Origin of the sequence: Nocardia lijiangensis NBRC 108240 (genome assembly GCF_001613045.1) — a bacterium.
Lineage (GTDB): Bacteria > Actinomycetota > Actinomycetes > Mycobacteriales > Mycobacteriaceae > Nocardia > Nocardia lijiangensis.
The window spans coordinates 1-57,671 of sequence record NZ_BDBP01000036.1 but is presented as its reverse complement, the minus strand read 5'-3'; the positions used below and the strand labels follow the sequence as shown (position 1 = coordinate 57,671).

Below are 57,671 nucleotides of genomic sequence, written 5' to 3'. Positions count from 1 at the left end.
GACGAGCCGGGCCAATTCGAGCCTGCGGCGCATCCCGTAGGACAGTTCGCCGATGCGCAGCCGCAGTTCCGCGGGACGGAACAGGCCCATGGCCAGCAGCGTGTCGGCGTGTTCGTCCGGGTGCCCGAGGCGATCCAGCGCGAACGCTTCCAGCACCGTCAGCCGCGGCGGCCACGGCAGTTCCTCCTGACGCAGGAAACCGACCCGGCCCGCGACGCGCACCGACCCCCGGCCGGGAGCCAGCTCACCGGCGAGAACCCGAAGCAGCGTGCTCTTGCCCGCCCCGTTGGGGCCGGTGATGAGCAGCCGTTCGCCGTCGGCGATGCGCAGGCCGTCGAGCCGCAGCCTGCCGTCGACGACGATGTCGGCGAGTTCGGCCACCGCGCCTGTAGTTTCGGGCTCGCTGGCCCGGGCGAGGTCGGCGCCGAACCGCAGCGGGTCCGGCGGTGCGGAGACCGGGTTGTCGGTCAGCCGCGCCACCCGTTCTTTGGCGTTGCGGATCCTCGACATTGCTCCGTGGTCGCGCCCGCGCGCACGGAACGGTCCCGCGGCGAACACCGCGAGCGGCAGTTTGCGCGGAATCGACTCCAGCCGAACGACATTGGACTGCGCCAAGCGACGGTTCCTGGCCAGCTCGGCCTTCCACTCGGCGTACTCCTGTTCCCGGCGACGCCGCTGCGCGGCCTTGGCGGCGAGGTAACCGGCGTAGCCGTCGCCGTGCCGGGTCACCGCGCCTTCGGCCACCTCCAGGATGGTGGAGGTGATGCGCTGCAGGAACACCCGATCGTGAGTCACCGCGACGACGGTGCCGCGGTGCTCGCGCAGGTGTTGTTCGAGCCAGGCCACGGCCCGGTCGTCCAGGTCGTTGGTCGGCTCGTCGAGCAGCAGCAGCTCCGGCGCGGCAGCGAGGGTCGCGGCCAGCGCCAGCCGGGATCGCTCACCGCCGGACAGGGTGTCCAGCCGTCGCGAGCGATCCAGTCCGGGCAGGCCGAGGCCGGTGAGTGCGATGTCGACGCGTGTGTCGGCGTGGTAGCCGCCGCGCGCCTCGAAACGGGCGAGCAACTCGCCGTAGGCATCGAGCCGCTCCTCGACGGGGCCGGGCAGCGCGAGCGCCGCTTCGGCGGCACGCAACCGGTGCTCGAGCTCGCGCAGGTCGGCCAGCGCCAGGTCGATCGCGTCGGCCACCGTCGCCGCGCCCGGGAGCCCGAGAGTCTGTGCGAGATAACCGATTCCGCCGAGAGCGGTGACCGTCACCGTCCCGTTGTCCAGGCGTTCGCGGCCCGCAATGACCTTCAGCAGCGTCGACTTGCCCGATCCGTTGTCGCCGATGATGCCGACGGTTTCGCCGGGCCTGATGGTCAGCGACACCCGGTCGAGCACGACCCGTTCGTCGTAGCGTTTGGTGACCTCGGAGAGGGTGAGTTGGGCAGCGGTAAGCATGGGCGACCTCCTGTTCTCGGCCGATGGGCCGGATCGATGGGAACCCGCACACAACGGCGCAACCGCGAAAACGGTGTGGAGGTGCGGGGATTACCGACGCGGAGCGAGGCTCGACGCGTGCGGCGCGATCACAAGAACAGGAAGATCAAACCCATGAGGCCTGCAAAATTAGCGGCCCAATCCCGCTGGCGTCAATCCCTTTTCGCGCGGACGTGATCCGAATTACGCCACGCCGGGACACGCAGGTAGGTGGCCGCCCGCAGTAGCCATTCCACCGGCCCGTATCGGTGGTCGCGCAACCACCACGCGCTGAGCGCGAGTTGCGCCATGTAGGTGAGCAGCGCCAGCCCGATCACCCCGGCGGGTGGCACCTTGTCGGCGAGCGCGAATCCATAGCCGGTGTAGAGCACCATCATCACGATCGACTGCCCGATGTAGTTCGAGGCCGCCATCCGGCCCGCGGGCGCGAGCCGGGCAATCGCGGGAGCCGTGCGCGGCGCGCGGGCGAGCAGCACGATGCCCGCGATGTAGGCGAAGGTCATCACCGGGTTCACCAACTCCTGCACACCGACCCACCACCACGGCGCGTTCAACCAGCCGACCGAGTTCGCGAACGTCACCATCGAAATCGGCAGCCCGAGGCACAGCCCGATCGCCAGCACGCGCGGCGCCCATCGATCCAGCGTCTCGCCGTCCTCGAACAGGCCGTGTTTGCCTGCCGCCATGCCGATCAGGAACAGACCGAGACTGGTCACCCCTTGGGCGACCCAGGTGAGCAGCAGGAAGGCGGGCGCAAGCGACAGCTGCACGTCGACGGTGTCGGTGAAACTGCCGGTGTAGCCCTCGCGCAACGCGGGCAGGTCGATGAGTCTGCCCAGCTCCTGGTACACGTCGCCGCCGCCCGCGGGTCCGGGCACGAACGCCCACAGACACCACAGCACGTACAGCACCGCCCCGGTGATCAGCGCCGTGCGCGGCCGCAGCTTCCGCAACAAGATCAGGATCAGGCACAGCAGCGCGTACAGGGTCAGGATGTCGCCGATCCAGAGCAGGAAGACGTGCGCGAGCCCGATCGCCATCAACGCCGCGCAGCGCCGCAACAGCCGCGCGTTCGCCGACGCCCCCGCCCGCTGCGCCGCCGCGATCTGCAGGGTGAACGAGTAGCCGAACAGGAACGCGAACAGCAGGTAGAAGCGTCCGGAGAACAGCGCGTCCACAATGCCGGTGACGATCTGGTCGACGGTGCCCTGATAGTGCGGCCGCGGGGCGTCCCTGGTGCCGTCGAACGACCACAGCACCGTCGCGACTGTGACATTGGTGATCAGAATCCCGAACAGCGCGAAACCGCGCAGGATGTCGACTTCCGCGATCCGCCGTCCGATGGTCGCGGCGGGCAGCACGGATTCGGTGGCACCGGACATGATTCGACGTTAACCGCCCCCGCGACCGGGGCGCGTCAGCCGTCGGGGCGATTCGCGCACGAACCGAAATCAGAGCGTGCCGCGACCTCCGGTGTATTGACTCCAGGCGAATCGCGTGGGGGTCAGCCGAGATCCGCGACTTCCAAGTAGATCTGACGTTCGACCGCGATTTCGGCGAGGAACCCCTGCGCACCGCCGACGGATGGGGTCGCGCGGAACGCCGCCACCGCGATCTCCCCGGTCCGCAGGCGCTGACCGTAGAACTCGCGCTGGCCGAGGATGATCGGCTGCGCGGTGTCGAAACCCAGCTCGCGCACGTCGTCGGGCAGCGGATTGCCGAGCATGTCGGTGACGGTGCCGGGGATCAGGCGCGCGGCCACGATCTGATCGAAGCTGGGCCGCCGCGTGATGCGGTGCGCCAGATACAGCCGACCCGGCCGCCCGAAGCACAGGTGCGTGAGCAGTTCTTCGCCGCCGGGCTGGAGTTCGGCGAAGTACACGACGCTGCGGACGGTGGCCACGACATCGCGGGCGATGATCGGGCCGCCGCGCTCCAAGTGGCCGCGGAACAGGGTGCCGCGCAGCTCGGTGCGTGGATGTTCGCCGCGCGGATCGAGCTCGGCGAGCGGGAAGAAGTCGGGTTCGAAGGTGTGGAACCCCTCGTACCCGATCCTGCGGTCGGCGCCCAGCGCGCGCCGACCGTGCTCGTCCAGGTCGACCGCGAGCAGCGCCTGGTAGTTGTGGGGCGCCTCGAACGTCGGCATATGCGACAAGTAGCAGTCGACGCCGGTGCCGAACACCAGCATGGCGTGCGTCCCGGTCGTGCCCGCCATGGCGCCCGAACGCTCGAGCGCGTGGGTATGGATCCCGAACATGGGGGGCTCCTCTCTCTCCAACCTCTACTGGGAGAGTGGCACCAAACCCGGTCACGGCCACGAGTGCCGGGCTACTCGATTCCCCACGTTCCGGCTACTCACCAGGGCCGATCCGTGCGCACAAGGCGCTCGGGCCCTCGGTCACACTTCCGTTTACAACTTAATGATCGTCGCGACGCTCCCGAACGCAACATTCTCAGTTGAAAGAATGGGTGACCCCGTCGAGCAGACGCTCCGAGGTCTCGAAGGTCGGCGTGTCCACGACGTCGATCAATTCGGCGGGCACCGGCACCTTGTTCTCCGCGCTGACCCGGGCGAACTGCGCCGCGTCGCCGGTGCGGAAACCGTGCTCGGCCGCCAGTCGCTGCAGTTCGGCATCGGTGGACAGCAGGCGGCCCAACCGGTCGCCGGACTCGTCCAGCGGCACCAGCGTGTGGGTGGACAGGACGGTCGGCGACGGGTACGTCAGCACCATGTCCGGCTTCAGCTGCCCCTGCACCGCGGCCTCGACGAACTGGGCTTCGTAGATCATCACCAGCGGCGTCGGGCCCATCCCCGCGGCGAGGTACTCCTGGAACGGGCCCGCGCTCGAGTTCTCCGCGTACCCCTGGCCGGTGAACAGCCGCGAGACGATCGGCAGCACCCGCTGCTCGGCCTCCGCGCCCTGCACGACCGCGTTGTCGTTCGCGACGAACCCGGCGATGGCCAGGTACATCGCGGCGGAATTCGAAGTGCGCGGGTCGGTGGTGGAGACCAGGATGTTCTTGCGCACCGGGTAGGTGGTGTTGTCCGGCAGGTGCGCCCACTCGGTATTGCGGCTGACCAGTTCGAGGTAGCGGGCCACATCGAAGGTTGGGACAGGACCGGGCCGCACCACGCCCGCCGCGGTCAGCAGGTCGGCGATCGGGCGGAAGGTGGCGATCGCCATCGGCGAGGCGAACGGCGTGTACTTGGTGGCGACGTTGCGGGCGCGCTGGATCCGCTCGGCCGCGGGCGCGCTGGACGGGAACGCGAAGCTGTGGTTCGCCAGGTCGATCGAGGCGATCTGGCGGGAACCGGCGGGCTCGACCTCGGCCTTCAGACCGTGCCGGGCGAGCGCCGCGACGACACGCGGGTCCTCGAAGAACGCCATCTTCTCCGACCCGACGACGCCGCGCACGGTGGTGAGCCCGGCATCGGGAGCCGCCGCCGGCGCGGGATCGGGCTGCCGCGCCACCAGTGCGACGACCAGCAACGCCACCACGGCCGCGGCGCCGCCGAGCAGTGCGAGCGACCGCTTGTTGTTCAGCGGGGACTGCCGCAGCCTTGTGGTGAGGTCCACGCGCGGGCCGTCCGCGGTCGCCGAAACGGTGACGACGCGTTCGGCCGGGGTGTCGGCAGGTTCGGGCTGCAGTTCCTTGCGCACAATCCGCTCGATGAAGATCGGCACGAATTCCCGCACCGGGCGGCCGTTGAAGCGCTGGCGGGCGGAGCCGATCGCGGTCTCGATCTGCTCGGCGGAGTGGGTTTCGGTATAGCTCTCGACCAGGCTGTCGGTCAACCGGCGGATCGCCTGTTCTTCGCGGACAGTGTCGATAGCCACCAGTTCTCCTCGATGTCACAGCTCGGTCGGATCTCGCGACGGCATTCGGGCACCTGTCCGCGCGCGCCGAAACGATACCGGCATTTGCGTCGGTCCGACACTCCGCGCAAACCCGCCGACACGGGCGATTCGACTGCGGGTGAACGCATTTCGGCGGCACGCTGTCGGCTGGCTACAGACGACTTCGACGCAGGTCAGCACGTGTTCTGCGGCGTGGAGGGCGCTCCAGCGTCCGGCGCTGCGACACCACGGGAGAGGTCTCGCCGGGGCGGCGGCAAACGTGCAGAGTTCAATCGGGTATCGGTTGTATGCCATCGAATGTTGTGCCGCGGTTCACCTATCGGCGGCGCCTTACCCAGACCCGTTGTTCCAGTGCGGTATTCGCTGTTCGAGTGGTGCAACTGTCGACGGAAGGCTGCATCGACACACCCGCGACGTCCTCCGGGGCGCGCACACTCGCAACAAGAGCGGACGCGCGCCAGCGGAAAGGACAGCCTGTCTTCTGAACCGCGCCCGAGAGCGGCGCGCATGGTGCGAGCGAATCTCGCGGGGCAACACCACGGCCGACGACGAACTACTGCTCCCCCACCATGGCGCGTATGTCGGGCAGATTTCCGATCCGCTGGGTGGCGGGCCTGCCTACGGCATCGGTCTGCGGAGACCCCGTGGCCCGCAGCAGTTCGCGCACCTGCGCGGGCTCGCGCATCCCGAAACCGGTGGCCGTGATGCCGAGATAGCACGCCACCGCACCGACGACGATGGGCGAAGCGCTGGAGGTGCCGCTGAATTCGTCTGTGTACCAGTAGTCTTCGTCGCTGCCGCCTTGCAGGTCGCCGTATCCGGTGGTGGTCACCTCGCGACCCCATCCTTGGGTGTCGACGCGGGATCCATAGTTGGAGAACGCGAGCCGCGACCGCGCCGCACCGTGATCGTTGCCGTGTGTGCCGGGCGGCGGTGCGCCCGCGCCCACCAGCACCGCGCCGGAATCGTCGGCGCCGCCGCGGAACGGGTTGCGCCACGACTCCGGGAATCCGCTCGGACGGGTGTCGTACAGCGCGGCGTCCAGGTCCTCGCCGCCGTTGCCCGCCGCCTCCACCACGATGACACCGCGGGCCGTGGCGTAGCGGATCGCGGCGAGGTCGTCGGGCCACCATTCGATCGCGATGTAACCCAGCTGGTCCGCGCGGCCCTGGTAGTTGCGGCGCGGTCCGGGCCGGTGCAGTTCGATGAGGATGATGTCGCCCGCGCTCAACGCGTCGGCCGCGGTGCGGATCGCCGTCGCCGATCCCGGGCCGAATACCGAGACGGCGCGGATCGTGGCCTCCGGCGCGATGCCGGTGATGCCGAACGAGTTGGTGTCACCACTGATCTCGCCCGCGACCGCGGTGCCGTGATTGCGCCAGCCTTCGTCGGCGGAAGGCTCGCCGCCGATCACTCCGCCCTGGTTCTGGCTGAGGTCCTCGTGGGTGAAGCGCCACGCGCCCTCGATGTCGATCACCCGTACACCCGTTCCACGCCCGCCGGGCCGGGTCCACGCCCAGCGGGCGTCGATGCCGTTCGGTGCGGTGTCCAGATATCCCTGCCTGGCTTGGAAATTCGGCGTCACCGGTGGCACGGTGGCCGCCGATGGCACCGCCGTCGACAGCGGCGCGAGCGGCGGTTCCGCCGGTGGTTTGACGTACGCGCCGGCCACCACATCGTGCGCCCGCAACTCTTCAGCAACCGATTCTAGGTCGTCCGCGACGCCGAGCACCGCGAAGTAGTTCAGGTACTGCGCGGCGACCGCTTCCTGATCGGTGCCGCGCAATCGGCCCGGCAGCCGATCGGCCGGGCCGAAGATCGGGGACAGCCGCGCCCCACCGGGCAGCGACGCCGCCAGGTGTGATCGCCCGGCGGCGTTGTCGCGCAACGCGATCGGTCCGATGGGACGCGCCGCGCCGTGGGTGACGACGATGAGCTCCGCCGGTGACCGCATCGAACCCGGTGCCGGTGGCCGTGCCGAACTACGCCGCTGATCCGTGGGTGCCATAAAGACAGTGAACCGGTTACACGCACGACCCGCCAGTTCAACTGCGCGGCAAAGGTACTCCCGTGGCGCCAGGGATCCGGACCGTGCTGCCCCGGCCGACGCCCGCCAGCGCGACCTCGAGCCCGCCGAGCACCATGAGGCAGCCACCGACGATCACGCCGAGGGTGCCCAGTTCCTCCAGCGGAAGGACGAGCACGACGATGCCGACGAGCATCGTGAACAGCCCGAACACTTCGTGCCGCCCGCTGTCGGAGAGCTGCTCGTCCCATGCCGCCACGGTGGCCTGGGTGATGCCGCGAATGGTCCAGCTCAGCCCGATCCACATGGAGAGCAGCAGCACCGAATTCCCTCCGCGCAGACACATTACGGCCATCACCACCGTGAGCAGCCCGCTGACGAACACCAGCGTCCGCAGCGGTAGCGCGAACCGCGCGCCGATCGCGAGCCACAGCTGCGCCACTCCGTTGGTCAGCAGATACAGGCCGAACAATAGCTCCAGGATCGGTACGGTCTTGTCCGGCCAGACCGCGATCAGCATGCCGAGGGCGACGGAGCAGACACCCACGACCAGAATCGCCTCCCGTCCCCCACGGACCCGCGACTCCACACGCCCCTCACCATCGATTCCGGGCATAGCTCCATGATATGACCGGTGGACAAGGTTAGCCTGTCATTTGCCCGATTTGCGGAGCCGGTCCGTTGATCAGCCGTGCACCGACAGCAGCACGGACCGCGACTCCGCACCGTCGGCGGCACGCCACGGCGCGGTGACGGTGGGAATGCCCGGCGGCGCGGCGGCGGGATCGAGCCGCCGATGAACGCGAAGAAGCGGTCCGCCGACGAGGGTGATCTCTGTGTCGTCGACTTCGTCCATCACCGCGAATTCCGTTGCGACAGCATCAGATACGGGGTTCGAGACGACGACGGAGTGGTCCGGGGTGTCGCTCTGCGCCTGCGCCTGCGGTTGCGCGTTCCCGCTCAGCAACGCGGCGATCTGTGCGACGGCGATCGGGTCGCCGGATCCGTCGTAGATCCAGCGCAGGCCGAGCACACCGTGTACCGAGGTGCCGATCAGCGCGTGCGCACCATCGGGCAGCTCGGCGCCGCGGTAGGTCAGCGGCACGTGATAGGTCACCGGTCGTGCGCCCGAATCGTCGGTGACGACCATGAACTCGATGCCGACCTCCCCCGCGGGGTCGTCGAGCCGGAACCCGCCTGCTTTCGCCAGCCGCGGTCGCGCCCCGCCGCGATACCACGGGCGGCTCGGCAGCCAGTCGGCGAGCAGGTCCTGCTTTTTCGGGGACATGGTCGTGCGGTGGATGACAGCCATACCGCACCCTAGCCCGCGGGCTGGATCGTCGGCAGGGCTCCGGTTTTCGGTCAGGAGCCCTCGACCGGTTCCGGTGCGGCCGGGACGCGCGCGGCGGCGAGTAGCTCGTCCAGTTGACGTTCGGCGCGTTCGGCGCGGGCGAGCGTTTGGGTGCGAGCGTCGTCCAGGGCGGCGAGGCGTTCGGCGGCCTCGGCGCGCGCCTGCTCGAGCGATGCGGCCGCGTCGGCGCGCCGGGCGTCGGCCTCGGCGGATGCGGTGCGGCGCAGGTCGGCGAGTTCGGTTCGGGTGGCGTCCAGTTCGCCGCGCAGGCGGCTCAGTTCCTCGCGAGCTTCGGCGAGAGCTTGGGCGCGGTCGGCGGTGGCCTGTTCGGCGCGGTCGATGGCGCGGTCGGCGTCGGCGGCGCGCTGCACGGCGAGGTCGCGTTCGGCGCAGGCCGCGGTGACCTGTTGCGCGGCTTCCCTGCGCACCTGTTCGATCTCGGCGGCGGCTTTGCGTCGCGCCTTGTCGACGTCCTCGGTCGCCTGCTGGCGGGAGCGTTCGACGTCGTCGGCAGCTTCGCGCCGCACCGCGCGGATTTCGGCGTCGGCGTCGGAGCGGGCGGCGAAGACGTCGTCGGCGGCCTGCTTGCTCACCCGCTCGACCTCACCCAGCGCGTCGTCGCGCGCGGTGTTCGCCTCGGCGACCAGTGTTTCCGCACGTTCCGCGGCCGCGGCCGCGTCGTCGGCGGCGGATTCCGCGATCCGGCGAGCCTCCTCCGCCTCCCGCCGCGCCTGCTCGGCGGCAACCGTCGCGACCTCGGCCTCCGCAATGCGACGGGCGGCATCGGCCTGGACGGCCTGCACCTGCGCCTCGGCGATCGAGGGATCGGCCAGCGTGGAGAGTTCGACCACCGCCGCATTGAGGTTGTTGCTCAGTTGTTCGGCGAGGCCACGGAACTGGGTGAGCAGCTCGTCGGCCCGCACACGTGCGGCCGTGACCGGGCCCTGTGGCGTCACAGTGACGGAAGCGGCGGGCGCCTCGGACTCTTGTTGCAGCCGTTGCCTTTCCCGCCACGCCCGCCATCGCGTGTGGTCGGGGTGTTCGCAGTATTCCGATGGACGTCCGGGGCCGCCGCCCCGCGTGATGGGCCGGGTGCATCCCGGATAGCTGCAAGTGCTGGACACCTGGGAATCGTAGCGTTGTTTTCGTCATATTCGACGTATTCACACGAAACGAAATTGGTATCAAGGCAAGGGAATGCGCTCGCACAACATCTGGGTCTAACCTCCGATAAGTGAACATTATCGGCGGTCAGGATTGAAGACTCCCCTGCATAGCGCCCGATTGGTTTCGTTTACGTTTGGTTTCGCCCAACGAAACGTAACGTCAACGAAAGTCGTTGAAAACTAGGATCGCTGGGACGGCCGTACCACTGTTGATCGGTACTCGCGGAAAGTGGCGGGCCCTCAGCCAATCCGGCGAAACCGTGACGGATCTCAGCTGGAGGATGGCCTGTCGCGCCTGAACTGCTCTGGTCGCAGCTGAGTTGAGTCGATCCGACGGTCGGTCTCGCCTGAATTCCTCGGCGAGGTCGGCCAAGCCCGCGTTGTCGTCGGGGTCGTGGTAGCGGCGGTGGATCGTTTTCCGTGCTGCCAGAGGCAGTTTCGGCTGTTTGCCTCGAGGCGGCCTTTCGCGCAACACTTCGCCGCGCCTATCTCCCGGTCGAGGTCTGGTTGGTTCAGCCTCGAGTGCCGCTACACGCATGCAGCGGGCGGGCACCGGGCTGGAGATGCCCGGGCCCGCCCGTCAACCGAGGGATACCTGAAGGTTGTGGCGTGGTCAGCGCGATGCGATGGGCTCGGGCGCTTCGGTGTCCTGCGCCGGGTAGGCGACGGTGTTCTTCGGGCCGACCGCGAGGATGTAGAGGAACAGGGCACCCATGACGCCAACGCCCACCCACATGGCCTGCTGCCAACCGTCGACGAAGGACTGCTGCGCAGCCTGGACCAGCTGTTGTGCGTGAGAGCCTGCACCGTCGGCGGCCTCGACGGCATTGGCGATGCCTTCGCGTGCGGTGTCCGCGGTGTCCTGCGGGATGCCGTCGAGCTTGCCGTCGATGGAGTTGCGGTAGCCGGTGGCAACGAGTGCGCCGAGCAGAGCGACACCGAGTGCGGTACCGAACTCGCGGGTGACGTCGTTGAGAGCGGAGGCGACGCCCTGCTTCTCCTGTGGCAGGGAGCTGGTGATGGCCTGAGTGGAGGGGGTCATCGCCAGACCCATGCCGATACCCATGGCGATGATGCCGGGCAGGATGGACAGGTAGCCGCCGTCGGCGGAGGCGAACAGGGCCATTTGCGCCAGGCCGACGCCGCCCACTGCGATGCCGATCGCCATGGTCGAGCGGGAGCCGATGCGCTCGGCCAACTTGGGGGCCAAGCCGGAGGTCATCATCATCGCCACGGCCATGGGCATCTGCGCCAGCGTGGCCAGCAGACCCGACCAGCCGAGCACCGCCTGGAAAAACGGGAACAGCACTACGGCGATGCCGGCTTGGACACCGAAGACGACCAGCAGCGTGATCGAGCCGCCGGCGAGGCCACGCTCACCGAAGAGGCGGACATCCAGCAACGAGGCGTCGCGGCGTCGCAGCTCCCATGCCACGAATCCGGCGGAGGCGATGAGGCCCACGGCGAGGCTGATCAGCGTCGCGGGTGCGGTCCAGCCTCGTTCGGGGCCTTCTTGCAGGACGAAGATGAGACCAACCACTGCGACGACGGAAATCAGCGCCCCGACGGTATCGAAGGTGTGGGCGGAATGCTCGTGGGAGTTGGGCACCGCTTTGAGCGCCGTGGCCAGGGCTGCGATGACCAGCGCCACAGGAAGAACGAACAGCCAGCGCCAGTCGGCGACGTCGACGAGCAGTGCTGACAGGAACATGCCCAGGATGCCGCCGCCGCCGGCGACGCCGGTCCACACACCGATCGCTTTACCGCGCTGCTCTTCGGGGAAGGTGGAGGTGATCACCGCAAGGGTGATGGGCATGATCATGGCCGCGCCGATGCCGGCGATCACGCGCGCGCCGAGCATGACTTCGGCGTTCGGGGCCAAGCCCCCCACGACGTTGGCGACGCCGAAAGCGGCCAGGCCCGCGATGAGCATGGGTTTGCGGCCCAGCCGGTCCCCGATGGCGCCGAGCGGCAGCAGCAGGGCTGCCAGGGTGAGGGTGTAGATGTTGATGATCCACAGAATGGTGTTCTGCGAGGCGCCGAACTCGACAGCCATCTGGGTCTGGGCGACATTGAGCCCGGACACCGAGGCGATGACAGCCATCAGCGCGATCGAGACCGCGATCAGGATGGCGCGCAGCTGACCTGCATCCGGTGTGCCCCCGGCACTGTTGGTTATGGGGGCCGCGTGCGCGGGTTGGTTGGTACTCATGGGTTCCTCTCGAAAAAGGGCATGCCGAAGTCGGCGCCGGGACAGCGCCCGGTCGCCGGGGACTGGGGAAATCGAGTCGATGCGGACCCGCGGGACGAACGCGGGCCCGATCCGTCAGGTGGTGGCGTGCGTCGCGGCCAGGGCCGCGTCGGTGTCCGCCGTGGCGAGCACGGCGTTGATGTGGGCGCCTGCCAGTGCGCCGGCCGCCGCGGACGCGCCGACCTGGGCGGTCAAGTCGGTGGCGTTACCGGCCACCCACACGCCGGGCACGTCGGTGGTTCCGGCCATACCGGAGGAGAAACGACGGCCCATGTTGTCGGGCAGGTCCTCCATCGGCAGCTCGAGTCCTTCCAGGCCCGCGGTGCGGGCCTGCATGTGGGTGGCGACCGCGAGGACGCGGCGGGCGACGACCCGGCCGTCGGTCAACCGGACGCCGGCGAGCGTGCCGTCGGCGGCGGTCACGACCTCGGCCACCGCGGTGTCGACGACGGTGATGTTGCGGGCGGCGAAGCGCGCGCGGGTGTCGTCATCGAGGTCGGTGTCGCCGGTGAAATAGACCAGGTCCTCGGTCAACTGGCGGAACAGCAGCGCATGATGGATCGAACCCGGTCCGGTCGCGATGATGCCGATGGGCTCGTCGCGGACCTCCCACCCGTGGCAGTACGGGCAGTGCACCACGCTGTGGCCCCAGTGTTGCGCCAGGCCGGGCACCTCGGGCAGAACATCGCGCAGGCCGGTCGCGACCAGCACACGGCGCGCGGTCACCGTGCGGCCGTCTGTCAGCGTGACGGCGAACCGCAGGTCACCGTCAGCGGACGGGGCGGCAGGCGCGGTAGCGGCCACGGTCGCGTACACGACCCGGCCGCCGTAGTGACGCACCTGCTGGCGACCACGCTCGAGCAGCTGTGCGGGTGGGGTGCCGTCGAGCACGATGAAGCCGTGCATGGCCTCGGCGGGCGCGTTGCGGGGGTCGCCACTGTCGATCACGACGACCGAACGACGGGAGCGGGCCAGCATCAGCGCGCCGTTGAGTCCCGCGGCGCCCCCGCCGATCACCACGACGTCGACGGTCTGGTCGGGCAGTGTGTCGGACGCGTAGGTGAAAGCGGTCTCCGCCATAGCCATTCCCTTCATGCCTGGTCCAGCTGTTCTGGACGTTTACGAGCGACCATAACCACGTCTTGCATGAAAGGCATACGATGTTGCTCATGACGCAAGAAGATGGTGAGTTGGACAGCCTCGTACGCAAACGCATCCGCGCCTTACGCGTGGCGCAGGGCTGGTCCCTCGAAGAACTGGCCACCCGCGCGCACCTGAGCCAGTCCACTCTCTCCCGCATCGAGAACGGCCAGCGACGGCTCGCGCTCGATCAGCTGGTCACCCTCGCCCGCGCGCTGGACACCACGCTGGATCAGCTGGTGGAGACCGCCGCCGACGATGTCGTCATCAGTCCGATGATCGATGCCGCGCACGGGCTCATGCGCTGGTCGATCAAGGGAGAACCGGGCATGAGCGTCGTGCGCCAGCGGATGACCGAACCGCCGCCGGACAACCCCGCCCGCATGCGCGCGCACCCCGGCAGGGAGTGGCTGGTCGTCCTGTCCGGCACCGCAATCCTCATGCTGGGCCACCGGCGCTTCCGCGTCGAGACCAACCAGGCCGCCGAATTCCCCACCATGCTGCCGCACGCCATCGGCACCGAAGGCGGCCCGTGCGAAATCCTCGGCATCTTCGACCGCGACGCCCGCCGAGGCCACCAGCGCGACGGCGAGGGAGAGCGAAGCGAGGACTGCACAGCGAACGGCTCCTGCACCTGATCGCCGAAGCCGCGCATTTGCGTGTGCGACACTCTCGGCCACCCACTTCTTGCGCATACCGGGAGAAGGGTTGCCATTCCCGCATGAAGCCCTAGCGTGGTGGACATGGCCCACACACATTCGAGCAGAACCCACCACGCGACCACCCATGTCGCGGACTCCACCGGCCAAGCCGAGATCCTCGATCTGGATGCGGAAGTCCTCGCCGAGTCCACCGCCGCCATCGCCGCATGGCTGCCCGTCCAGGCAGCGCCACGCTCAATCGTGGACCTGGGCAGCGGCACGGGCGCCGGCACGTTCACCCTCCTCTCGCACTTCCCTGACGCGCATGTCACTGCGGTCGACTCCTCCGTCGAACACCTCCGCCGACTACACAACAAGGCCTGCGCCACCGGGGTGCTCGAGCGCGTGAACACCGTTGCGGCCGACCTCGATGCCGCCGACTGGCCCGACCTCGGTGCGCCCGACCTGGTCTGGGCCTCGGCCTCGATGCACCACATGGCCGACCCTGTCCGAGTGTTGGGCAAGGTCCACGACGCACTCGAGCCCGGCGGCCTGTTCGCCGTCGTCGAACTGGCAGGACTACCGCGGTTCCTACCGGAGACCGCCCCCGCCGAACGACCCGGCCTCGAAGAGCGGTGCCATGCCGCGACCGCCCACTTCCACGCCGAGCACGTGCCCCACCGTGGCGCCGACTGGGGTCCGATGCTGACCTCCGCCGGATTCACCGTTGAAGGCGTGCGCACCTTCACCGCCACCATCGAGGGCTCGCGGACTCCGGCCGTCGGCCGCTACGCGCTCGCCGTCCTGCAGCGCTTACGCCACGGCGTCGCCGGCACGATCTCGGCCGAGGATCTCACCGCGCTCGACCGGCTGCTCGAAACCGATGGCCCACACAGCATCCTGCGCCACGGCGATCTCGCCCTGCGCACCGAACGCACGGTCTGGGCCGCCCGCCGCACCAGCTGACCCGTCAAGTCAGCAAATCGATGGTGGACCTCGACCGACCGACACCGGGAATGTCGGTGTGAGCCTCGTTACGCTGGCGGGCGTGCTGATTGGGCGTGATGCAGAGCGGGCCGCGATAGATGGACTGGTCGCGGACGCCAAGGGCGGGCGTAGTCGGTCGCTGGTGGTTCGGGGGGAGGCGGGGATCGGGAAGTCGGCGCTGGTGGAGTATGCGGCCGGTGCGGCTGGGGGGATGCGGGTGGTGCGTGGGGTGGGGGTGGAATCCGAGGCCGAGTTGGCGTTCGGGGCTTTGCATCTTCTGTTGTATCCGTATTCGGATCGGATCGACGGACTGCCGGGGCCGCAGGCGGAGGCGTTGCGGGCGGCGTTCGGGCAGATCGAGGCCGCGGAGGCGAATCGGTTCTTGGTCGGTGCGGCTACTTTGACGCTGTTGGCCGAGTTGGCGGCCGAGACGGCGACGCTGGTGCTGATCGATGATGCGCAGTGGCTGGATCGAAGTTCGTCGGATGCGTTGCTGTTCGCGGCGCGGCGGTTTCACGCCGATGACATCGCGGTGGTTTTCGCGGTTCGGGAGACCACGTTGCCGTTTGCCACGCCCGGTATCGAGACATTGCGGTTGCGGGGGTTGTCGCGGGCGGACGCCGGGAAGTTGCTCGACGAGCGGGCCGCTGGCCTCACCGTCCCCGGGCGTGCGCGGGTGTTGCTCGAATCGACCGGAAATCCGTTGGCGCTCATCGAATTGGGGGTCGCTCGGCGAACGGCCGAACGGGCGGGGCAGGCGGACCCGGTGCACGAGGTCGGTCCGCTGCCGGTGGCCCGCCGAGTACAGGAAACCTTCCGGGCCCAGATCGCGGAGCTGCCCGCGGGGACGCGCACGCTGCTGCTGATCGCGTCGGCCGACACCGGGGCGCCGGTCGACACGATTCGGCGGGTGGGCGCGGCGTTCGGTCTCACTGCCGCCGATCTAGAGCCTGCCGAGCAGGCCGACCTGGTCACGCTGTCCACCGAGCGCCTGACATTCCGGCATCCGCTGATCCGCGCGGCCGCCTACCAGCAGGCCACCCATCATCAGCGAATCGCGGTGCACGCGGCCTTCGCTCGTGTCCTGACCGCCGCACCGGAGGACGCCGACCGGCGTGCCTGGCATCTCGCCGCCGCGACCACCGCCCCGGACGAGCAGGTGGCCGCCGAACTGGAGGACACGGCGCGGCGGGCGCAGCATCGCGGCGGCGCGATGGCGGTGTCGGCGGCGTTCGAACGGGCCGGCCGGTTGAGCGTCGACGCCGGACATCGTGCCCGGCGGCTGCTGATGGCGGCCCGCGCCGCCTACGATGCGGGCCGGCCGGACCGTGCGACTCGGCTCGCTTCCGAAGCGGCCGCCCTCACCGGTGACGGCGGAATCGCCGCCGACGCAACGCATATCAAGGCGCAGGTCGCCTACGAGCGCACCTCACCGGCCGCAGACTCCGAACTCGCCTTGGCCGCCGCGGAATTGGTCGTCGACAGCGAGCCGGAACGTGCTGTGTTCATCCTGACCGAGGCGGTGTGCTGCGCCCGCGACGCCGGACGGCCCGATCTGCTCGAGCAGGGGGTTCGGATGATGAAAGCCCTGGTGCTACCGGATGATTCACCGCTGAACGCCGATGTCGCGGCGCAGATCGCCTGGGCCGACTTTCTCGCCGGACGTCCCGAAGCGGCGGTCGATGTCATGGCTGAGCAGATGCGCGAGGCGCGCGCCGACACCGTCGACTATCTGCACAAGATCGTCGCGGCGTTCAGCGGTGTCATGCTGGCCGACGACGCGGGCACCGCCGCTGTGATGGCGGACATGCTCACCAGTGTCCGCACCACCGGCGCGGTTGCGTGGATTCCGTACACGGTGGAGTTCGTGGCGCTCGCCCAGCTTCTGCGCGGGCAGTTCACGCAGGCGGAAACCTCCGTGGCGGAAGGTGTTTCGCTCGGTGTCGAGCTCGAGATGATGACCGAGGTGGTGGTGCTGCGGGCGATCGAGGTGTGGCTGGCGGCGATTTCGGGCGACGAGGCACGAGCCCGGTCGGTCGCGGCGGAGATCGGCCCGACGCTGTCGGCGCGTCATCCGACGCATGCCGCGCTCGCGGCCTGGGGACTCGCGCTCGCGGACCTGTCCGCCGGGCGGTTCGATGCCGCGCTGGCCGCCTTGGACGGTGTGTGCACCGGACCCGCCGCGCACGACTTCCTGATCCGCGCCGTCCCCGACCATGTGGAGGCAGCGGTCCGCGGCGGGGTGCCCGAGCGCGCCCGCGATCATCTGCGGGCATTCGAGCACTGGGCACAGCATGTCCGAAGTCCCTTGGGCACAGCGCTTCTGCACCGCTGTCACGCGCTGCTGGCGGTCACCGACGACGCAGTCGAGGACAATTACACCGCCGCACTGCGCCTGCACGATCAACACGGCGGCCCCTTCGACCGTGCTCGCACGCAACTCGTGTTCGGCGAATGGCTGCGCCGTCGGCGTCGCCGTTCGGATGCGCGCACCCAGCTGAGCGAGGCAATGGCCATTTTCGATCGGGTCGGTGCGCGACCGTGGGCCGGCCGCGCCCGAATCGAACTGGCCGCGCTCGGCGAACACCCGGTGGCGCAGCGCGATGATCCGCTGAAACTGTTGACGCCGCAGGAGATTCAGGTGATACGGCTGGCCGCCGCGGGACACAGCAACAAGGAGATCGGCGCGCAACTGTTCCTCAGCCCGCGGACCGTCGGGCATCACCTCTACAAGGCCTACCCGAAACTCGGTATCACGCGACGCGTCGAGCTGGGTCAGCTCGAATTGTGACGCTCCTCCTGGATGACCTATTCGACGGATTCCGCAACCGTGGAACGCCGGTAATCCGACCGATGCGCTCGCCGATACCGTCGCAATAACTTCACTCCTACAGGGCTGACCAACAGGAGAGAAACATGTTGCTCGAAGACAAGACCGCAGTAATCTACGGCGCCGGAGGCTCCATCGGCTCCGCGATGGCCGAAGGCTTCGCCGCCGAAGGAGCGAACTGCTTCCTCGTCGGCCGCACCGCCGCCACGCTCGACGCCGTCGCCGACAAGATCCGGGCCGGCGGAGGTCGCGCCGAAACCGCCGTAGTCGATGTGTTCGACGCGACCGCGGTCGCCGATCACGCCGATGCCGTGGTGGAAAAGACCGGCAGCCTGGACATCTCGGTCAACGTGATCTCCCAGACGGCGATCTTCCAGCCGCTCATCGAGATCTCCGTCCCCGACTTCGCCGAATCGATGTCGCGGCTCGTCACCTCCCAGCTGCTGACCACGAAGGCCGCCGCCGGCCACATGATCGACCAGAAATCCGGCGTCATCCTGTTCTTCGGCGGATCCGACCGCGTCAACAAATCCCCCGGACTCGGCAATGTCCAGATCGGATTCGACACCGTCGAAGCACTCCGGCGACAGTGGGCCTGCGAGCTCGGCCCGCACGGTGTCCGGGTGGTGACGCTGTTGACCGGCGGCATCCCCGAATCCTTCCCCGACATCCCGGAAATGGCGGCTGTCCGCCAAAGCCTGCACGACGCAATGCTTCTCGGACGTGCGGCCGCACTCGCCGACGTCGGGAACGTCGCCGCCTTCGTCGCCTCCGACCGTGGACGCACGCTGACCTCGACCCAGGTCAACATCTCCTGCGGGGCCGTCGGGGACTGACGCACAGCTGCTGGGCCCGACCTATCCCGCATCGAACAAAGGAATGACACCATGGACAACAAGGTCACCGACTACATCGCCGGACAGCCCTCGTGGCAAGCCGGGTTGTGCGAGAAGCTGCGCCAGATGATCCACGACACGCTTCCCGGCGTCGAGGAACGCCTGCTTTACGGCAAGCCCCACTACCTGCTCGACGGCGACTACGCCGCGGTCATCTCCGTCTCGAAGGGCAAGGTGTCGTTCATGGTGTTCAACGCCACGGACATTCCCGAGGTCAAGGGGTTCCTACGGTCTCTCGGCAACGGTGAACGCAAAGCCGTCACCTTCGCCGAAGGCCAAGCCGTCGACTACACCGAGTTGTCGGAACTCTTGGCCAGAACCACGACGAAGCTCCGATCGACGTAGCAACGACAACGCAGCAGGCCATCGCCTCCGCCGAAATAGTCTGTGACGGAGGCGAACAAGGCCGCGACACCTCGCCCAGGCTGGCGGCACCGGGAACCGCTACGCACCCCGCAATCACAACCGCTGAGGACCACCGACCCGCTCACCTTGAATACCGTCGGGCTACACATCAGCGATGTGCTGGTCGAGGACGGCACGAATCGTTGTCCGATCGATCGCTCCATGCGGGGTAACGGCATCCAGCGACAAGCCGGAAATGAGGGCGGCCAAGTGAATGGCTTCCTGGGCGGGGTCGGCCACCCCCGCCGCGGCCAGCCCTTCGGTGAGTACCTGGTGCAGATCCGATGCCATCTGCCGGACGACGGGTTCGAATGCAGGCGTTATCCGGGACGCGGCGATGACCTCCATGAGAACGATCGCTTCTCGATGCCTCTCATCGTCCAAGGGAACCAGCTCTTCGACCACCGCGAGCAGGTGACGTTTCGCCGCCTCGCGGTCGCCCTCCCCAGGTGCGGGGTGGCGGGTGAGGCGCCGCCCCATGCGGTCTCCCACTTCGGTTACCACGGCGACGCCCAGCGACTCGTGGTCGGCGAAGTAATGGCGCACCGATCCGACATTCAGGCCGGCCTCCGCGGCGACCTTCCGGAAGGTCGCCGCGGCAAGACCTCCGATGACGACCAGCCGCAGGGCGGCATCGACGATCCGACGCCGCCTCTCGTCAGCATCAACCATGACAGGCACCGAGACAGTCTAGAAAACCCGTACGCCCTTGTATCACAGGCGTGATAGAAAAGCTCCCGTCCGCGGACCCGACCCTGACGAAAAGGACTGTCGATGTATGACGCCGGAGCCATTGCCGCCAACCGGGCGAATTGGGACGACCGAGCCGAGATCCACGCCCGCTCGCAGATGTACGACGTCGACGGCTTCCTGGCCGCTCCCACCAGCATCTCCTCGGTTGTACGGAACGACCTGGCGGTGTTGGCTGCTCACCTGCCGGAATCCGGCGTCCAGGAACGGTCGCTGCTGCACCTTCAGTGCCATATCGGCACGGACACCATCTCCTGGGCACGGCTCGGCGCAGTCGATGTCCACGGACTCGACCTATCACCCAACTCCTTGCGGCACGCCGCCCAGTTCGCACGGGCCGACGACCGCGACATCACGTGGGTCGAAGGCGATGCACGGTTCGCCTCGGCGCTGATCGACCGTCGCTTCGACATCATTGTCACCAGCGCCGGAACCATCGTGTGGTTGCCCGAACTCACCTCTTGGGCCCAATCGATCCATGACCTGCTCGAACCGGGCGGAGTGTTCCTGATCCGTGACGACCATCCGATTCTGGGCGCAATGGCCTTCGAGCCCTGGGAGATCACCGACGACTACCTCGGTGACGGTGGCAGCCGCGCCTACGACGATTCAGGTAGTTACACCGAGAATTCGGCCGGGCAGATCGAACACGTCGTAGTTTACGAGTGGCGCCACGCCTTGAGCGAAGTCGTTGGTGCGCTGTTGCAAGCCGGGCTCCGGATCGAAGCGTTCAGCGAGCTGCCCTACATGGATTGGCGTGCCTTCCCCGATCTCGTACCCTGTCCACAAGGATGGGCGCTTCCCTCCGCGGCTCCTCGGATCCCCCTGAACTTCGCCGTCGTGGCCAGGCGCCCAGGCTGACGTCGCCGCTTCTTTACGCGTCGCGGTCCGAGTGGATCCGTACGTGATCACCGCGATGGATCGACGGCCACCTGCCGACCAGCCAACCGTGCCGCCCGACGCAGAGCACGATCAGTGGGCGCGAATTCTCGTGCCAGGCTTGGTCGTTCAGGCCGTTGTCGGCAATAGGCACAGCCTGGGTCAGCACAGGCGCTTTCCCGCCACTGGTCGCACGCCGCGCACAGCGCCGCGTCGTATCGGTCGCTGTAGTCCGTTCGAGAACCACACCGCAGGCACGATGCGACGCCGAGCCGAAGAGCCGAGGGGCGCTTACGCGGCATCTCCTTCGCCAGGACTCAACATCCCCGCAACCACCACGGTTCGGACGGATCGGCATCGGGGTCCGCGATCGTTCGAGAGTAGTAGAGCTCGTCGAGCGGCTGCACCCGTCGTTCGAGTTCCCGCGACGCGCTCTGCGGCATCCCGCGCAGGGCCTCCTCGAGCAGCTTTCTCGGATGGGCGTCGAAGGGGCAGCACTGTTCTATTCCGCAACCCCGCACCTCCGGATCCCTCAGCCTGCGCGCTGGACCGTGAACAGTGTTGACCCAACGCGTCATTGCCTCGGCGATAGCTCCCGGCCAGAGGCGTAGGTTCTCGAGCACGGCGATCTCGCGCTGTGTGCGGGCCGAGATCCCGGGAGCTACCTTCCTGCCCTTGCCCGAGCGGGATCCGCGCGGAAGGCTCGCGCGCACCTGGCTCGGCCGTCTACGTGCCATAGGTCTGCTGGTCGAGCGGGAGCGGCATCCGTTCCGGTGGCAGGACCCGCGCGACGGCACAGACGTTCGCGGCCAAGTCTGCGGGAAATGCAGGAAGAAGGGCCAATTCGAGTGCACTGAGGGTGGTCTGGTCATCGGCGTCGCCGGAAACCAGCCACTCACCGGGGATCACCGGCAGGGGCGCGGGGCGCCCTTTCCACGAGAGAACATCACGCACCCACCGTATAGGACACCCACTCCATCGAGCCAGCGCCTCACGGCGCAAACCGAAACTGCTTCAAGCGGGGGTGGGCTCGGAGTCGATCGCCGAAGGGCATTCACGACGCTCCCGACACCGATACGATCCGTCGAAGACTCTTGTACCCGCAGAGCAGATCGGCAGCACCACAATGATTCTCGCCACCGCTTTCGACGTTCTGGCGCAAGTCGGCAACCCCACTCCCGAGCCGCCGCCCGAGTCGGAAAAGTACCTGATGCTCGTCCGGTACTTGACCTGGTTGGCCGTCATCGGGGTGATCGCGCTGGTGGTGATCGGTATCCCGCTGATCGTCGTGCTGGTGACCCGCCGGTCCAACCGTGGTGTACCGGGCGGGCCGGGCGGAGCGCCAGGTTACGGTGGCCCGCACCAGCCGAGGCCGGGTGGTCCTGGTGGCGGCGGTCCGGCGGGCGGCGGGCACTACGGCCCCGGTGGCGGTGGTCCAGGCGTGTGAGTGCCGGTCCGGCGATTCGCCGTGACGGAAAGTCGTCGATATCCAACTCGACCAGCGCATCAGCACTCATCGAATGCTTCTCATCGCACTCGACTATGCGAGTGATACTGGGCGCAAACACCTTTGACCGTACGGGCAGGCAGGTGTGTCGACGCTCAGCGCCGATTGACACCGACTCACCCGGTGACGAGCTCCGATTCCGTTCCGGCCGACCAACATCCATCACTGCATAGAGCGGATGACGTCGGGGAACTGGTAGGTGTTGTCCAGGATGGCGGAGGTGGGGACGTAGGCGCGGATGATGAGGCAGAACTGGCCGTCGGGGGCAGGTAGCCAGTTCGCGCGCGCGGCGGGATCGTCGGGTTCGTCGTGCGAGAGGTACAGGGTGAGTGTGCCGTCGTGGATTTCGAGATCGCCGGCGTCGAGGTCGACGGTGCCGATGTTGACCCGGCCACTGGGGGAATCGGCGAGCATGAAGGCGTCCTTGTCGTACATGGTCAGCGACCAGAATCCGCCACGGCTTCGGTCGACCGGAGGTAAGTCGTTGCGGGCGAAGGTCATCGTGTAGTGCTCACGCCCGTTCAGCAGGGAGCCGTCGCTGTCGGTGCCGCGGATGAGGTAGACCGCTTCGTGAAAGTCGTTGACGTAGATGTAGATCACGGCGGCCAAGGCGCGACCGAACCAGTCGCTGCGCCACCGGCCCGCACCGGGTTGGCGTTGCCAGCCGTTTCCGGCGTCCTGCCCGACCTGGGTGTAGGTGGCCGCTTGATGGAGGGCGACGTCGGCACGTAGCGCGGCGTGGTCGAGGAGGGCGCGGTAGGCGGCGTCGGAACGGTGCAGCGCGACGAGAGCGCGCGCTTGGTCGGCCATGGGGATGTCGGCATCGCTCATGCGCGGATTGAAGTCGAGCATCCTGCCGAGGTCGGACCAGAACGATTCCGGTTTCACCCACTGAGGTCGGCCTGCGTCGGGATCGGCGGCGAGCATCTCCGCCGTGATCCCCGGCGGGAAGATCGCGGTCTTGGCGGCGTCTTCGTATCCGAACGATCGCTGGCCAGGCCGGTTCTCGGCCAACGGGTACATGCCGATCTGATCCAGGACCACGCGGGCCTGTCGCTGGGATTCCTCCGAATGGGCGGCGTAGCTGCGCGGGAACACTCCGGCGACATTGGTCGGCACACGCAGCAGCCCGCGGAACTCCTTGGGCACGTTCCCCGACCAGCCGGGTCCGACGAGCAGGAACTTGCCGCCCGGGGTACCCGAGGCCGAGCCGAGTTGGTGCACGACGTTGGTGAGGACGTCGACGATCTGGATCGTCCAATAGTGCCCGGCCGCAACATCGGTGGGGGTTTGGATCACCGCCGCGTCTTCGGTGAGATCGGCGAACCCTGCGCCGTAGATGGTGTCGTTGTTCGGGGAGACCACCCAGCGCTGGGCCGGGCTCAGGTAGTCGGCGAGCCCACCGGTGAAGTTCTTCGGCGCGCCGGGCAGGATGCCCAGCTGTAGTCCGGCTTTGCCGTCCATGAGCTCCCACATGCTGGTGCGGCCGAAGGTGTCGACGCCGGGATAGGCCCAGTAGTAGACGACGCGCGCCAACGCCTCGACATAGTCCTCGTCGGCCAGCAGTGCGGGTATGCCCGCGGAGCGCGCCAGGTCGGCATGAGCGGGTGTGAATCCACGCACGATGTCCATCAAGTCGCTCGCCATGCCTCGACGATCACTCCTGAGCGTCGCCGACACCTCACCCGATCCGGGTGAACATCGTGCCCGTTATTCGGTCCGGCTCGCCAACTGCCGGGTCGCCGCCTCGGTCAGGGAACGCGTACCCATCACCACCTCGGTGGCGCCTGCCAGGTCGAGGTGGAGTTCGAGGTCAGAGGCTTCGGCGGGACCGTCGTGGTGGCTGATGCCGGTGGCGGTCACGAGGTAGTGGAAGGTGGTCTCGCCGATGTGGACGGTGACGACTCCCTCGGGGATCAGCTCGGCGACCGCGTGGCCCAGCGGCAGGGCGAACCAGTGCGCACGGACGGCGTCGGTGGCGCCGCGTTCCCCCAGTAGCGGTGCGCCCCAAGCCGACAGCGCGGCGAGCACCGGTCGCAGACCGAGGCCCGCCTCGGTGAGTTCGTAGACCGCGGTCGCCGCGCGGGGACCTACGCGGCGGCGGGTGAGGATGCCGTCGCGCTCCAGATCCTTGAGCCGGGCGGCCAGCACGTCGGTGCTGATGCCGGGCAGGTCCGCGAACAGATCGCTGTAGCGGCGGGGACCTGACGACAGTTCGCGGACCACCAGCAGAGTCCACCGGTCACCCACGACATCGAGTGCGCGGCTGACGGTGCAGAAGTGGTCATAGCTTCGGCGTGGCACGATCCCACTGTAACCAATCGCTTGGAAAATCCAAGTGCATACTTGGAAAAACCAAGTAGAGTGTGCGGCAACCGCACTGAGAAGGGATGTTCATGCAGGTCAAGCAGTCGAGCAAGCTCGCGGGCGTGTCGTACGAGATCCGCGGCCCGGTGGCCGAGCACGCCGCGCGGCTGGAAGCCGAAGGCCACCACGTCGTGAAACTGAACACCGGCAACCCGCTGCCGTTCGGTTTCGAAGCACCGGCGGAGCTCCTGCAGGACATCATCCGCACACTGCCCGCCTCGAGCGGCTACTCCTCGTCGAAAGGCCTGCTCTCGGCGCGGCGCGCGGTGGTGCAGTACTACCAAACCCTCGGTCTCGACGAGGTCGACGTCGAGGAGGTGTTCCTCGGCAACGGTGTCTCCGAGCTGATCATGATGGCGATGACGGCGTTGCTGGAGAACGGCGACGAGGTGCTCGTTCCGGCGCCCGACTTCCCGCTGTGGACCGCGGTGACCACGCTCAACGGCGGCAGGCCGGTGCACTACGTGTGCGACGAGTCTTCCGACTGGTACCCCGACGTGGACGATATCGCCGCCAAAATCACCGACCGCACCCGCGCGATCGTGATCATCAACCCGAACAACCCGACCGGCGCGGTATACCCGCCGGAGGTGCTACGCCAGATCCTCGAAGTCGCCCGCCGCCACAACCTGGTGGTGTTCTCCGACGAGATCTACGACAAGATCCACTACGACGACCTCACCCACACCGCGACCGCCGCGCTCGCCCCCGATCTGCTGTGCCTGACCTTCTCCGGACTGTCCAAGGCGTACCGGGCCGCCGGGTTCCGGTCCGGCTGGTTGGTGGTGTCGGGCCCCACCGACCACGCGGAGAACTACCTGGAGGGCCTCACGATGCTCGCCGGTCTGCGTCTGTGCGCGAATGTGCCTGCGCAGCAAGCGATTCAGGCCGCCCTCGGCGGGCATCAGAGCATTCACGACCTCACCTTGCCCGGCGGCAGGCTGCGCGAGCAACGCGACCGCGCCTGGGAAGCGCTCAACGCGATCCCCGGCGTCTCGTGCGTCAAACCCAAGGGCGCGATCTACGCCTTCCCGCGCATCGACCTCGACATGTACCCGATCCACGACGACGAACGTTTCGTGCTGGATCTGCTGCTGCAGGAGAAACTGCACATCGTGCAGGGCACCGGCTTCAACTGGTCGCGCCCCGACCATTTCCGCATCGTCACCCTCCCGCACGCCGACGAACTCGAAGCGATCATCGAACGCATCGGCCGCTTCCTGGCCACCTACCGCCAGTGAGTGTCGCGACGGGCGCGTGAATGTCGAGGTTCCGCAGTCGGATTCGCCAGCGGAAGGTCACACCCGAACGAATCGTTCAGCGAATTGCGACAGTTCGTCGAGTTGCTCGCTCGGGTCCGAGGCGGTGGCGATCACCACGACACGGGTGACGCCCTGCGCGGGGAAGGCGGCGAGCCGTTCGTCGGTCATATCGATGCCGCTCCAGCGGGTGTATTCGAGCGCATCCGGATCCCGCCCGGCTTCCTCGGCCGTCGCGCGCGCCAGTTCCCATTGGATCTTGCGTTCCTGCGGGACCAGTGCACCGCCTGCGAAATATCCGTCGCCACGCAGGCCCACTCGGCGGCCGCCCGGCTCGACCCGCCGACGTGGATGGGCAACGTCGTGGCCGAACCTTGCCGTGCACGACGAAATTCCCGGCCTTCGACAACGCGATGTCAGCCCCGCGCCCGCCGCTTCGCCTCATCGAGGCCTCTGACCTGCCGCCACTGCACACCCGGTACGACGACCGCAACAACGACCGTCCAGGTGCGCGCCCGGCTCGGAGTCGGCGCATAGTCTGGGCCGATGGAATTCGGTCCGCGCCACTCTGTTCGGCACGGGCAGTGAGGAGCCGGGTAGTGGGTGAGCGGGACAGCATCGTGGCCGTGCCGGAGGCGGTGCGCACCGAGTTGCGGCGTGGCGTGCGCAGCGTGCTCGTCGACGCCGCAGCCTTGCATCTGGTGCGCGAACGATTCGACGACGTCCAAGCGGGTTCGCTGCGCCGGTACCTGGAGGCGTCGCAGTCGGCGAACACGCTGCGCGCCTATCGCACCGACTGGATCGCGTGGGCGGGGTGGTGCGCGGCCGAAGGGCGGCAAGCACTTCCGGCCGACGCGCTCGATGTCGCGGTGTATCTGGCGGCCGCCGCCGACGCGCGACGCCCGGAGGGCGAGTGGGCGTTCGGCCCCGCCACCTTGGAGCGCAAGTCGGCCGCGATCGCCGCCGTGCACGCCGCCAACGGGCTGCCCTCCCCCACCCGCTCCGACGTGGTCCGCCTGACCTTGCGCGGAATCCGGCGCACCCGCCGCACCCCGCCCGCCCGGAAGCGTCCCATCCTGCTGCACACCCTCGATCAGCTGCTCGCCGGGCTGCCCGAGCCGGGCTGGCCGACCGAACCCGCCCGCCGCCGCGACGCCCTCGCCTTGCTGATCGGTTTCGCGGGCGCGTTGCGCCGCAGCGAACTCGCGGGTTTGCGGGTCGCCGACATCCGGGTGAGCACGGATCACGCCACCGGCGAACCGATCCTGCTCGTGCACCTGCCGACCAGCAAAACCGATCCCACCGGCGCCGCCGAACAACGGGTCGCGCTACCGCGCGGACAACGCCCCCACACCTGCCCCGTCTGCGCCTACGCCGCCTGGCTTCGGCTGCTCGAACTCCACACGGCCGCAGGTCCTCTCGCGCTCCGCGACCACTGCGCCACCCTCCGTTCGGACAACGAAATCCACCGCTGCCACGGCTTCACCGGCACTCCCCTCGCCGAACACCCCGACCTTCCGCTGTTTCCCACCATCACCCGCCACGGCGGCATCGGCGACCGCCCGATGTCGGGTCGCGCCGTCGCCGAACTCGTGAAACGCTACGCCGCCCGCGCGGGCCTCGACCCGAACCTCTTCTCCGGACACTCTTTACGCGCGGGCTTCGCCACCCAAGCCGCCCTCGGCGGCGCCAGCGACCGCGAAATCATGCGCCAGGGCCGCTGGTCCAACCCCCGCACCGTGCACGGCTACATCCGCACGGCAAACCCGTTGGAAGACAACGCCGTAACCAAACTCGGCCTCTGAAGCGCCGACGCCCATCACGGCACCGGCGCGGGTCCACTGATCCTCGCGGTCCAAGTGCGCCAGGCGGTTTGCCAGCCGTCAGGGCCATTGGCGCGGCTGCTGGGACCGGCCCAGGCGATGTAGCCGTCGGGGCGGACCAGCAGAGCGGGTCCGGGACCGATGCGGCGAGCCTGCGCCACAGTGGTGCCCAGATGCGCGACGTCGTGCTCGCGGATCAGCAGGAAGCCGGGCGTGCGCTGCAGTTCGGTGAGCCGCCCCTCGGCCAGGGGCACCTCCGTGGCGCGGGTGCCCACCAGCGGGTGCTGCCCGCGTCGGCGCGAATAGCGCAGGGTGACACCGGAAAAGCTGCCCGCGACGGCGTCGCGCACCCGGCCGATGCTCAGCACGAGCGGGGCGAGGTGGTTGCGCAGCCAGCGGGCGGGCGGTGGGCCGAGCGTGACCGCACGCATCAACGCACCGCTTTGCCGCAGGACGCGGCGGCCGATGGGGTGCCGCTCGCGGTGATAGGTATCGAGGATGGCCGGATCGGCCCCACCGAGGACGAGATCGAGCTTCCAGGCGAGGTTGGCCGCGTCCTGGATGCCGGTGTTCATGCCCTGCCCACCCATGGGTGAGTGCACGTGGGCGGCGTCCCCGGCGAGGAAGACCCGTCCGTGGCGATAGCGGCGGACTTGGCGTTCGTCGCAGTGGAACCGGGAATGCCAGCCGATCTCGCGGACGCCGACATCGCGTCCCATGGCCTCGGTGAGCACGCGGACGACCTCGCCTTCCTCGACGGGAGCGCTGTCGGGCAGTTGGTGATGACGATCCCAGGTCACCGATCGATACCACCCGGGCCGGGCCGGGCCGTAGGGCGCGAGGAACCCGAAGACGTTCCGGGTGCTGCCCAGGGTGAGCCCGGTGCCCGAGGGCCCGTCGCCGAGCAGGACGTCGGCCAAGACCACGGAGCTGAGCACGGACTTGCCGGGGAATTCGACCCCGAGCAGATCGCGAACTGTGCTGTGGGCGCCGTCGGCTCCCACCACGTACGCCGCCCGCCACGTGGACCGTTCCCCACCGCCCTTGGGCCGGGCCGTGACGGTGACCCCGTCGGTGTCCTGCTCGAGGCCGACGACCTCCGTGCCGCGCACCACGATCGCGCCCTGGTCGCGGGCGTAGTTTTCCAGGGCCTGGTCGACGACGGTCTGCGGAAGGATCATCCCGTACCGGTAGCGGGAGGGCAGATGGGACAGATCCACCGTGGCGCCGGAGAACAACTCGATGCGGTCGGTGGTACCGGCCCCGGCGAGCAGGTCCGCGGCCAAACCGCGACTGTCGAGGAGTTCCAGGGTGCGGGCCATCGTGACGAAGGCCCGGCTGGCGGGATTGATGCTGGGCCAGCGTTCCAGCACGGTGACCGAGCGTCCCGCCCGGGCCAGATCACCCGCGACGGTCATGCCGGTCGGCCCGCCGCCGACCACCAGTACATCGGTGACATGGTCAACGGACGTCATGGCCTGCCTCCGTCGCGATGGCATCGGCGCAGGCGCGCAAGGCATTTCCGGGGTTGACCACGGCGACGGCCGCGAGGTTGCCGGGCACGTCCTGAGCAACGCTGGAGGCGGGGTCCGGGAAGTAACGGCGGATGTCGTCCGGTGTGGCCTCGGCGGAGTAGTTGAAGATGAATCGCGCGCGGGGCAGCGTGGTGTGCACGAGATTCACGATCGACTCGAACAGCGGCGTGTTGCGCGCGGCCAGCCGGACACCGGCGCCGATGAGCACCGCGTCGTACTCCCGGCCGGCCAGCATGCCGCGGATCTTGTCCAGCGCGGTCTCGCCGAAGTCGATCTGACACCCGTCCGCCTCGTATCCGGCCTCCCGCAGCAGTGCGAGATTGTCGTCGTTGGCCTCGCGCAGCTTCTCCCTGGCCAGCCCGGCGAACGCGACGAAATCCGGTGATGCGTAGTCGATGACGTCGGGATGCAATCCGATCTGGATGACGGTGACGGTCATGACGGTGATCCTTTTCGTAGTCCATTTCGGGGTGGGGCAAAGGAGGGCCTCTTCTCACCCCTCCACAATGGCCGTCGCCGGCGTATCGTGTCCAATGATGCTTTCTGCTGTCTGTCATCGCAGATGGAGATAGGAATGGATCTTCGCCAACTGGCGTACTTCGTCGCGGTCGCCGAGGAACGCAGTTTCACGCGCGGTGCCCAGCGTGAGCACATCGTCCAGTCCGCGGCATCGGCCGCCGTGGCCAAGCTGGAACAGGAGTTCGGCACGGCGCTGTTCACCCGCGCGCACCGCACGCTGGAACTCACCACCGCGGGACGTACGCTGCTGGCCCGGGCCCGGAATCTGCTCGCCGAAGCGCAACGGGCTCGCGATGACATCGGCCGTCTCACCGGCGGGCTCAGCGGTACCGTCACGCTGGGCACCCAGCTGTCGACAGGTTCCTTCGACCTGATCGCTGCCCTGAGCACCTTTCAGGCCGAGCACCCCGATGTCGTTGTGCGCCTGCGTCTTTCCGTCGGCCCCCTCGCCGGGCACGCCACCGCGCTGCGCGAGGGCAGGTTCGACCTCATGCTGCTGCCTGTGCCCCTGCACGGTTCCGCGGTCCTCGGCCCGGATCTGGTCATCGACCCAATCGCCCGCCTGCGCCTGGGCCTGGCCTGCCGCGCGGACGATCCCCTTGCCCGCGCGCACCGCGTGACTTGTGCCGACCTTGCCGACCGCCGCTTCATCGACTTCCCCGAAGGATGGGGCAACCGCACCATCGTCGACAGCGTGTTCAGCGAGGCGGGCACCAAGCGCACGGTGGCCCTGGAAGTGGTGGATATCGCCACCGCGCTGACCATGGTCCAGCAGCGTGTCGGGCTCGCGTTCGTCCCCGAAGAGGCCATTCCCGCACGACCCGGCCTCGCCCAGGTCGATCTGGCCACCCCGCCCCAGACAACCGGGCTCGCCGTGGCCGCCTCCCGCAACCACCCGCCCTCTGAAGCGGCCCTCGCCCTGCACCGCACACTGCTCGCGGCCCGGGCGACACCGTGACTGTGACCAACCTTCCGCAGCTGGCGGCGTTCCATGTCGCATGCCGACGAATACCGCACGGACGCAATACCGCTACGTCACCAGCGCTCTAGGATGAAGTGTCCTGTGCTACAGGATATTTCGATAGATCATCGATAGTGTGATGTTGCGGCACCGTCGACGCAATCGCGGAAAACAATGCCGCACAACTGATCTCGATGTGGGTGGCCCCCGAGGCCCGCGGCACCGGCGTGGCCGACCCGTCACAGGAGCCATCTCCCCCGAAATCCGCGCCCGGAATTCGAAATGCGGCTTTCGCTGCCGGCGAACCCCTCGCGCCTGGTGAAGATCGCTGGTCAGCGCAGAAACCACCGAATATCGCAGGACTCGAATACATGCACTTCACCAGTATTTTGGGAATGAATTGCATTTTCCGGCCGTGCACGTGGTCCTCCTGCACCGTGGGCACGTCTCCTGAATTTCTGGGCCGGCACCGATCTCGCCGCACGTCGCCATGACCAGCGTCCGGCCGCACAGCCTGCGGCCGGAGGGGAACACGGTAGCCATTGTGACATCTATCCGGTTGTACGAAACGGCATTTCATGGCCTGCGCCAATCGAGTCGACTCTGCCGACACCGTGACCTGGGATATGACAGAAACGAGTGCCTTAATTTGGACTGAAGGTCACCCGTTCGACTTTCCCGTTTGCGCGAAGCGGCATTTTATGTCCGCTGCGGCAGACCGATACCGTCGAATTCATGGAGTGGAATTTTCGGTCGGCCGAAGAGCTCGCGGCCGCATTGCGTGCCGGTGAAGTAACCTCGGTGGAGCTGACCGACGAAGCGATCGCCCGTATCGAGCGGGACGACAAGGTGATCAACGCGATCTGTGTGCGGACCTTCGACCGTGCGCGGGCCGCCGCGCGCCGCGCCGACCAGGCGCGCGCCCGCGGCGAGGATCGGCCGCTGCTCGGCATTCCGGTGACGGTCAAGGAGTCCTACAACATCGCCGGGCTGCCCACGACCTGGGGCATGCCGCAGCACGCGAACTACGTACCGACCGAGGACGCGGTACAGGTGTCGCGGCTGAATGCCGCCGGCGCGGTGCTGCTCGGAAAGACCAATGTGCCGTTGATGCTGCGAGATATCCAGAGTTTCAACGAGATCTACGGCACCACCAACAATCCGTGGGATCACGGCCGCACGTCAGGTGGGTCGTCCGGCGGTTCGGCGGCGGCCCTGGCGTCCGGATTCGGCGCGCTGTCCATCGGCTCCGACCTCGCCGGATCGCTGCGCACCCCCGCGCATTTCTGCGGCATCTACGCGCACAAGCCGACACTCGGCCTGATGGCATCCCGCGGTATGGTCGCGCCGCCCGCGCCGGCATTGCCGGTCGATCTCGACCTTGCTGTTGTCGGTCCGATGGCGCGTACCGCCCGTGACCTCGCGCTTCTGCTCGACGTGATGGCCGGACCGGACCCGCTGACCCACGGCGTCGCCTACGACGTCGCACCGCCGCCCGCGCGCCACGAACGGCTGGCCGGCTTCCGTGTCCTGATCATCGAGGACCATCCGCTCATTCCGACCGGATCGGCGGTGCGGGCGGGCGTGAACCGGGTCGCCGAGGCGCTCGTCGACGAGGGCGCCCGCGTCGAACGGCACAGCCCGCTGCTGCCTGATCCGACCGAAGCGGCGACGCTTTATATGCAGCTGATGCTGTCGAACGCCGCCGCAGGTCTTTCCCTCGACGTGTACCGACAGCTGCAGACCCAAGCCGCCGCCCTGAGCGCGGACGACTGGAGTCTCGATGCGGCGCGGCTGCGCGGCATGGTGCTCAGCCACCGCGACTGGGTCGAGGCGAACAACCGTCGCGAACTCCACCGCCACGGCTGGCGACAGCTCTTCGCCGAGTTCGATGCCGTGGTGTGCCCCATCACGCCCACTCCCGCCTACCCGCACGACCACAACGGAGGTCTAGAGGACCGGCACATCGACATCGACGGCGTCGAGTACCCGTACTTCGACCAGCTCGTCTGGGCCGGTATGGCCACCATGCCCGGCCTGCCTGCCACCGCCATCCCAGCGGGCCGATCACCCGAGGGCCTGCCGGTGGGAGTGCAGCTCATCGGTCCGATGTTCGAGGACCGCACCCCGCTGCGGCTGGCCGAACTGCTCGAGCAGAAGATCGGCGGCTTCCAGGCACCGAAGTAGGGCGGGCACCGGGAGCGCTCGAACGCCGAATAGCGCACGGCCGCAATACCGCTACGTCACCAGCATTCGGTCCGGTCGGCAGGATCAGCCTCCGAGGATCTGCACCACCGGTCGTTGCGGGTCGTATGTGGCCCACCCCGGGTCCCCGGTTCTGGCGAACGCGATCCAGGCGTCGTGCATCCGGGCCGCGAGGCCAGCCGGGGCGGGCCCGGGACCGAGCAGGGCCGTGTCCCCGTGCAGCCACGGCTTGTCGGCGATGTCGAACACGAAAGGCAGTTCGACGGTGTGGGCGGCTCCGAGCCGCCCGTTCAGGGCTGTCGAACGGTACCCGAACGAGTAGACGTGGGTGCGGCCGCCCGAGATCCGCGTGTGAGCCTGCGCCATGCGCGTCGTACCGGCCCCGAACAGGGCTTCCCCGAGCACTGCGGAGCGCAGCTCGCCCGGTGTCGCATCCGGCTGTACCGCGCGGTGCCTGGCGACCACGGTCTCCGGGTCGGCGAACGCGCGGGCGGCAACAGCGAGGACATCGGCCTCTGTGGAGGGCTCCAGGTTGCCTTGCGGTACGAGGTAGAGGTGCCCCTCTTCGGTGTTGGTGCCGATGAGCAGGTCGACGTCGGCGGCCGGGCCGTCGGCGAGGCCGTCGGCGGGCTGGACCGGGAGGACCAGGCTGAACGGGCTGAGCCCGACCAGCGGGTCCGTGGCGGTGCCGGTGCGAAGGTCGAGGCCGCCGAGTGCGGGCAGGATCTCCAGGAAGCGCTCGTCCGGGATCGCGGCGAACGCCTCGGCGGTCGGTTCGACCCCCAGCGCGGCGGCCGCCGCGGCGGTGACTCGCTGTGCCTGTTCCGGGATGAAAGCACCTGTGCCGCTGCCACTTTGGATGATCGCCCGCCGGAACAGGCCTTTGGCCTCCGGTGTCGCAAGCAGCGCACCGGTGAGTGTGGCTCCCGCAGACTGGCCGAAGATCGTGACATTTTCCGGGTCACCGCCGAATACGGAGACCGTGTCGCGTACCCAGCCGAGTGCCGCGATCAGGTCGAGCAGCCCGCGGTTGGCCGCAGCGCCCTGTAGGTCGAGGAAACCGGGGATGCCGAGGCGGTAGTTCACGGTCACGAGGACGACGTCGTCGCGGGCGAAGGCGCTGCCGTCGTAGAGCGCGGCGCGAGTCGAGCCGGTGACGAACCCGCCGCCGTGCACGAACACCATGACGGGGCGTTTGCCGGTGTCGGCGGCAGGGGTATGGACGTCGACGGTCAGGTACTCCTCGCCTCGTATCCAGCCGGGCCCGAAGTAGGGGGTCATGTCGAGGCGGCCGAAGTCGCGGGCCGGCTGGGGGGCTGTAGGCGAGGGCAGCGTGCCGTCGCGGACACCGCGCCAGCCCGGGTGCGGCGCCGGTGGAGCGAAGCGGGCCGGGCCTGTCGGGGCCGCCGCGTAGGGGATGGCACGGTAGAGCTCACCGGATCCGTCGCGGCGCCCGCGTACGGTACCCGCCGGTGTTTCGACAACCGGGTATGTGTGCTGGGGCACGGGAACGCTTCCTTCTGGGGATCAGGCGATGTGGGAGAAGCCCGCCCAGCCCTTGATCGCGAACTTCGACCCGTTGCGCTCGACCTCCACAGCGCCCGAGCCACCGAAATGCGCGGGGAAGACGAGCGCGTTGGTTTCGGCGGCGCGGCCGAGCAGCTTGTGCCGGGTTGCCCGGGACTCGGCCGGGTCCTCACAGAAGCAGGAGTTGGTCTCCGGCTCCACGATCTGCAGCGCGGTGTGCACCAGGTCCCCGACGAACAAGGCCCGATCGCCGCCGGACTGCAAGGTGAGCACGGACGAGCCGGGAGTGTGACCGGGAGCCAGGTCGAGCCGCAAGTTCTTGTCGATCCGGTACGACCCGTCCCACAGGCAGGTCTGCCCCGCCTGGTGGACCGGCGTGACGCTGTCCTCGAAAACGTTCTGGTTGCCGCGGCCCAGTACGGTTTTGTGTCCTTTGGCCGGGTCCCAGAACTCGAAGTCCCGTCGTGTCATCAGATAGGTGGCGTTCGGGAAGGTCGGCACCCAGGTTCGGCCGTCGAGTCGGGTGTTCCAGCCGACATGGTCGATGTGCAGATGGGTGTTGACCACGATGTCGACATCTTCGGGCTGCACGCCAGCGGCCGCGAGATTGTCGAGGTAGTTCGTATCCAGCCGGCTCCACACCGGCGCGTAGGGCCGGTCCTTGTGGTTGCCCACGCCGGTGTCGATGAGGATCGTGCGCCCCTCGCTGCGGAGCAGCCAGGACTGGATCGCGGAGTGACACTCGTCCGTCTCCGGATTCCAGAAGTCGGGAGCCAGCTCGCCGCGGTGCTCGTCCCATGAGCCGTCAGGACTGTCCGGGAAGAACTGGTCCGGGGCCATCTCGACCGAGCCGTAATACTCCTTGATGCGGGTGACGGTGACGTCACCCAGCGTGATCTGTTGTGGATTCTGATCCATGAGACCGAGTCTGTCCGCGCCATCGGGCACGAACCACTCCCGCGTTGTCCTACCCCTCGCAGGGTGTGGCTCCGATCGGACCGTGCCCCGGATACTGGAAAAATGGACGGCCCCGGCCCACTCGGCACCTTTCTCCAAGCCCGGCGCGCGCGGCTGCGACCGGAGGACGTCGGCTTGCGCGAAACCGGACCCCGAAGGCGGGTGCGCGGTCTGCGGCGCGAAGAACTGGCCCAGCTGGCCGGGGTCAGCGTCTCGTACTACACACGTCTGGAGCAAGGAACGTCACGCGGGGCCTCGGCCGAGGTACTCGACGCGATCGCCCGCGCTCTACTGCTCGACGACCACGAGCGCGAACATCTCGACCGGCTCGTCGCCGCCGCCCGCCACACATCCCGGGTGCGCCGTCCACGTCCCGAGAAGCTCGCCGACGAGACGCGCGACCTCCTCCGCGCCGTCGACGGCGTCCCCGCGATGGTGCTCGGCCGGCGCACAGACGTGCTGGCGTGGAACGCACTCGGGCACGCCCTACTGGCCGGGCATCTGGACTTCCTCAGCCCCGATGACCCCGCGCTGCGGCCGAATATGAGCCGGATACTGTTTCTGGACCCGCATTGCCGCGAGCTGTACACGGACTGGAAGCGCAAGGCCCGCGCGGTAGTCGGCAACCTCCGCATCGCCGTCAGCAGGCACCCGGAGGACCCGCTGCTCGCGGAACTGATCGGCGAGCTGACGATGAAAAGCCCAGAGTTCGTTGCGCTCTGGGGTGACCATCGCGTGACACCCTGCGACGCCGCGACCTACGAACTGCACCATCCCGTCATCGGCATGGTGACAGTGACACAGCAGACCCTGTCGATCGCCCGCGCCCCGGAACAAGTACTGGTCGTGTGCACAACCCCCGCCGGCTCCCCCGCCGAGGAAGCCGTCGCACTACTCCGACAGGCAAGTGGCCCCCACGTGCCCTACACGGACAGCATCAAGGCAACCCGGCCAGGATTCACCGCCGCACGAGCGCCCGAGCGGGACCGACGACGCCGGAATTCGTCAGGAACCCACTGCAATTCATCGGCATCCCCCGCCGCAAACGAACCGGGACCCCACTGAGATCGACCAGCAGCGCCGACCCCCGAACGACGAATACTGCACGGGTGCAATACCGCTACGTCACCAGTCTTTACGGGTCGGCGCGGGCACCGAGCCGGTCGGCGAACCAATCGGCGACGAGGGTGTGCTTTTCCATCGAGTGGTTGTAGATGCAGTGGTCGCCGTCGGCCCATTCGCGCCAGGTCTTGTCCCGACTGGCTGCGCCGGTGTAGAGGGTGCGGGCGTTTTCGACGAGGAAGACCTGGTCGGGGGTGCCGTGCAGGACCAGAAGGGGGCAGGTCAGGCGGGCCAGGTCGGCGGCATCGAGGTGGAGTTTGCCGAGGGTGTTCATTGCCTGTTCGGCGTCGGCGGCGCCGAGCAGGAGCTGCGCCTTGTCCACCATGCGCGGGTAGCGCGTCGGGAATTCGATGGGAGTGGTTGTTCCTCCGTTGACGCAGCACGCCTGGATTCGGTCGTCGGCGATCGCGGCGGCAGCGGCTAGAAACCCGCCCATGCTGTTGCCCCAGATGCCGACGCGGTCAGCGAGTCTGTCGTCGTCGCGGATCCAGCTGACCAGTGCCGCGAACGCGGTGGTGAAGTCCGGTCCCAGCGTCAGTCCTTCGAACAGTCTGGTTTCGCCCTGCCCAGGAGCGTCGGCGAGCAGTACCGCCACGCCCCGCTCCAGCAGGTAGACAGCGCCGCTGTAGTACTCCTCGCGCCACCCGTCGAAGCCGCCGACGACGATCACGGTGGGTGGTGGCGCGGGCGTGGCAGGCCGCAGCAGCCAGGCGCGCAGGAGTCCGCCGCCCCACAGGATGGAGACGTGTTCCACCGGCGGGTCGTGGAGCGCACCGGCCCGTCCGAACGCATCGATCAGGCGTTGGTACAGAAGGGTTTTGGACCGGTCGCTGTCGAGCAGGGGGACCTGGCCGAAGCGGTAGCACGCTGCCGCGGCGAGGTACCAGTCGCGTGCGGTCCGGCGGTGGCCGGCCGCGAGAGCGGCCTCGGCGCGCTCGGCGTCGCGCAGGCCTAGAGTCAGCGCGACCTCGTGCCAGCGCTCGCCCTGATCGGCGCGTGCGTGCAGTTCCACAGCGTCTGCCCATTCCATCCCATTTCCCAGGAGGCGCTGCAGTGGCATGGCCCGTTTGTGTGCCTGGTTGGCCGCCAGCAGATCCGCGCCGGCTGGTGTGCCGCGACGAACGTCGGAATCCGGGGCGCTCATGCTGGAACGGCGGGCATGTGCGGGTGCATCTGACGGCGCAGGGAGTCGACGAGCTCGCCCGCATGGTCGACGCGGGCCGCGCCGAAGACGTAGAAGTCCGGGCGCACCAACACGACGTCGGCTCGGTGGCGGGCCAGCCAGCGGGTGAGGTCGGCGTCTATGTCGATGACAGCGCCAGGGACCTTGGCGCGGGTGAGATGGACGATGCGGGTGTCCATGTGCCGCAGGAGGGCGTGCTGGTCGTCGTCGAGCGGAAGCTGGTCGGGGGCAACGGAAGTCATGAGCGTCCATCCGCCGCCGATCAGGTCGTCGCACAGGCCGGTGCGGTCCTGCCAGTGGACGCGTGGTTGCACGCCCAGTGTTCCGGCCGGTCCGGCGGGAACACCGTGGGAGTTCCGGTGGAGCAGTCCCGCGGTCAGTATCGGGAACGGTGGTGGCGGGGCAACGTCGCCGGATCGGAAGGCTCGGTCGCGGGCGGCCGCCTGCTCGGGGTCCGAGAGGCACACAATGCGGCCCAGTTCCATCGACATGGTGATGAGACTGCGTGCGTGCGGGCGGCGTTCGTCGCCGTAGGTATCGAGGAGGGAATCGCGGGCGCGCCCGGACAGCACCAAGTCCAGTTTCCAGGCCAGGTTGGCGGCATCTCGGATGCCCGAGCACATGCCCTGTCCCAGGAAGGGCGGCATCAGATGCGCCGCATCGCCAATGAGCAGAGTGCGGCCACGGCGCCAGGATTCGGCGAGCAGGGACCGGAATGTGTAGACGGTACGCCGGATGATCGTGGCCTCGTCCGGGGTGATCTTCCACCGGGACAGCAACTCCCAGCAGCGGGCTTCCGTGGTCATTTCCCGGGCGCTCTCGCCGGGCAGGAGCATGAACTCCCAGCGAGTGTGTGCGCGTCCGAGCCAGCGGAACAGGGAGACGGGTCGCCGCGGGTCGCAGTACTGGCCGGCTTCGGGCATGTCGATGCGGATGTCCGGATCGTGGGGTTCGATGTCGACGACGAGCCACTCCTCCTCGAAGCCGAGGTCCTCGCAGCCCAGCTCGGCGGCCGCGCGGACGGTCGAATTCGCGCCGTCGGCCCCGAGGAGCCAGGACGCGGTGACAGTACGGACGGTTCCGTCGGGTGTCCAGGCGCCGTCGATGACGGTGCCGTGGGCGAGGGTGACCTCGACGTGGTCGTCGTGCTGGGTGATCCGCGTGGCGTTCCAGCCGAAGTTCAGCTCCACCGAGGGCAGGCGGCGGATGGCGGACAGGAGGGCGTCTTGCAGGTCCGGCTGGAACATCAGGTAGTCGGACTTCCATCCCGAGGGAGTGGGCTGGTTCCAGTCGAGGTGCAGCAGCAGGTCGCCGTCGCCGTTGAACCAGTCGTAGTCGGGGACGGGGATGGCATGCGGTTCGAATTCGTGTGCGGCCCCGACCGATTGCAGGATGCGCATGATCTCGTGGTCGATGTGGCCGGCGCGGGGCAGCGGGTACGGGGTGGGCCACCGCTCGAAGACGCCTACGCGGTGGCCGTGCTGTCCCAGCAGCGCGGCCATGGTCTGCCCGACCGGACCACAACCGATTTGGATGACGTCGAAGTCCCAGGGGGTGACGGGGTCAGAGGCCATGATCTCTCCTCAGCGAAATGGATGGTGCCGTAGCAGGACCGTGCCCCACCACCTTTCCGGTGGGGCACGGCGGGAATGCGCAGGCCTGTCCGGGCGCGTGGCCGGGTGTGTTACCTGCGGGCGGCGGTATCGGAGGGCAGTTCGTCGAAACGGTCGCGATATTCACCGGCGAAGCGGCCTAGATGCGACACACCCCAGCGATAGGCGATCGTGCCGACCTGGTCGGTGGAGGTGAGGATTTCGGCGCGGATTCGCTCGAGCCGCAGAGTGCGGACATACGCCATGGGCGACAAGCCGAGCCGATCCCGGAACGCGGAGCTGATGGTCCGCGGGCTGCAGCCGGCGGCCGCCGCGATGTCGTGCAGGCCGATGCGCTCGGTGAGGTTCGCCTCGATGAACCCGAGGGCCGTGCGCAAGGTGCGTGGGTGGCCGGGCTGCGGACCGTCCCGCAAATCGCCGGTGTGCGAATGCGGCTGGGCCAGCAGTAGCGCGGTGACGATACAGCGCAGCTGGCTGCGTTGCAGTTCGGCGCGCTGGAACAGCGGGTCTCCCGAATCCAGCTGCTCCAGCAGGGAACGAACCAGCAGCCGCACTGCCCGACCCTTGGGTTTGGCCAGGTCGAGAGCGAAATCGAAGCGCACGGTCGACACCGGCGGGTGTCCGGTCAGCGCGGTGAATTCCTGGTCGACCATGGCCGCGTCGATCCGCAGCCCCAGAAAACGGGTACCGGCGCCCAGGGGCCGCAGCTCCTGAGTGTCTCCGGGGTTGACGATGCCCGCAGTCGCCGAGTCGAGGGTGGCCCGCAGGCCGCCGCGGGCTGCGGAAATCGCTCCGGAGACACCGATATTCACAAAGTACGACCGGCGGCCCGTCGACGAGGCGACGCGCACGTCCAGCGGCGAGGCGAAGTAACCGGCGGCGAAATCGGGCGCGCTGACACCGCGCAACTCATGATCCCCGCCGCACAGGCCGTCCAGCGGCGAGGTGGTGATCGAGCCGCCGAACAGCCGGGTGGCCGCGTTGAGCAGATCGACAGGGTTGCGCGACTTGGTGATGAGGAAGTTGTGCAGTGGTGCCGACACGGTGTTCACCTCCCATGGTCCGATGTCAGTATCGCCGCCGCGCTAGGTCGCCGGGCCCGTATCCAGCAGGACGAACAGGATGGTGCAGGGGGTATCCGACCTGTTGTCCCAGGCATGGGTCGTGCCGCGTTGGATCAGCACGTCACCGGCTCGCATCACGGTCTCCTCCGAACCGACGACCGCGACGACCTCACCGGCGATGACGAAGGCGTAATCGAGCGAAGGGGTTCGATGCAGGTAGGGCGTCTCGCCCTGGTCACGCGGCCCGAACTCGACCACGCGCAGGACCCCGCCGCCCGCGGGCGGCGGCAGCGGCACATCGGGGCCGACCGGATCGGCGTAGGTGGTGTCGTTGCGTGGCGGCCCCTCGTGCAGCCACAGATTGACCACCTGCGCGCCCGCGGTGGTCTGGATGTGCCGGCAATCGGCGTCCTCGACGATGACGGGACGGCCGGACCCATCATGCCCGGTGACGATTCTGCGAACGCTGCGCATCACGCGCCCCTTCCCGAAAGACGCCGCCACAGAATGTAACTGGGACGCGTCTCGCCACCCATGGCCATCGGAGGTGTGTCCAATTTCAGCGTGTCGTCGTCATCGAAGACACATAGTCGCTCGAGATCCGCACCGACGAAATTGGGGAAAGTGGCCATCCGGACGTGGTGGATCACCCGGCCGGTCGCGTCGTCGGCGTCCCAGGTGCCCGCGTAGGAAATGATCGAGCTGTAGGCGCCGGCCTTCTCCTCGACGCTCCCGCCGTCGAGTGAGGCGTCGGCGAAGCGCATCCGGTCGGTCAGCGTCAGGTGGGCGCTCATCGTTCCCTCGGAGGTGTAGATGAGCAGTCCGGTGCACCGCTCAGCCGGGCCGAGCGGCGGATCGATGGCCCCGTTCGTTGTGAAGACTTTCCAATCGGCCAGCTGCCAGCTGCCGATGAGTCGAGTGCGCAGTCGCGTCACGAGAGATCCCTTTCCGTGCGAATCACAGCGGCGGGGCGACGAACAGCCCGGGGTCGATGTCGTTGTGGGACTTGGCCGCGATGAACTCGTCCATGTCGTCGGCCGTGCCCCACTGATCCGCGTTGACGGGGTCGCGCAGGTCGTAGATGTGCGGGTGCCAGGTGTCCTCGTCCAGGATCTCCAGCTCGGTCGTGTACTCCACGGTGTTGCCTGCCGGGTCGAGGTAGTAGCTGAAGGAGTTGTCACCGGCCCGGTGCCTGCCCGGTCCCCACAGGCGCTCGATCCCCAGCCGTCGCATTCGGCCGGTGCCGCGCATGTACTCGTCGATGCCACGCATCTCGAAGGAGGCATGGTGGAACGCCGCGTGCGGTCCGCGCACGATGCCGAAGCTGTGGTGAAAGTTGTTGCACCGCAGGAACCACATGATCTCGCGGTCACTGCCCAGGCACATGGTGTCCGAGAGGCGGAAGCCCAGATGCTCGATATACCAGGCCACCGTTGCCTCAGGGGTGGGTGAGTTCATCAGGACGTGGGACAGCCGGACCGGAACGGGCTCGCGGGCCTCGATCTTGCGGTGCCGCCGCGGGGTGACATCGGCGGAGACCTCCACGACGCGACCCTCGTTGTCGAAGAAGCGGACCGCGTAACCGCCGCCGGGGGTGTCCAGCATCTTCGGTTCGTGCACCAGCTGCACACCCTGCGAGATCAACTGCGCGGCAAGGATGTCGACATCGGGCGCGGCGGCGGCGCCGAAGGCCAGGAGATCGGTGCGTTTCTGGGCGTCCCGACGCAGTCGCACCACGTATTGCTCCGGTGAGCCCTCGGCCGCTAGGAAGGAAACGCCTGTGTCACTGGCGGTTTCGGTCAAACCCCACAGCTCGGTGTAGAACCGCCGCTGTTCGGCGAAGTTCGGCATAGCGATGTCGACGTGCCGCAGATGGGTGATCAAGCTGGTGTTTCTCACGGTGTACTCCTCGATGAGTCGGTCAGTTGAGTCGCTCGGTCAGCCAGTCGACGACGGTTTCCAGCACCGGGCCCCGGCCCATGTGGCCGCCGGGGAACATCCGGGCCGTTTTCGGGTCCCCGTGTTCGAGCGCCAAATACAGGTCCGCCGAGGCATTTTGGAGATCGTCCTTGCCGTTGACCAACAGCAGTGGGCAGGACGGCCGGTCCAGGACGCCCTGGTCGAGCAGGGACAGCTCCGGGCAGCGGGCGAGGTAGTCCTCGAATGTGTTGCCACCGAAGATACGTGCCCGCGCCGGCATCAGGTCCATCAGATAGGACGAGGCGTTACGGCTGCGCTCCTGCCATTCGGGCTGGAACGTCAGATGGATGCCGCCGCCCCAGTTGACGGCGGCGGCCAGCTGTTCGCGATGGGTGTGGGCAAGCTTCATGGCCCAGTAGCCGCCGAACGAAAGCCCCAGGGCCGCTACCCGTTCGGAGTCCAGGTCCGCCTGCTCGCGCAGCCAGGCGAAGACGGGATCCCACTGCCGTTCGGCGTCACGGCCCGCGCGCACCGGCGATTGCCCCACCCCGGGTTTGTCGATGTGCACGGTAACGAATCCGCGCTCGCGGAGCATCCGGCCGCGTGCGTAGGTTTCTTCCTTCCACACATCGATCCCGCCCCACATCAGGACCACTGGCGGGCGCACCGCTGCCCCGGGCGGGCGCGCCACGAAGAACCGGAGCACGTCACCTTCTCCGGCACGCCCGTCGAACGGCACCTCGATGTGCTGGACAGGTGTGTGCTCCAGCGCGGATACCCGGCCGAAGTACTCGACGGCCCGCTCGTAGGCGTGGAGCTTGGCCGGGTGCAGCGGGGCGGGGTAGCGGCCGAGGAACGCGAATTGGTATGCCTGCCACCAGTTCTCCAGCGCTTGCTCGCGGTCGCCGTTGTCCTCGGCGCGCTGCGCCCGGTTGGCGAAATCCTCCGCTCCGGCCAGCCAGTGCCCGGCCCAGGACTCAGGATCGATGCCGGGGAGCGTTTCGATGTGCCGCGCGGCGGCATCATGATCGATGGCGTTGAACGGGTTCCGCCGTTGCTCGAGGTGTTCGCGCAGCCACTGCTGCGCCTCGGACAGGGTTCGGGTCGTTGTCACGGACATTGTGTCTCCTCATCCATTGGTAGACGACGGGTCGCCGACGCGTCGGCCGGTGGGCTAGACGGGCTGGGCCATCTGCCGATGGCAGGCATCGACCAGCGGATACGCCTCGCTGTGGCGTTGCGCCTGTTCCAAGCCGGCGATCGTCACCGAGGTCGCCACGAGCGTGCGGCACCGCTGTGCGCGTCGTTCGACGAACGCCTCGATACCGGTGCCGACCGTCTCGTGGCGCTCCAGCTCCTCGGCCAGGACGAGCCCGTCCTCGATCGCCAAAGCTGCGCCGCTGGCCATCTGCGGGGCCGGTGCGTGTGCGGCATCGCCGATGACGACGCAGTTTCCGCGGTTCCAGGCGCCGGTCAGGAAGGCGGTGTGGACCGGACGGCGCACCACCGAGCCGGAGGCCGACACCAGCGGGCGGATCTCGGTCACACGGCCCGGGAAGGCCGTCAGCAGATCGGCCAGCCGCGAGGCGAGCTCGGAATCGGGCAAAACATTCGGCGGCACCCCGTTCTCGGTCAGGAACACATAGGCGCGGTTGCTCGAGATGGGTACGAGTCCGGCCGTGTTGACCTTGCCAGCGAACTGATGGATGCCCGTGGCCCACTCCGGGCGCGGCACCAGGGCCCGCCACACCATCTGTCCGAGGTAGTCGACCGGCGTCTCGAGGCCCATCAGGTCCCGCACCGACGAGCGGATCCCGTCCGCGCCCACCAGAAGGGTGACCTGCCGGTCGGTGCCGTCCGACAACCGCACGTCGACCAGATCTCCTTGCTGGTCGACCGCGGTGACGGTCAGGCCGTTACGAACCACCACCCCGCACCGCTCGGCCTCCGCGTGCAAGATGCGGTGCAGCTCGGGGCGGGCGATGCCGACCATCGCCGGACGCTGCGCGCCGATCAGCCGCGGCAGATCCACCTGGTCGCTCGGTGTGCCGTCGACGTCCACGTGGGTGATCACGCTCATCCCGTAACCCGCGGCCGAGCACGCGTCCGCCAGGCCGAGCACATCGAGAGCGCGCAGGGATGGACCGGTCAGGCACAGGCCCCAGCCGGCAGTCGCTCGGTACGGACTGGCTTCGGCTATCTCGACCTGCCACCCCTTGCGTGCAAGGGCGGTCGCCGCCGTCAGGCCGGCGACACCCGCGCCGACGATCATTGCCGACCGCGTACTGCCGAAGTTGTCCATATTCGCCTCCTGAACGCCGATTTCACCGGAACGATAGGAGCGGCAGGGAACTCGCGTTATCCGGATTCGGCGGCGACCATCCGCTCCGGGCAATCGGTTTCCGCACGAAACGCGTTGCCGGAAACGGATACCCGACGTCGGCAGCGGACAACGACGACAAATGTGTCCGACTACTTTCGAAAGTCACCGGTCCATTTCCAGGGCGGGTTATGCCCCTCCGAATCAGGGAGTACGCATCGTGCGTTTCGCCAATATCTCCGGTCGACTATCACTCGTCACCACCTCCGGCACGGTGGTGGACATCGAGCGAGCCGGCGGTGGCAGGTTCAGCGAACGAATCCAGGACGCCTACCAGCGGTGGGACGAGTTGCTGGAGATGGCAACGAGTCTCGACAGCGAGGGGACACCACTGGCCGACATCGAGCGCGCCGAATTCGGTAACCCATCCCCGTGGCCGCGGCAGGTGTTCGCCATCGGCCTGAACTACGCCGATCACGCTGCGGAGTCGAACTTTTCGATCCCGGCGCAGCCGCCGGTGTTCACCAAGTTCCAGTCATCGCTGGCCGGGCCGTACGGCACCGTCACGCTGCCACCCGGCCACGTCGACTGGGAGGTCGAACTCGTGGTGGTCGTCGGCCGCCGCGCATACCGTGTCACGGCCGAAGATGCGTGGAGCTATGTAGCCGGAATCTCTGTGGGACAGGATATTTCCGAACGCGATCGGCAGCGCGTCGGTCCCGCACCACAGTTCAGCATGGGCAAGTCCTTCCCGGGCTTCGGCCCCATCGGGCCGTTGCTGGTCACCCCGGACGAGTTCGACAACCCCGACGATCTCGAACTGGGCTGCCTGATCAACGGCGAGCAGATGCAGAAGGGGAAGACCTCCGACATGATCTTCCCCGTTCCCGAACTCATCGCGAGGCTGTCGGCGATCACGCCGCTGCTGCCCGGCGATGTCATCTTCACCGGTACCCCGGAGGGCGTCGGCATCGGACGCACTCCGCAGCGATTCCTCGCTCCCGGTGACGAATTGGTCAGTTATGTCCGCGGCATCGGCGAGATGCGACACCTGATGGTCACCGATTGCTGACCCGCACAACGTACTTCGAGGAGCCGGCAATGCCGTTACACCGACTGTCATCAGTCACGATCGGGGTACCCGACCCGACCGCGACACGCGACTACTACACCGAATTCGGACTGTCCCCCGAGGCCGACGGCTGGCTGGGCACCCGCGACGGAGGCAACCAGCTGCGCCTGGTGCATGCACCAGCACGCAGGCTCGTCGAAATTGTCATCGGCGCAGACGATCCCGACGATCTCGACGCCGCTGCCGCGCGTCTGAATGCGCTGGGCCTGCCTGCGGAACGGACAGCGGATTCCGTGGCGACGCAGGAACCCATCGCGGGCTTCCGTGCGGTCATACGCGTCGCCGACCGGCTGATCCAGACCGAGACACCCGCCACTCCGTACAACGGCCCCGGCCGCCTCGAACGCCACGGCACCCGCTCGCCCGGTGTGCTGCGCGAGGATCCGGTGCGCCCGCGCAAACTCGGCCACGCGGTGGTGGGGTCGGTCGACTACGAGGCCACCCGCCGGTTCTTCGTCGACGGGCTGGGATTCAAGCTCTCCGACGAGATCCAGGGTGCCGGAGCGTTCCTGCGCTGCTCCACCGATCACCACAACGTGCTGGTGTTGCGGGCGCCGGTGAACTTCCTGCATCACACCTCCTGGCAGGTCGATGACATCGACGACGTCGGCCGCGGCGCCACCGCCATGCTGGAGGACAATCCCGAACGGCACGTCTGGGGCCTGGGCCGTCATCACGCCGGATCGAATTTCTTCTGGTACCTGAAGGATCCGGCCGGGAACTTTTCCGAGTATTACGCCGACATGGACTGCATCGTCGACGACCAGCTCTGGACACCAGAAGTGTTCGAGGGCGCCAAGGGACTGTTCGACTGGGGCCCACCGCCTCCCCCGTCGTTCCTCCACCCCGAGGATCTCGCCGCGCTGATGACCGGCGCCCACCACATTGCTCAGAGCGTGTCGGGCGGTGCTGCCGGAAGCGGGTTCCCGGCCGTGCACTCCGGTTCAGCACTCGGCTGAACCGGGCGTCACGCGGCGGATCTGTGTCTCGCGAGCGGTCATGGTGATCACTGCGGCCACGATGATCGCGCCGGCGGTGACGATGGCGGTCGTGGGCCATCCGAACCAGCCGACGGCAGCCGCACCGAATGCGGTGCCGAGGCTGCCACCGACGAAATAGACGAGCATATAGGCACTGTTGAACCGCGCGGGAGCCGCTGGATCGATGGCGAGAACGGTACTTTGGTTTGCCACTTGGGCTGCGAACAGCCCGCCGTCGAACAGGCCGAGACAGACCAGGGTGACGGCTGTATTCGACAGGCAGGTGCCGAGTACCACCGCCGCCGCGGCCGCAAGCGCGAGCCCCGCCAGAATCACTCGCCGCGCACCGACGCGGTCGGTCCAGACACCGGCGACCCGGGTGGCGACGATGCCCAGCAGTCCGGCTCCCGCGTATGCCCCAATACGTTCGGGTGAATACGAGAACGGTGGCTGCGACAGCGCGACCGCAATGCCCGCCCACACGGCACAGAACGCGAAGAACCAGAGGGCGCCACGACCCGCTGCCAGCCGCAGCAGCGGGAAGCGGAGGTAGAGCTGCGGGAGTTTCCGCAGCGTCGCCAGGTAACCGGACCTGGCGCTCCCGGCCGTGGCGGGCAACACAAGGCGGGCTGCGAGAGCGACGACGGCGCACGCGACCGCGAAGACGAGAAGCGTTCCGCGCCAGCCGATGAGGTTGGTCAGCCAGCCGCCACCGATCCGGCCCACCAGAATTCCCGCGGAAATCCCCGCAGTCACCACCCCCAGGATCGTGGCACGCCGCCGGGGCGCAGTGAAACGTCCTGCAATCGAACTCAGTTGCGCCCCGACCGAGGACCCTGCCCCGGCCAGGCCGAGGCCGAGGCCGAGCAGCCACGTGGAGCCGACACCGGCAGTGAGGGCCAAGGCGGCGGCGAGAGCGCCGAACTGCGTCGACAGCACGGACCTGGGCGCGAAGCGGTCCACGAGCGGGACCAGCAGGGCTAGACCTGCCAGGTAACCGATCGGCCCGCAGGCGAGAGCCGACCCGATCTGCGCTGTCGAGGCGTGCAGCGACCCGGCCACGTCCGCGATCGCCGGTTGCAGTGGATAGATGCTGGCAGTACCGAGGGCAGCGGCGAGCGTCATGAACCCCACGACAGGTGCGTGAAGTACGGCGACACGAGGGGCTGGAAGGAGGTCTGTGTCCACGGCGACGACGGTAGAAATGCTGAAGTTCCCGTGCTGGCGGGAAGCAGACAAGGTTGTCGACAGGATCGACCTCGGACGCGATACCGCAACATCACCGGCCCGCATGACTTCGCGGAACGACGGTCGCTGCGCCTGCCGGTGATTCCCCGCTCGCGCGGGCGTCGGCGAGTCCGGTCAATACCTGCGGCATTGGGCCGTGGTGGAGGATGCCGAGGCGTTGGGTGGCGCGGGTGAGGGCGACGTAGAGTTCGGCCGCGCCGCGTGGGCCGTCGGCGAGGATGCGTTCCGGTTCCACGACGAGGACCGCGTCGAACTCGAGGCCCTTCGTCTCCGACGCCGGCACCGTGCCCGGCACACCCGGTGGACCGATCACGATGCTGGTGCCTTCGCGTTCGGCTTCGTCTCGGACGAATTCCTCTATGGCAGCCGGTAATTCGTCTTCGGCGACCCGCCTGGACCAGGGCTGGATGCCACACGCGCGGACCGATTCCGGCGGCTGGACACCGGGCGCGAACTCGGCGAGCAGCGCGGCGGCGACGGTCATGATCTCCGCCGGGGTGCGGTAGTTCACCGACAGCGACCGGTAGACCCAGCGGCCGGGCACGTACGGTTCCAGCATCGTGTCCCACGATGTCACTCCGGCCGCCGACCGGCGCTGGGCGAGATCGCCGACCACCGTGAAGGATCGGCTCGGGCAGCGGCGCATCAGCACCCGCCAGTCCATTTCGGACAGTTCCTGTGCTTCGTCGACCACGACGTGCCGGTAGGTCCAGTCCCGGTCCGCGGCAGCGCGTTCGACGAGTTCACGGGTGTCGCGCTCGACGAAGCGATCGGCCAGGTCCTCGGCGTAGAGCATGTCCTGGGCGAGCAGGTGGTCCTCGTCGTCCATCAGGTCCTCGCGGCTGATCATGAGGTCGAGCACGCCCGCCGCGTACGCGGCCTCCCGCTTGTGTTCCTGCTCGGCGGTCCGGTCGGCCGACTTGTCGCGGCCCAGCAGATCGACCAGTTCGTCGAGCAGCGGCACGTCCGACACCGTCCAGGCGTCACCGTCGGCGCGCAGCAGCGCCTGGTCCGCGCCTGCCGCACGTAGACGTTCGGGCGACGAATACAGCGATGCCAACAGGGTTTCCGGCGTCGAGATCGGCCAGAGTTCGTCGAGCGCGGCGGTGAACTTCTCGTCTTCTGCGAGTTCGGCGAGCAGGTCCGCCCGCAGCTGCTCCCATGCTTCGCGATCCGCCCGGGTCAGCCAGCCCCGGCCGATCCGGGCGATCGCCCGTTCGGTGAGCACGTACGTGACGATCTCACTGAACACCGCGCGGGCCTCGTTGTGCGGCAGCCCGCTCGCGCGTGCCTCCTCCCTGGCCCACTGCGCGGTCTCGGCGTCGATCCGCACCGTGACGTCCGACAGTTGGATCGGCAGCGGGCGTTCCGGCAACCGCTGCTGATCGGCGACGGCCGCCGCGAGCACGTCCAGAATCTTCAGTGAGCCCTTGAGCCGCGCGGCTTCCGGGGTGTCCTCGGCGGTGACGCGCAGACCCGGCACGAGGTCGCCGGTGGTCGTGAACACCACGTCGGACTCGCCCAGCGACGGCAGAACGCGGCCGATGTGGTTCAGGAACGCCGGGTTGGGTCCGACCACGAGCACACCGTGCCGCTCCATCTGCTCCCGCTGGGTGTAGAGCAGGTACGCGACGCGGTGCAGCGCCACGACGGTCTTCCCGGTGCCCGGGCCACCCTCGATCACCAGCACCCCGGGGTGATCGAGCCGGATGATCCGATCTTGTTCGGCCTGGATCGTCGCGACGATGTCGCGCATCCCGGGACCGCGCGGCGCGTCGACCGCCGCGAGCAGGGCCGCATCCCCTCGCTCGTCGCCACCGGGGCGACCGAGGACCTCGTCGGTGAAATCGACCACGCGACGCCCGCGCGAGTGGAACTGGCGGCGGCGGCGCATGTTCTCCGGCGACGCTGCGGTGGCGACATAGAACGGTCGCGCCGCAGGCGCGCGCCAGTCGAGCAACAGCGGTTCGTACTCGTTCTCCTCGTCGAAAAGCCCGATGCGGCCGATGTACGAATGTTCGCCCGACAGGGTGTCCAGCCGACCGAAGCACAGCCCGTTGTCCGCCACGTCGAGGCGCTTCACCTCTTTGGCCAGCGCACGCACCTCGACGTCCCGATCCACGAGCGTCTGGCCGTTTCCCCGCAACGCCGCGCTGTAGCGGCGCTTCACTCGCGCGCGCTCGGCGTCGAGCCGCGCGTAGAGCCCGGCCACATAGTCCCGTTCGGACCGCAGTTCGTCTTCGTACCCCTTGGTCGACACGCTCGTCACAGCCACACTCCTTCACATCTCCCGGCCGCCTCGGCGACCGTGTCGAACTGCGCGGCGACCCTCAGACGGCACCACGCACTTCGCGACTCCCCAAATTTCCGCAGGTTCTGGCTTCGGCCAGCGATTGTGCGGCACGCACCGGGTCTTGCCGCAAGCCCCCGGGTGCGCTATATGTTGGAAATGGAAAGGGGTGGATGCTCCCGTTCCCGCTGTGGAATGATTCGGCCGCTGGTGTTCGGCCAGTGATCGACTCCGACGAGTCGTCTCCGGGCTCCGATCGAACCGCCGCCGAGCTCCGAACGGCGAATATCGTACGGACACAACGTAGTCACGTCGCCCATCGTCCTACTTCTGGGCCGCAGTGTTTAGGTGGGCGAAAGAACAGTGACATTGCGTAACAACGGGGGGATCATCGAAAGGTAATGACCGGTCTTCAATATTTCCATTTCCCGAGTTGGTAAATATCGATTCGCACGAATTGAATTGACAGATGCACGAATAGATGCCATCGCAGAATTGACTTTCGGAAGATGATTCGACCCGTTGCCTCCAGGGTCGGTGGGCGCACCCTCGCACGGAAGGTGAGGTGAGCGAGATGGCGGAAGCGTCGACGAACGCCCAGGCGGACGAGAGTTCCGTCGAACTCGGGGGCTACCGGCAGGAGCTGAAGCGAACGCTCGGCCCCTTTCAGGTGTTCGCGATCTCGTTCGCATTCATCTCGGTAGCGGTCGGCATCTTCGCGACATACGACGACGTACTGCAAAACGCGGGGCCGGTCGGGATTTGGCTGTGGATCGTCGCCGCGGCGGGGCAGGTGCTGGTGGCATTGGTGGTCGCGCAATTCGCGGCCCGCATCCCGCTCAGCGGCTCGTCCTACCAATGGGCCTCGCGGCTGGCCAATCCGAAGATCGGCTGGGGTTTCGGTTGGCTGACGTTCTGCTACCTGGCGATCGCCGTGGTGGCGGTCGACAATGCGCTTGCCAGCCAAGCGTTCATGCCGCTGGCGGGCATGGAGCCGGACGAAGACACCGCTCGCCTGATCACGCTCGCGGTGCTGCTCCTCCAAGCCTCCCTCGCCATCGCCTCGACACGCATCGTGAGCATGATCAACGCGGGCGCGGTCGGGCTCGAGCTGGTGCTCGTCGTGGTGGTGGCGATCGCGCTGGTCGTCGCGGTGGCGATCACGGGCGACGGCGCGGCCGACAATCTCACCTCGCGTGGTGTCACCGAGAACGCCTCCGACTATTTCGCCGTCGGCGGCGGATTGATGATCGCGATGATCATGGGCCTCGGCACGCTCGTCGGCTTCGACGCCGCGGCGAACCTGGCGGAAGAAGCCAAGGATCCCCATCGCAGCGTGCCGCGCGCGATCGTCGGGTCGGTCGTGGCGGCCGGGGTGCTGGGACTGCTGTTCGTGATCGCGCTCACCGTCGCGATCGATGACATTCCCCGGATCAGCGCCAGCGGCTCGCCGGTCGCGGCGATCATGCGCGACCAGCTCGGTCCGGTGATGGAGCGAATCTTGTTGGTCGCCATCACGTTTGCGTTCTTCGGTGCCGGGATGGTCGTGATGACCGCGTGCTCGCGGCTCGTTTTCGCGATGTCGCGCGACGCGCGTTTCCCCGCCCACCGGCTGATGCGACGGGTCGACCCACGCACGCACACGCCGGTCCCGGCGACGATCCTCATCTTCTGCCTGGGCGTCGTCCTGATGGTCACGCTGCCGGGTAACGCACTGCTGGAGCTGATCACGGCGTCGACGATTCTCCCCGCCCTCACCTACGGCTCGACGATCGTTCTCTACCTGACGGTGCGCAGACGATTGGACCGCAGAAAGGGCGCGTTCGACCTCGGGCGCTTCGAGCTGCCCGTCGCGATCGGCGCGCTGATGTGGTCGGCCGCCGCACTGTTCGTCCTGGTGACGCCCCGGGATGCCTCGGTTCCCATCCTGATCGTGGCCGGTTTGCTCCTCGCGGGAGTGCTGTTCTTCCTCGCCCTGCTGATATTCGACCGCGAGGCGCTCGAGACCGAACCCGGAGACGTGAGCGTCTTCGAACACTGACCTAGCGCACCTGTCGCCACCAGTTCGGCCCGGCCGAACCGATCAGGACCGCCGACAGCCGCATGGCGACGATGAACATGCCTCTCCTCGTTGATGTTTCGAGAACTCAGGCGACGGCTTGGTTGTAAGAGGCGCGCAGCACGGTGGTGGCGACGGCCAGTTCGCCCGTGTCGCGCGGTGCATAGAACATGACGATGCTGCTGGGGAATTCGGGACGTCTGCTGATCGGATGCGGTTCCACCCAGCCCAGATCGGTCAGCGCCGCAACGGAATTCAGCGGCACGGTCAGGTGCAGGAACCCGGAGCGGTGCACGTGTCCGAACTCGTCGACGGACGGATGCAGGAACGCGTCGAACGCGCGATCGACGCGGGGCAGCCGGAAGGCCAACGATCCCGGTTCGGACACCGAACTCGGGCCGGTCTGCACCCTGGGCAGCGACCGCACGAATTCGATGAGCGCGGAACGGATCTCCGGCGGCGAGAACTCCTCCAGTTGATCGTGCGGAATTTCCAGACCCGTCGTCGCGGGCCGGGTTCCGGCTCGGGCGGGCAAGGCGGTGAGATCGGCGGTCATGGTGGGCTCCTGTACGGCAACGCACTTTTTGTGCGCTGGTCACTACTTGTGTCCGACAGGATTCTGGGCGACCCTGCCAGGGTGACAGAAGACGGCACTTCGGAATTCGTTACGCACACCGATGTTTCCACGCAGGTCAACGCCGGTACGGCCACCTGCGAGCTGCGCGATGTGCTCGACCGGGTGGGCGACAAGTGGAGTGTGCTGATCATGGCGATGCTCGGCACGGGACCGCGCCGCTATTCCGACCTGCGTCGCTCGATCGACGGCATCTCCCAGCGCATGCTGACCCTCACCTTGCGCAGCCTCGAACGTGACGGACTGGTCACCAGAACCGTCACACCGACCACCCCGCCGCGCGTGGACTACGACCTGACGGCGGTGGGGCGGACGCTGTCTCGCGAGGTCGGCGCGCTGATCAGCTGGGCTGAGCAGCACCGCGAATACATCGCCGTCGCTCGGCGCACCTACGACGAACGATGACCGGAGGCAACCGATCAGGGCACCGGCCACTCTGCGCGGCCCGGTTCAGCAGAAGATCGCCGCGAAGTGCTTCGTCAAATCCTCGGGCGTCGGCGCGTGTTCGGTGAAACCGAGATAGCCGTCCGGCCGGATCACATAGGCGCACAACCCTTTCGCGCCGTAGGCGCGGGCGAAGTGGCCGTCGTTGTCGCGGATCACCGGCAAGGCCGACTCGTCGAGTTCGGCGTCGGCAGCCGCGATGAGGTAGACGTCGATCCGTCCATGGGTAGCGCGGCGCGCGGCATCGGTGAGAGCGGCCACGGCGGTGGGCGACTCGGGGCCCGCGGACTCGTCGAGGTAGATCAGGAGGGTGTGGTCGGTTTGCCCGAGCAGGGAGAACAAGCGGATCGGGAAGGCGACGGCGTCCCGGGTCAGACCGGCCGCGTCGGGGGCTCGTTGTCCTGGCCGCGGGCCTGCGATGCCGCTGGGGGCCGTGCTCACCAGCGGGCTGTCGGAGTAGTCGATCAGCAGTTGCGCTTCGCGGCGGATGACGAAGCCGGGGTCGGTCTCCCCCGCGCCGACGCCTTCCCGCGCACTGCGCACGGTCCGCCCGACCACCTCCGCTCCGACCGGCCTGCGTTCGGCGTCGTAGCTGGCGAGCAGATCGGGCGCGCCGATGCCCGCGAGGGTCAGCGCGAGTTTCCAGGCGAGGTTGTGTGCGTCCTGGATGCCGGTGTTCATGCCCTGCGCGCCCGTGGGCGGATGGATGTGCGCGGCGTCCCCGGCGACGAATACCCGTGCGCGAGAATAGGAGTCGACGATGCGGTGACTGATCCGGAACACCGACGACCAGCGCAGGCTCGACGCGGTGACCGGTTCGGGGGCCAGCCGATCCAGCACCGCCTGGATGTGGTGCAGCTCGGGCGGATGACTGCCTTCCAAGCCGTGCTCGACCACATCGCCACCGGTCGCCGGCATGGTCGCGAGCTCCTCGGGCACCAGCATCGACACTCGATACCGGCACCGACCGGGCAGCGGGATGCACACCAGCAGATCATCGGTGACGCCGTCGGTCCGATGCATCGAGCGAATGCCGTAGCCGCGCGGCATCGACCAGTCCAGTTCGACGTCACCGAGCATGTACTGTTCGGCGAACGCCGCGCCTTCGAAGCCGAGCCCCAACCCCTTTCGCACGATACTGTGCGCGCCGTCGCAACCGACCAGATACTCCGCCTGCACGCGGCGCTCGCCTTTCTCGTCGGTCAGCACGGCGTGCACGCCGGAGCCGTTCTGTTCGAAATGCGTGAGTGCCGTACCCCGCTCGACGCGCGTGCCGGTGGCGGCCAGGCGTCTACGCAGAATCCGTTCGGTCTCGTATTGCGGCAACCCGACGAACCCGTAGGGGATGTCGGCGGGCAGGGTCAACGCGACACGGTCGACTTCGGCGCCGTTCACGTACACGATCTGCCCGCGGAGCTGGATCGACGAGTCGAGCACCTGCCGCAGCACTCCCATCCCCTCGAAGACCTCGAGCGTCCTGGGCTGGATGCCGACCGCTTTGGCGTACCGCGGTGGTCCGGCGGCCGCGTCGATGATCCGGCAAGTCACTCCGCGTCGGGCCAACTCGATGGCCGCTGTCAATCCGACCGGACCGGCGCCGGCGATGAGCACCTCTGTGTCAACCATCCGACATCACCTCGAAGTGGATGTACACGCAGCGATCCGGTGAGTCTACGCCCGGGCCGGGCCCTCATCATCGATTCTGGCAAACTTTCAGCATCCTCGCTGGTGCGGTCAGTGCGGGACGGTCAGCCGACGCGCGGCCAGCACCACCGCGGCCCGGCGTTCGGCGATGTTGTGCGACTCATCCGCCCGGGTGGCGTGCACGGCAGCGGTGCGGGCCAGATCGGTCAGCACGACGACGAGCGTGACGGGCGGGAAATCGGTGGTGACGAGGCCTGCGCGTTGTCCACGTTCGATTTCGCCGATCTTGGTCGCGAGGATGCGGCGCACCGCGCCGTCGTCCTCGGGAATGTGGGTGCGCTCGATCTCCGCCCAAGTCTGCAGGCGGGCGTTCTCGGGGTGGCGCAGGTCGAACAGCCTGCCCGCGTATCCCGGCAGGTCCGTGGCGTCGAACGCGGTTTCGTCGGTCGTCTGACCTGCCCGCACCTGCTCGCACTCCACGCCGCGGGCCGTTTCCCGATCGATCGGCTCGTGATCGACTACCCGCACACCGAGATCGATGCCGGGCTCGCGCACCAACGCGACGGCCGAGTCGTCGAACCCGTACTGACGTGGTGATTCCCCCCGGCGCGGCAGAATCGCTGGGGTGGAACGGATTTCCTTCGACGTGGACGCCTACGTCCAGCGCGTCCAGACCTCGCCGTGCTTCATCTGCGCGATAGTGGCGGGCGAACACGACTCCCAGCTCGAACAGGTCATCGCCGAGGACGGCGAGAACTTCGCGTTCCTGTCGCGCTATCCGACGCTGTACGGCTCCGTCCTCGTCGCGCCGAAACTGCACCGCGAACACGTCGTGCGAGACCTTCCGCAGGACGCCTTCCTGCGGATCATGTCGCTGGTGCACCGGGTGACGCGCGCGGTGGAGGCGGTGGTGCCGAGCGAACGCACCTACCTGCTGAGTCTCGGTAGCCAGCAGGGCAATTCACACCTGCACTGGCACATCGCACCGCTGCCGCCGGGCGTCCCCTACCGCGAACAGCAGTTCCACGCACTGATGGGCGAGAACGGCGTCCTGCCGTGGACGCTCGACCAGGCCGTCGACCTCGCGGACCGGCTGCGCGCCGCATTGACCACACTGCGCTGAACCCCGTGCACGATAGTGGACGCCCAGTCCGCAACATCCCCTGTTCCCGAGCGGATACACCGGATTCTGCTCGGCAACGCCCCAACCGGGCGAGACCATCGACACCCTCCAGGTGACCGCCGCAGCGCGTTCGCCTCGACACACTGCGGGAATCGCGTCGTCAGCGCGCGGTTTTCGGGCCGACCGTGGCCGCCGAGACCGTCGGGGGCACCGCGTGGCGGTACACCCCGAGCGCCCATGTCGGGTCCTCGCACACCGACGTGACCGCCAGCGGCGTGCCGAACACGTCCTCGCATGCCTTCATGACGCCCGGTGCCTTCGGTTGCGCGACAGCGCGGCCGGGCAAGGACGCGGCGGGATCGGCATAGTCGTCGAGCACCAGGATCGCGCCGGGTGCGAGTCGCGGCAGGACCGCGCGCAGGCACTGCATCGTCGACTCGTACCGGTCGCCGTCCACGTAGGCGAACGCGATCCGGGTGGGCAGCTGCTCGGGCAGGGTGTGGGCGAACAAGCCTGCGTGCACGTGCGGTCGACGCAGGCCGAACCGTTCGTGCAACCGCAGCACGTCGCCGACCGATGCAGTGAACTCGCCCTCGGCCAAATAGGCGCTGTCGTGGCGGCCGACCGCGGGCAGCCCGCGGAAGGAGTCGTAGGCGTGCACCGCAGGATCGACGCCGAGGGCGTCCAGCACGGCGCGCATCCACGCGGTCATTCCGCCCTGGTAGCAACCGAATTCGACCACCGCGCCGGCCACGCCGCCGCGCATCGCGCGGGTGAGCTCGCGTTCCACGACCACCATCCGCCCCCGGTCGACGGTCCTGGGCTGAGTCCGCAACAGGTACTCCTGCAATGCGCCGCGACGATCGTTCACAACGCCCTCCGGTCTGTGCGGTTCTCGCCGCCCGGTGGCACCGGACTAGGCCAGAATAGCAATCCGCTATCGGGCGGGAAGGTGATCGAGTAGCACCGCCGACGCCCGATCCACCGATTCCGCCGCGGCGGGCAGCAGCGGCAACCGCACCGCGGGGGTCGGAATACGCCCCTGCGCGTGCAGCACGCCCTTGATCACCGTGGGGTTCGGTTCGGCGAACGCCGCCGCCGACACCCTGGCCAGCTCCGCGCCGATCGCCCGCGCGGCCGCCAGATCGCCTGTCCGCCAGGCATTGTCGAGGGCGACGTAGCGCGCGGTCGCGAGCAGCGCGCTCGCCACGATGCCGCCCGCCGCACCCAGCGCCAGCAGCGGCGACAGGAACGCGTCGTCTCCGGCGAGCACCGCGAAATCCGCGGGCGGATCGGCGAGCAGCTTGACCGCGTCGGCGTCGACACCGCCGACCGCGTACTTCACGCCGACGACTCCGTCCACGGCCGCCAGTTCCCGCAGCGTGCTCGCGCTCAACGAACGGCCGGTGCGGTACGGAATGTGATACACGATCAGCGGCACAGGCGAACCCGCCGCGAGATGCGCGAAATGCGCGACGACACCGGCCTCGGTGGGGCGCGTGTAGTACGGAACCGGCGCCAACGCCGCCGCCACCTGCGGCCAGGCCGCCAGCTCCGCCAGCGCGCCGACGCCC

Annotated in this window: 51 protein-coding genes (1 of these 51 running past the window's edge); 17 read left to right on the top strand and 34 right to left on the bottom strand. The window is 68.1% G+C overall.

From position 1 onward, the window contains the following. The 10 genes from NL1_RS14530 to NL1_RS14485 all read right to left on the bottom strand — a co-directional run. Positions 1–1,440: the 5' portion of a TlrC/CarA/OleB/SrmB family ABC-F type ribosomal protection protein gene (locus NL1_RS14530; RefSeq protein WP_067839415.1), read on the bottom strand. 189 nt of this gene lie to the left of the window's left edge; the window shows 1,440 of its 1,629 coding nt (coding positions 1–1,440); its start codon is at positions 1,438–1,440; its stop codon lies off the left edge, out of view. A 191-nt stretch (positions 1,441–1,631) separates the two neighbouring features. Continuing rightward, positions 1,632–2,861 carry a DUF418 domain-containing protein gene (locus tag NL1_RS14525; protein ID WP_067839412.1) on the bottom strand — a complete coding sequence of 410 codons (1,230 nt, stop codon included), beginning with the start codon at positions 2,859–2,861 and terminating at the stop codon, positions 1,632–1,634. 122 nt (positions 2,862–2,983) lie between these two features. Continuing rightward, a complete protein-coding gene (locus NL1_RS14520) occupies positions 2,984–3,736 on the bottom strand; it encodes a hypothetical protein (protein WP_067839409.1) in 753 nt (250 codons plus the stop codon). A 196-nt stretch (positions 3,737–3,932) separates the two neighbouring features. Further along, positions 3,933–5,318, bottom strand: coding sequence for a three-helix bundle dimerization domain-containing protein (locus tag NL1_RS14515; RefSeq protein ID WP_245673264.1), 1,386 nt, complete (start codon positions 5,316–5,318; stop codon positions 3,933–3,935). A 574-nt stretch (positions 5,319–5,892) separates the two neighbouring features. Then, positions 5,893–7,293, bottom strand: coding sequence for a S8 family serine peptidase (locus NL1_RS14510; protein WP_067839406.1), 1,401 nt, complete (start codon positions 7,291–7,293; stop codon positions 5,893–5,895). A gap of 91 nt (positions 7,294–7,384) precedes the next feature. Then, positions 7,385–7,981, bottom strand: coding sequence for a DUF308 domain-containing protein (locus NL1_RS14505; RefSeq protein WP_067839403.1), 597 nt, complete (start codon positions 7,979–7,981; stop codon positions 7,385–7,387). A 69-nt stretch (positions 7,982–8,050) separates the two neighbouring features. Continuing rightward, entirely contained in the window at positions 8,051–8,677 is a 627-nt protein-coding gene (locus tag NL1_RS14500; protein ID WP_067839400.1) for a maltokinase N-terminal cap-like domain-containing protein, read from the bottom strand. Positions 8,678–8,727: 50 nt separating this feature from the next. Then, the gene (locus NL1_RS14495; protein ID WP_245673262.1) at positions 8,728–9,840 is read right to left on the bottom strand and encodes a coiled-coil domain-containing protein; all 1,113 of its coding nucleotides are present in this window, start codon (positions 9,838–9,840) and stop codon (positions 8,728–8,730) included. 655 nt (positions 9,841–10,495) lie between these two features. Then, entirely contained in the window at positions 10,496–12,094 is a 1,599-nt protein-coding gene (locus NL1_RS14490; protein WP_067839395.1) for an MFS transporter, read from the bottom strand. Positions 12,095–12,208: 114 nt separating this feature from the next. Further along, positions 12,209–13,213 (bottom strand): NAD(P)/FAD-dependent oxidoreductase, encoded by a 1,005-nt coding sequence (locus tag NL1_RS14485; RefSeq protein ID WP_067839392.1) that lies wholly within the window; start codon positions 13,211–13,213, stop codon positions 12,209–12,211. Positions 13,214–13,302: 89 nt separating this feature from the next. Between NL1_RS14485 and NL1_RS14480 the strand changes: the two genes are divergently transcribed. The 5 genes from NL1_RS14480 to NL1_RS14460 all read left to right on the top strand — a co-directional run bounded on the left by NL1_RS14480 (position 13,303) and on the right by NL1_RS14460 (position 18,972). Further along, positions 13,303–13,911 carry an XRE family transcriptional regulator gene (locus NL1_RS14480; RefSeq protein ID WP_218024413.1) on the top strand — a complete coding sequence of 203 codons (609 nt, stop codon included), beginning with the start codon at positions 13,303–13,305 and terminating at the stop codon, positions 13,909–13,911. A 105-nt stretch (positions 13,912–14,016) separates the two neighbouring features. After that, complete coding sequence (locus tag NL1_RS14475) at positions 14,017–14,880, top strand: class I SAM-dependent methyltransferase (protein ID WP_067839539.1); 864 nt, start codon at positions 14,017–14,019, stop codon at positions 14,878–14,880. Then, positions 14,798–17,692 (top strand): ATP-binding protein, encoded by a 2,895-nt coding sequence (locus NL1_RS14470; RefSeq protein WP_084510583.1) that lies wholly within the window; start codon positions 14,798–14,800, stop codon positions 17,690–17,692. Before NL1_RS14475 ends, NL1_RS14470 begins: the two co-directional genes overlap by 83 nt. A 125-nt stretch (positions 17,693–17,817) precedes the next feature. Then, complete coding sequence (locus NL1_RS14465) at positions 17,818–18,567, top strand: SDR family NAD(P)-dependent oxidoreductase (protein ID WP_067839382.1); 750 nt, start codon at positions 17,818–17,820, stop codon at positions 18,565–18,567. 51 nt (positions 18,568–18,618) lie between these two features. Next, positions 18,619–18,972, top strand: coding sequence for a DUF1801 domain-containing protein (locus NL1_RS14460; RefSeq protein ID WP_067839379.1), 354 nt, complete (start codon positions 18,619–18,621; stop codon positions 18,970–18,972). A 162-nt stretch (positions 18,973–19,134) separates the two neighbouring features. Here the strand turns inward: NL1_RS14460 and NL1_RS14455 are convergent, their stop codons facing one another. Next, positions 19,135–19,704 (bottom strand): TetR/AcrR family transcriptional regulator, encoded by a 570-nt coding sequence (locus NL1_RS14455; protein ID WP_245673273.1) that lies wholly within the window; start codon positions 19,702–19,704, stop codon positions 19,135–19,137. A 102-nt stretch (positions 19,705–19,806) separates the two neighbouring features. Here NL1_RS14455 and NL1_RS14450 point away from each other — a divergent pair, with 102 nt between their 5' ends. Further along, positions 19,807–20,643: a class I SAM-dependent methyltransferase gene (locus tag NL1_RS14450; protein WP_156094847.1), complete on the top strand. Its 837-nt coding sequence runs from the start codon at positions 19,807–19,809 to the stop codon at positions 20,641–20,643. A gap of 744 nt (positions 20,644–21,387) precedes the next feature. Here NL1_RS14450 and NL1_RS37535 read toward each other — a convergent pair. After that, positions 21,388–21,615 (bottom strand): hypothetical protein, encoded by a 228-nt coding sequence (locus NL1_RS37535; protein WP_067839371.1) that lies wholly within the window; start codon positions 21,613–21,615, stop codon positions 21,388–21,390. Between the two features lie 172 nt (positions 21,616–21,787). Here NL1_RS37535 and NL1_RS37530 point away from each other — a divergent pair, with 172 nt between their 5' ends. Beyond that, positions 21,788–22,108 carry a hypothetical protein gene (locus NL1_RS37530; protein WP_067839369.1) on the top strand — a complete coding sequence of 107 codons (321 nt, stop codon included), beginning with the start codon at positions 21,788–21,790 and terminating at the stop codon, positions 22,106–22,108. A 222-nt stretch (positions 22,109–22,330) separates the two neighbouring features. Here NL1_RS37530 and NL1_RS14435 read toward each other — a convergent pair whose 3' ends face one another. Beyond that, positions 22,331–23,815: a DUF1254 domain-containing protein gene (locus NL1_RS14435; protein WP_067839366.1), complete on the bottom strand. Its 1,485-nt coding sequence runs from the start codon at positions 23,813–23,815 to the stop codon at positions 22,331–22,333. 63 nt (positions 23,816–23,878) lie between these two features. Further along, on the bottom strand, positions 23,879–24,472 hold the full coding sequence (locus NL1_RS14430; RefSeq protein WP_067839363.1) for a winged helix-turn-helix transcriptional regulator: 594 nt from the start codon (positions 24,470–24,472) through the stop codon (positions 23,879–23,881). A gap of 92 nt (positions 24,473–24,564) precedes the next feature. Here NL1_RS14430 and NL1_RS14425 point away from each other — a divergent pair, with 92 nt between their 5' ends. Beyond that, the gene (locus tag NL1_RS14425; protein WP_067839536.1) at positions 24,565–25,776 is read left to right on the top strand and encodes a pyridoxal phosphate-dependent aminotransferase; all 1,212 of its coding nucleotides are present in this window, start codon (positions 24,565–24,567) and stop codon (positions 25,774–25,776) included. Positions 25,777–25,833: 57 nt separating this feature from the next. Here NL1_RS14425 and NL1_RS14420 read toward each other — a convergent pair whose 3' ends face one another. Continuing rightward, the gene (locus NL1_RS14420) at positions 25,834–26,112 is read right to left on the bottom strand and encodes a hypothetical protein (protein WP_067839360.1); all 279 of its coding nucleotides are present in this window, start codon (positions 26,110–26,112) and stop codon (positions 25,834–25,836) included. 281 nt (positions 26,113–26,393) lie between these two features. Between NL1_RS14420 and NL1_RS14415 the strand changes: the two genes are divergently transcribed. After that, entirely contained in the window at positions 26,394–27,599 is a 1,206-nt protein-coding gene (locus tag NL1_RS14415; RefSeq protein ID WP_067839357.1) for a site-specific integrase, read from the top strand. Positions 27,600–27,613: 14 nt separating this feature from the next. Here the strand turns inward: NL1_RS14415 and NL1_RS14410 are convergent, their stop codons facing one another. Beyond that, complete coding sequence (locus NL1_RS14410) at positions 27,614–29,092, bottom strand: FAD-dependent oxidoreductase (protein ID WP_067839354.1); 1,479 nt, start codon at positions 29,090–29,092, stop codon at positions 27,614–27,616. Beyond that, a complete protein-coding gene (locus NL1_RS14405) occupies positions 29,079–29,591 on the bottom strand; it encodes a hypothetical protein (protein ID WP_067839351.1) in 513 nt (170 codons plus the stop codon). Before NL1_RS14405 ends, NL1_RS14410 begins: the two co-directional genes overlap by 14 nt. A gap of 135 nt (positions 29,592–29,726) precedes the next feature. On the opposite strand from NL1_RS14405, the gene NL1_RS14400 reads away from it, so the two are divergent. Together NL1_RS14400 and NL1_RS14395 are read left to right on the top strand one after the other, a co-directional pair. Beyond that, entirely contained in the window at positions 29,727–30,629 is a 903-nt protein-coding gene (locus NL1_RS14400) for a LysR family transcriptional regulator (RefSeq protein ID WP_162272730.1), read from the top strand. A 738-nt stretch (positions 30,630–31,367) separates the two neighbouring features. Continuing rightward, positions 31,368–32,819: an amidase gene (locus NL1_RS14395; protein WP_067839345.1), complete on the top strand. Its 1,452-nt coding sequence runs from the start codon at positions 31,368–31,370 to the stop codon at positions 32,817–32,819. 84 nt (positions 32,820–32,903) lie between these two features. On the opposite strand, the gene NL1_RS14390 is transcribed toward NL1_RS14395, so the two are convergent. Together NL1_RS14390 and NL1_RS14385 are read right to left on the bottom strand one after the other, a co-directional pair. Beyond that, on the bottom strand, positions 32,904–34,343 hold the full coding sequence (locus NL1_RS14390; protein ID WP_067839342.1) for a carboxylesterase/lipase family protein: 1,440 nt from the start codon (positions 34,341–34,343) through the stop codon (positions 32,904–32,906). Positions 34,344–34,364: 21 nt separating this feature from the next. Next, positions 34,365–35,282 (bottom strand): MBL fold metallo-hydrolase, encoded by a 918-nt coding sequence (locus NL1_RS14385; RefSeq protein ID WP_067839339.1) that lies wholly within the window; start codon positions 35,280–35,282, stop codon positions 34,365–34,367. Between the two features lie 102 nt (positions 35,283–35,384). On the opposite strand from NL1_RS14385, the gene NL1_RS14380 reads away from it, so the two are divergent. Beyond that, positions 35,385–36,386, top strand: a complete 1,002-nt coding sequence (locus tag NL1_RS14380; RefSeq protein WP_084510582.1) for a helix-turn-helix transcriptional regulator — start codon at positions 35,385–35,387, stop codon at positions 36,384–36,386. 70 nt (positions 36,387–36,456) lie between these two features. Here the strand turns inward: NL1_RS14380 and NL1_RS14375 are convergent, their stop codons facing one another. From NL1_RS14375 to NL1_RS14340, 8 genes are all read right to left on the bottom strand, one after another. Beyond that, on the bottom strand, positions 36,457–37,473 hold the full coding sequence (locus NL1_RS14375; RefSeq protein WP_162272729.1) for an alpha/beta hydrolase family protein: 1,017 nt from the start codon (positions 37,471–37,473) through the stop codon (positions 36,457–36,459). Between the two features lie 110 nt (positions 37,474–37,583). Then, a complete protein-coding gene (gene mhpA / locus NL1_RS14370; RefSeq protein WP_067839337.1) occupies positions 37,584–39,200 on the bottom strand; it encodes a bifunctional 3-(3-hydroxy-phenyl)propionate/3-hydroxycinnamic acid hydroxylase MhpA in 1,617 nt (538 codons plus the stop codon). Positions 39,201–39,310: 110 nt separating this feature from the next. Further along, complete coding sequence (locus tag NL1_RS14365) at positions 39,311–40,282, bottom strand: helix-turn-helix transcriptional regulator (protein ID WP_156094845.1); 972 nt, start codon at positions 40,280–40,282, stop codon at positions 39,311–39,313. Between the two features lie 42 nt (positions 40,283–40,324). Further along, complete coding sequence (locus NL1_RS14360; RefSeq protein ID WP_067839331.1) at positions 40,325–40,777, bottom strand: cupin domain-containing protein; 453 nt, start codon at positions 40,775–40,777, stop codon at positions 40,325–40,327. Continuing rightward, positions 40,777–41,238, bottom strand: a complete 462-nt coding sequence (locus NL1_RS14355) for a lipocalin-like domain-containing protein (RefSeq protein WP_067839328.1) — start codon at positions 41,236–41,238, stop codon at positions 40,777–40,779. Before NL1_RS14355 ends, NL1_RS14360 begins: the two co-directional genes overlap by 1 nt. 22 nt (positions 41,239–41,260) lie before the next feature. After that, a complete protein-coding gene (locus NL1_RS14350; RefSeq protein ID WP_245673260.1) occupies positions 41,261–42,202 on the bottom strand; it encodes a VOC family protein in 942 nt (313 codons plus the stop codon). Between the two features lie 22 nt (positions 42,203–42,224). Next, positions 42,225–43,343, bottom strand: a complete 1,119-nt coding sequence (locus NL1_RS14345; protein WP_084510579.1) for an alpha/beta hydrolase family protein — start codon at positions 43,341–43,343, stop codon at positions 42,225–42,227. A 54-nt stretch (positions 43,344–43,397) separates the two neighbouring features. Next, positions 43,398–44,525 (bottom strand): FAD-dependent monooxygenase, encoded by a 1,128-nt coding sequence (locus tag NL1_RS14340; RefSeq protein WP_218024412.1) that lies wholly within the window; start codon positions 44,523–44,525, stop codon positions 43,398–43,400. Between the two features lie 238 nt (positions 44,526–44,763). Here NL1_RS14340 and NL1_RS14335 point away from each other — a divergent pair, with 238 nt between their 5' ends. Both NL1_RS14335 and NL1_RS14330 read left to right on the top strand, forming a co-directional pair. Continuing rightward, positions 44,764–45,615 carry a fumarylacetoacetate hydrolase family protein gene (locus NL1_RS14335; protein ID WP_067839325.1) on the top strand — a complete coding sequence of 284 codons (852 nt, stop codon included), beginning with the start codon at positions 44,764–44,766 and terminating at the stop codon, positions 45,613–45,615. Between the two features lie 29 nt (positions 45,616–45,644). Further along, positions 45,645–46,634, top strand: coding sequence for a VOC family protein (locus NL1_RS14330; protein WP_084510578.1), 990 nt, complete (start codon positions 45,645–45,647; stop codon positions 46,632–46,634). On the opposite strand, the gene NL1_RS14325 is transcribed toward NL1_RS14330, so the two are convergent. Further along, positions 46,620–47,948 (bottom strand): MFS transporter, encoded by a 1,329-nt coding sequence (locus tag NL1_RS14325; RefSeq protein WP_245673258.1) that lies wholly within the window; start codon positions 47,946–47,948, stop codon positions 46,620–46,622. The genes NL1_RS14330 and NL1_RS14325 overlap by 15 nt on opposite strands. Beyond that, positions 47,935–50,163: an RNA polymerase recycling motor ATPase HelR gene (gene helR / locus NL1_RS14320; protein WP_067839517.1), complete on the bottom strand. Its 2,229-nt coding sequence runs from the start codon at positions 50,161–50,163 to the stop codon at positions 47,935–47,937. The genes NL1_RS14325 and helR overlap by 14 nt, the downstream gene beginning before the upstream one ends. 604 nt (positions 50,164–50,767) lie before the next feature. Here helR and NL1_RS14315 point away from each other — a divergent pair. Beyond that, positions 50,768–52,234, top strand: a complete 1,467-nt coding sequence (locus NL1_RS14315; RefSeq protein WP_067839514.1) for an APC family permease — start codon at positions 50,768–50,770, stop codon at positions 52,232–52,234. Positions 52,235–52,340: 106 nt separating this feature from the next. Here NL1_RS14315 and NL1_RS39465 read toward each other — a convergent pair whose 3' ends face one another. Continuing rightward, positions 52,341–52,808 carry a luciferase domain-containing protein gene (locus tag NL1_RS39465; protein ID WP_067839322.1) on the bottom strand — a complete coding sequence of 156 codons (468 nt, stop codon included), beginning with the start codon at positions 52,806–52,808 and terminating at the stop codon, positions 52,341–52,343. Positions 52,809–52,889: 81 nt separating this feature from the next. On the opposite strand from NL1_RS39465, the gene NL1_RS39460 reads away from it, so the two are divergent. Next, a complete protein-coding gene (locus tag NL1_RS39460; protein ID WP_067839319.1) occupies positions 52,890–53,291 on the top strand; it encodes a winged helix-turn-helix transcriptional regulator in 402 nt (133 codons plus the stop codon). A gap of 45 nt (positions 53,292–53,336) precedes the next feature. Here the strand turns inward: NL1_RS39460 and NL1_RS14300 are convergent, their stop codons facing one another. Beyond that, positions 53,337–54,956 (bottom strand): FAD-dependent monooxygenase, encoded by a 1,620-nt coding sequence (locus NL1_RS14300; RefSeq protein ID WP_067839316.1) that lies wholly within the window; start codon positions 54,954–54,956, stop codon positions 53,337–53,339. A 108-nt stretch (positions 54,957–55,064) separates the two neighbouring features. Next, positions 55,065–55,529, bottom strand: a complete 465-nt coding sequence (locus NL1_RS14295; protein WP_156094843.1) for a hypothetical protein — start codon at positions 55,527–55,529, stop codon at positions 55,065–55,067. Between the two features lie 70 nt (positions 55,530–55,599). Between NL1_RS14295 and NL1_RS14290 the strand changes: the two genes are divergently transcribed. After that, positions 55,600–56,097, top strand: a complete 498-nt coding sequence (locus NL1_RS14290) for an HIT family protein (protein WP_067839310.1) — start codon at positions 55,600–55,602, stop codon at positions 56,095–56,097. A gap of 160 nt (positions 56,098–56,257) precedes the next feature. Here NL1_RS14290 and NL1_RS14285 read toward each other — a convergent pair whose 3' ends face one another. Further along, on the bottom strand, positions 56,258–56,968 hold the full coding sequence (locus NL1_RS14285) for a TylF/MycF/NovP-related O-methyltransferase (protein ID WP_067839307.1): 711 nt from the start codon (positions 56,966–56,968) through the stop codon (positions 56,258–56,260). A 66-nt stretch (positions 56,969–57,034) separates the two neighbouring features. Then, on the bottom strand, positions 57,035–57,671 hold a 637-nt coding region (locus NL1_RS14280), incomplete at its 5' end, for a dihydrodipicolinate synthase family protein (protein ID WP_067839304.1).

Coding starts and splice junctions, on each gene's coding strand:
- NL1_RS14525 (WP_067839412.1), bottom strand. CDS start 2,861: ATGTCCGGTGCCACCGAATCCGTGCTGCCCGCCGCGACCATCGGACGG.
- NL1_RS14520 (WP_067839409.1), bottom strand. CDS start 3,736: ATGTTCGGGATCCATACCCACGCGCTCGAGCGTTCGGGCGCCATGGCG.
- NL1_RS14510 (WP_067839406.1), bottom strand. CDS start 7,293: ATGCGGTCACCGGCGGAGCTCATCGTCGTCACCCACGGCGCGGCGCGT.
- NL1_RS14505 (WP_067839403.1), bottom strand. CDS start 7,981: ATGCCCGGAATCGATGGTGAGGGGCGTGTGGAGTCGCGGGTCCGTGGG.
- NL1_RS14500 (WP_067839400.1), bottom strand. CDS start 8,677: ATGGCTGTCATCCACCGCACGACCATGTCCCCGAAAAAGCAGGACCTG.
- NL1_RS14490 (WP_067839395.1), bottom strand. CDS start 12,094: ATGAGTACCAACCAACCCGCGCACGCGGCCCCCATAACCAACAGTGCC.
- NL1_RS14485 (WP_067839392.1), bottom strand. CDS start 13,213: ATGGCGGAGACCGCTTTCACCTACGCGTCCGACACACTGCCCGACCAG.
- NL1_RS14480 (WP_218024413.1), top strand. CDS start 13,303: ATGACGCAAGAAGATGGTGAGTTGGACAGCCTCGTACGCAAACGCATC.
- NL1_RS14475 (WP_067839539.1), top strand. CDS start 14,017: ATGGCCCACACACATTCGAGCAGAACCCACCACGCGACCACCCATGTC.
- NL1_RS14470 (WP_084510583.1), top strand. CDS start 14,798: ATGGCCCACACAGCATCCTGCGCCACGGCGATCTCGCCCTGCGCACCG.
- NL1_RS14465 (WP_067839382.1), top strand. CDS start 17,818: ATGTTGCTCGAAGACAAGACCGCAGTAATCTACGGCGCCGGAGGCTCC.
- NL1_RS14460 (WP_067839379.1), top strand. CDS start 18,619: ATGGACAACAAGGTCACCGACTACATCGCCGGACAGCCCTCGTGGCAA.
- NL1_RS14455 (WP_245673273.1), bottom strand. CDS start 19,704: ATGGTTGATGCTGACGAGAGGCGGCGTCGGATCGTCGATGCCGCCCTG.
- NL1_RS14450 (WP_156094847.1), top strand. CDS start 19,807: ATGTATGACGCCGGAGCCATTGCCGCCAACCGGGCGAATTGGGACGAC.
- NL1_RS37530 (WP_067839369.1), top strand. CDS start 21,788: ATGATTCTCGCCACCGCTTTCGACGTTCTGGCGCAAGTCGGCAACCCC.
- NL1_RS14435 (WP_067839366.1), bottom strand. CDS start 23,815: ATGGCGAGCGACTTGATGGACATCGTGCGTGGATTCACACCCGCTCAT.
- NL1_RS14425 (WP_067839536.1), top strand. CDS start 24,565: ATGCAGGTCAAGCAGTCGAGCAAGCTCGCGGGCGTGTCGTACGAGATC.
- NL1_RS14410 (WP_067839354.1), bottom strand. CDS start 29,092: ATGACGTCCGTTGACCATGTCACCGATGTACTGGTGGTCGGCGGCGGG.
- NL1_RS14405 (WP_067839351.1), bottom strand. CDS start 29,591: ATGACCGTCACCGTCATCCAGATCGGATTGCATCCCGACGTCATCGAC.
- NL1_RS14400 (WP_162272730.1), top strand. CDS start 29,727: ATGGATCTTCGCCAACTGGCGTACTTCGTCGCGGTCGCCGAGGAACGC.
- NL1_RS14395 (WP_067839345.1), top strand. CDS start 31,368: ATGGAGTGGAATTTTCGGTCGGCCGAAGAGCTCGCGGCCGCATTGCGT.
- NL1_RS14385 (WP_067839339.1), bottom strand. CDS start 35,282: ATGGATCAGAATCCACAACAGATCACGCTGGGTGACGTCACCGTCACC.
- NL1_RS14380 (WP_084510582.1), top strand. CDS start 35,385: ATGGACGGCCCCGGCCCACTCGGCACCTTTCTCCAAGCCCGGCGCGCG.
- NL1_RS14375 (WP_162272729.1), bottom strand. CDS start 37,473: ATGGAATGGGCAGACGCTGTGGAACTGCACGCACGCGCCGATCAGGGC.
- mhpA (WP_067839337.1), bottom strand. CDS start 39,200: ATGGCCTCTGACCCCGTCACCCCCTGGGACTTCGACGTCATCCAAATC.
- NL1_RS14360 (WP_067839331.1), bottom strand. CDS start 40,777: ATGCGCAGCGTTCGCAGAATCGTCACCGGGCATGATGGGTCCGGCCGT.
- NL1_RS14345 (WP_084510579.1), bottom strand. CDS start 43,343: ATGTCCGTGACAACGACCCGAACCCTGTCCGAGGCGCAGCAGTGGCTG.
- NL1_RS14340 (WP_218024412.1), bottom strand. CDS start 44,525: ATGGACAACTTCGGCAGTACGCGGTCGGCAATGATCGTCGGCGCGGGT.
- NL1_RS14330 (WP_084510578.1), top strand. CDS start 45,645: ATGCCGTTACACCGACTGTCATCAGTCACGATCGGGGTACCCGACCCG.
- NL1_RS14325 (WP_245673258.1), bottom strand. CDS start 47,948: ATGCGGGCCGGTGATGTTGCGGTATCGCGTCCGAGGTCGATCCTGTCG.
- NL1_RS14315 (WP_067839514.1), top strand. CDS start 50,768: ATGGCGGAAGCGTCGACGAACGCCCAGGCGGACGAGAGTTCCGTCGAA.
- NL1_RS39465 (WP_067839322.1), bottom strand. CDS start 52,808: ATGACCGCCGATCTCACCGCCTTGCCCGCCCGAGCCGGAACCCGGCCC.
- NL1_RS14300 (WP_067839316.1), bottom strand. CDS start 54,956: ATGGTTGACACAGAGGTGCTCATCGCCGGCGCCGGTCCGGTCGGATTG.